This window comes from Oceanicaulis sp. UBA6590 (assembly GCF_002433705.1).
Lineage (GTDB): Bacteria > Pseudomonadota > Alphaproteobacteria > Caulobacterales > Maricaulaceae > Oceanicaulis.
The window spans coordinates 21,445-75,715 of the sequence record NZ_DJIQ01000067.1 but is presented as its reverse complement, the minus strand read 5'-3'; the positions used below and the strand labels follow the sequence as shown (position 1 = coordinate 75,715).

At 64.4% G+C, this 54,271-nt stretch carries 55 protein-coding genes (1 of these 55 cut by a window edge); 34 read left to right on the top strand and 21 right to left on the bottom strand.

What is annotated here, in order from left to right:
- The 6 genes from B2Z70_RS14460 to coxB form a co-directional block, all read right to left on the bottom strand.
- Nucleotides 1–764: the 5' portion of a cytochrome c oxidase subunit 3 gene (locus tag B2Z70_RS14460; RefSeq protein WP_292984233.1), read on the bottom strand. The gene continues 142 nt to the left of window position 1, outside the view; the window shows 764 of its 906 coding nt (coding positions 1–764); it begins with the start codon at nucleotides 762–764; its stop codon lies off the left edge, out of view.
- An 89-nt stretch (nucleotides 765–853) separates the two neighbouring features.
- Nucleotides 854–1,438, bottom strand: coding sequence for a cytochrome c oxidase assembly protein (locus B2Z70_RS14455; RefSeq protein ID WP_292984231.1), 585 nt, complete (start codon nucleotides 1,436–1,438; stop codon nucleotides 854–856).
- A gap of 6 nt (nucleotides 1,439–1,444) precedes the next feature.
- On the bottom strand, nucleotides 1,445–1,645 hold the full coding sequence (locus B2Z70_RS14450; RefSeq protein WP_009803191.1) for a cytochrome c oxidase system small membrane protein: 201 nt from the start codon (nucleotides 1,643–1,645) through the stop codon (nucleotides 1,445–1,447).
- Nucleotides 1,642–2,667 carry a heme o synthase gene (gene cyoE / locus B2Z70_RS14445; RefSeq protein WP_292984228.1) on the bottom strand — a complete coding sequence of 342 codons (1,026 nt, stop codon included), beginning with the start codon at nucleotides 2,665–2,667 and terminating at the stop codon, nucleotides 1,642–1,644. Before cyoE ends, B2Z70_RS14450 begins: the two co-directional genes overlap by 4 nt.
- 40 nt (nucleotides 2,668–2,707) lie before the next feature.
- Complete coding sequence (ctaD, locus tag B2Z70_RS14440; protein WP_009803189.1) at nucleotides 2,708–4,324, bottom strand: cytochrome c oxidase subunit I; 1,617 nt, start codon at nucleotides 4,322–4,324, stop codon at nucleotides 2,708–2,710.
- Between the two features lie 11 nt (nucleotides 4,325–4,335).
- Nucleotides 4,336–5,202, bottom strand: coding sequence for a cytochrome c oxidase subunit II (gene coxB, locus B2Z70_RS14435; protein ID WP_040612758.1), 867 nt, complete (start codon nucleotides 5,200–5,202; stop codon nucleotides 4,336–4,338).
- Nucleotides 5,203–5,464: 262 nt separating this feature from the next.
- On the opposite strand from coxB, the gene B2Z70_RS14430 reads away from it, so the two are divergent.
- From B2Z70_RS14430 to B2Z70_RS14415, 4 genes are all read left to right on the top strand, one after another.
- Entirely contained in the window at nucleotides 5,465–6,073 is a 609-nt protein-coding gene (locus B2Z70_RS14430) for a tetratricopeptide repeat protein (protein ID WP_292984225.1), read from the top strand.
- Between the two features lie 86 nt (nucleotides 6,074–6,159).
- Nucleotides 6,160–7,572, top strand: coding sequence for a metalloprotease TldD (gene tldD / locus B2Z70_RS14425; RefSeq protein ID WP_009803186.1), 1,413 nt, complete (start codon nucleotides 6,160–6,162; stop codon nucleotides 7,570–7,572).
- A 119-nt stretch (nucleotides 7,573–7,691) separates the two neighbouring features.
- The gene (locus B2Z70_RS14420; RefSeq protein WP_292984222.1) at nucleotides 7,692–9,776 is read left to right on the top strand and encodes a TonB-dependent receptor plug domain-containing protein; all 2,085 of its coding nucleotides are present in this window, start codon (nucleotides 7,692–7,694) and stop codon (nucleotides 9,774–9,776) included.
- 110 nt (nucleotides 9,777–9,886) lie between these two features.
- Nucleotides 9,887–10,813 (top strand): retropepsin-like aspartic protease, encoded by a 927-nt coding sequence (locus tag B2Z70_RS14415; RefSeq protein WP_292984220.1) that lies wholly within the window; start codon nucleotides 9,887–9,889, stop codon nucleotides 10,811–10,813.
- Between the two features lie 55 nt (nucleotides 10,814–10,868).
- Here B2Z70_RS14415 and B2Z70_RS14410 read toward each other — a convergent pair whose 3' ends face one another.
- On the bottom strand, nucleotides 10,869–12,749 hold the full coding sequence (locus tag B2Z70_RS14410; RefSeq protein WP_292984218.1) for a peptide MFS transporter: 1,881 nt from the start codon (nucleotides 12,747–12,749) through the stop codon (nucleotides 10,869–10,871).
- A gap of 204 nt (nucleotides 12,750–12,953) precedes the next feature.
- Between B2Z70_RS14410 and B2Z70_RS14405 the strand changes: the two genes are divergently transcribed.
- Nucleotides 12,954–13,382 (top strand): endonuclease domain-containing protein, encoded by a 429-nt coding sequence (locus B2Z70_RS14405; protein WP_292984216.1) that lies wholly within the window; start codon nucleotides 12,954–12,956, stop codon nucleotides 13,380–13,382.
- A 235-nt stretch (nucleotides 13,383–13,617) separates the two neighbouring features.
- On the opposite strand, the gene B2Z70_RS14400 is transcribed toward B2Z70_RS14405, so the two are convergent.
- Nucleotides 13,618–14,991, bottom strand: coding sequence for a glutamate--cysteine ligase (locus tag B2Z70_RS14400; RefSeq protein ID WP_292984214.1), 1,374 nt, complete (start codon nucleotides 14,989–14,991; stop codon nucleotides 13,618–13,620).
- A 119-nt stretch (nucleotides 14,992–15,110) separates the two neighbouring features.
- The gene (locus tag B2Z70_RS14395) at nucleotides 15,111–15,875 is read right to left on the bottom strand and encodes a 16S rRNA (uracil(1498)-N(3))-methyltransferase (protein WP_292984212.1); all 765 of its coding nucleotides are present in this window, start codon (nucleotides 15,873–15,875) and stop codon (nucleotides 15,111–15,113) included.
- 104 nt (nucleotides 15,876–15,979) lie between these two features.
- On the opposite strand from B2Z70_RS14395, the gene B2Z70_RS14390 reads away from it, so the two are divergent.
- Nucleotides 15,980–17,344 (top strand): NAD-dependent succinate-semialdehyde dehydrogenase, encoded by a 1,365-nt coding sequence (locus tag B2Z70_RS14390; protein ID WP_292984210.1) that lies wholly within the window; start codon nucleotides 15,980–15,982, stop codon nucleotides 17,342–17,344.
- A 5-nt stretch (nucleotides 17,345–17,349) separates the two neighbouring features.
- Here B2Z70_RS14390 and B2Z70_RS14385 read toward each other — a convergent pair whose 3' ends face one another.
- Entirely contained in the window at nucleotides 17,350–17,838 is a 489-nt protein-coding gene (locus B2Z70_RS14385; protein ID WP_009803178.1) for a hypothetical protein, read from the bottom strand.
- Nucleotides 17,839–17,926: 88 nt separating this feature from the next.
- Here B2Z70_RS14385 and ubiA point away from each other — a divergent pair, with 88 nt between their 5' ends.
- Both ubiA and msrB read left to right on the top strand, forming a co-directional pair.
- Nucleotides 17,927–18,853, top strand: coding sequence for a 4-hydroxybenzoate octaprenyltransferase (gene ubiA / locus B2Z70_RS14380; RefSeq protein WP_292984207.1), 927 nt, complete (start codon nucleotides 17,927–17,929; stop codon nucleotides 18,851–18,853).
- A gap of 84 nt (nucleotides 18,854–18,937) precedes the next feature.
- Nucleotides 18,938–19,480, top strand: a complete 543-nt coding sequence (msrB, locus tag B2Z70_RS14375) for a peptide-methionine (R)-S-oxide reductase MsrB (protein WP_292984205.1) — start codon at nucleotides 18,938–18,940, stop codon at nucleotides 19,478–19,480.
- Here the strand turns inward: msrB and B2Z70_RS14370 are convergent.
- Nucleotides 19,477–19,842: a bleomycin resistance family protein gene (locus B2Z70_RS14370; protein ID WP_009803175.1), complete on the bottom strand. Its 366-nt coding sequence runs from the start codon at nucleotides 19,840–19,842 to the stop codon at nucleotides 19,477–19,479. The genes msrB and B2Z70_RS14370 overlap by 4 nt on opposite strands.
- Nucleotides 19,843–19,900: 58 nt before the next feature.
- On the opposite strand from B2Z70_RS14370, the gene B2Z70_RS14365 reads away from it, so the two are divergent.
- Nucleotides 19,901–20,581, top strand: a complete 681-nt coding sequence (locus tag B2Z70_RS14365; RefSeq protein WP_292984202.1) for a class I SAM-dependent methyltransferase — start codon at nucleotides 19,901–19,903, stop codon at nucleotides 20,579–20,581.
- On the opposite strand, the gene B2Z70_RS14360 is transcribed toward B2Z70_RS14365, so the two are convergent.
- Nucleotides 20,578–21,363: a glucose 1-dehydrogenase gene (locus B2Z70_RS14360; protein WP_292984200.1), complete on the bottom strand. Its 786-nt coding sequence runs from the start codon at nucleotides 21,361–21,363 to the stop codon at nucleotides 20,578–20,580. The two genes, B2Z70_RS14365 and B2Z70_RS14360, sit on opposite strands and share 4 nt — an antisense overlap.
- A gap of 148 nt (nucleotides 21,364–21,511) precedes the next feature.
- Here B2Z70_RS14360 and B2Z70_RS14355 point away from each other — a divergent pair, with 148 nt between their 5' ends.
- A complete protein-coding gene (locus tag B2Z70_RS14355) occupies nucleotides 21,512–21,955 on the top strand; it encodes a MarR family winged helix-turn-helix transcriptional regulator (protein WP_009803172.1) in 444 nt (147 codons plus the stop codon).
- Between the two features lies 1 nt (nucleotide 21,956).
- On the opposite strand, the gene B2Z70_RS14350 is transcribed toward B2Z70_RS14355, so the two are convergent.
- The gene (locus B2Z70_RS14350) at nucleotides 21,957–22,904 is read right to left on the bottom strand and encodes a type IV pili methyl-accepting chemotaxis transducer N-terminal domain-containing protein (protein WP_292984197.1); all 948 of its coding nucleotides are present in this window, start codon (nucleotides 22,902–22,904) and stop codon (nucleotides 21,957–21,959) included.
- A gap of 175 nt (nucleotides 22,905–23,079) precedes the next feature.
- Here B2Z70_RS14350 and B2Z70_RS14345 point away from each other — a divergent pair, with 175 nt between their 5' ends.
- From B2Z70_RS14345 to B2Z70_RS14330, 4 genes are all read left to right on the top strand, one after another.
- Nucleotides 23,080–24,141: a strictosidine synthase family protein gene (locus tag B2Z70_RS14345; RefSeq protein WP_292984195.1), complete on the top strand. Its 1,062-nt coding sequence runs from the start codon at nucleotides 23,080–23,082 to the stop codon at nucleotides 24,139–24,141.
- A gap of 24 nt (nucleotides 24,142–24,165) precedes the next feature.
- Nucleotides 24,166–24,942: an enoyl-CoA hydratase gene (locus tag B2Z70_RS14340; protein ID WP_009803169.1), complete on the top strand. Its 777-nt coding sequence runs from the start codon at nucleotides 24,166–24,168 to the stop codon at nucleotides 24,940–24,942.
- Between the two features lie 131 nt (nucleotides 24,943–25,073).
- Nucleotides 25,074–25,379 carry a GNAT family N-acetyltransferase gene (locus tag B2Z70_RS14335; RefSeq protein ID WP_292984192.1) on the top strand — a complete coding sequence of 102 codons (306 nt, stop codon included), beginning with the start codon at nucleotides 25,074–25,076 and terminating at the stop codon, nucleotides 25,377–25,379.
- A gap of 195 nt (nucleotides 25,380–25,574) precedes the next feature.
- Nucleotides 25,575–26,924: a serine hydrolase domain-containing protein gene (locus B2Z70_RS14330; RefSeq protein WP_292984190.1), complete on the top strand. Its 1,350-nt coding sequence runs from the start codon at nucleotides 25,575–25,577 to the stop codon at nucleotides 26,922–26,924.
- Here B2Z70_RS14330 and B2Z70_RS14325 read toward each other — a convergent pair.
- The 3 genes from B2Z70_RS14325 to B2Z70_RS14315 form a co-directional block, all read right to left on the bottom strand.
- Nucleotides 26,917–27,171, bottom strand: coding sequence for a hypothetical protein (locus tag B2Z70_RS14325; protein WP_156776269.1), 255 nt, complete (start codon nucleotides 27,169–27,171; stop codon nucleotides 26,917–26,919). The two genes, B2Z70_RS14330 and B2Z70_RS14325, sit on opposite strands and share 8 nt — an antisense overlap.
- Nucleotides 27,172–27,223: 52 nt before the next feature.
- Nucleotides 27,224–28,372: a PepSY-associated TM helix domain-containing protein gene (locus B2Z70_RS14320; RefSeq protein ID WP_292984188.1), complete on the bottom strand. Its 1,149-nt coding sequence runs from the start codon at nucleotides 28,370–28,372 to the stop codon at nucleotides 27,224–27,226.
- A gap of 64 nt (nucleotides 28,373–28,436) precedes the next feature.
- Entirely contained in the window at nucleotides 28,437–28,724 is a 288-nt protein-coding gene (locus B2Z70_RS14315; RefSeq protein WP_292984186.1) for a DUF2218 domain-containing protein, read from the bottom strand.
- A gap of 180 nt (nucleotides 28,725–28,904) precedes the next feature.
- Between B2Z70_RS14315 and B2Z70_RS14310 the strand changes: the two genes are divergently transcribed.
- The gene (locus B2Z70_RS14310) at nucleotides 28,905–30,407 is read left to right on the top strand and encodes a UbiD family decarboxylase (protein ID WP_292984184.1); all 1,503 of its coding nucleotides are present in this window, start codon (nucleotides 28,905–28,907) and stop codon (nucleotides 30,405–30,407) included.
- A 319-nt stretch (nucleotides 30,408–30,726) separates the two neighbouring features.
- Here B2Z70_RS14310 and B2Z70_RS14305 read toward each other — a convergent pair whose 3' ends face one another.
- On the bottom strand, nucleotides 30,727–31,686 hold the full coding sequence (locus B2Z70_RS14305) for a TraB/GumN family protein (RefSeq protein ID WP_292984182.1): 960 nt from the start codon (nucleotides 31,684–31,686) through the stop codon (nucleotides 30,727–30,729).
- Nucleotides 31,687–31,843: 157 nt separating this feature from the next.
- On the opposite strand from B2Z70_RS14305, the gene B2Z70_RS14300 reads away from it, so the two are divergent.
- From B2Z70_RS14300 to B2Z70_RS14255, 10 genes are all read left to right on the top strand, one after another.
- The gene (locus tag B2Z70_RS14300) at nucleotides 31,844–32,284 is read left to right on the top strand and encodes a hypothetical protein (RefSeq protein ID WP_292984180.1); all 441 of its coding nucleotides are present in this window, start codon (nucleotides 31,844–31,846) and stop codon (nucleotides 32,282–32,284) included.
- Nucleotides 32,277–32,516 (top strand): helix-turn-helix transcriptional regulator, encoded by a 240-nt coding sequence (locus tag B2Z70_RS14295; protein ID WP_292984178.1) that lies wholly within the window; start codon nucleotides 32,277–32,279, stop codon nucleotides 32,514–32,516. The genes B2Z70_RS14300 and B2Z70_RS14295 overlap by 8 nt, the downstream gene beginning before the upstream one ends.
- A gap of 92 nt (nucleotides 32,517–32,608) precedes the next feature.
- The gene (locus tag B2Z70_RS14290) at nucleotides 32,609–32,935 is read left to right on the top strand and encodes a flagellar basal body rod C-terminal domain-containing protein (RefSeq protein WP_292984176.1); all 327 of its coding nucleotides are present in this window, start codon (nucleotides 32,609–32,611) and stop codon (nucleotides 32,933–32,935) included.
- Between the two features lie 75 nt (nucleotides 32,936–33,010).
- Entirely contained in the window at nucleotides 33,011–33,979 is a 969-nt protein-coding gene (locus B2Z70_RS14285) for a GGDEF domain-containing response regulator (protein ID WP_009803162.1), read from the top strand.
- Between the two features lie 37 nt (nucleotides 33,980–34,016).
- Nucleotides 34,017–34,682, top strand: coding sequence for a DsbA family oxidoreductase (locus B2Z70_RS14280; protein WP_292984173.1), 666 nt, complete (start codon nucleotides 34,017–34,019; stop codon nucleotides 34,680–34,682).
- A gap of 26 nt (nucleotides 34,683–34,708) precedes the next feature.
- Nucleotides 34,709–35,104 carry an MAPEG family protein gene (locus B2Z70_RS14275; RefSeq protein WP_009803160.1) on the top strand — a complete coding sequence of 132 codons (396 nt, stop codon included), beginning with the start codon at nucleotides 34,709–34,711 and terminating at the stop codon, nucleotides 35,102–35,104.
- A gap of 57 nt (nucleotides 35,105–35,161) precedes the next feature.
- Nucleotides 35,162–36,541, top strand: coding sequence for a TldD/PmbA family protein (locus B2Z70_RS14270; protein ID WP_009803159.1), 1,380 nt, complete (start codon nucleotides 35,162–35,164; stop codon nucleotides 36,539–36,541).
- Nucleotides 36,542–37,315 carry a 3'(2'),5'-bisphosphate nucleotidase CysQ gene (locus B2Z70_RS14265; protein WP_009803158.1) on the top strand — a complete coding sequence of 258 codons (774 nt, stop codon included), beginning with the start codon at nucleotides 36,542–36,544 and terminating at the stop codon, nucleotides 37,313–37,315.
- Between the two features lie 22 nt (nucleotides 37,316–37,337).
- Nucleotides 37,338–37,580, top strand: coding sequence for a DUF4170 domain-containing protein (locus tag B2Z70_RS14260; protein ID WP_009803157.1), 243 nt, complete (start codon nucleotides 37,338–37,340; stop codon nucleotides 37,578–37,580).
- Nucleotides 37,581–37,669: 89 nt separating this feature from the next.
- A complete protein-coding gene (locus tag B2Z70_RS14255) occupies nucleotides 37,670–39,376 on the top strand; it encodes an ABC transporter ATP-binding protein (protein ID WP_292984169.1) in 1,707 nt (568 codons plus the stop codon).
- Between the two features lie 285 nt (nucleotides 39,377–39,661).
- Here the strand turns inward: B2Z70_RS14255 and B2Z70_RS14250 are convergent, their stop codons facing one another.
- Together B2Z70_RS14250 and B2Z70_RS14245 are read right to left on the bottom strand one after the other, a co-directional pair.
- Entirely contained in the window at nucleotides 39,662–40,441 is a 780-nt protein-coding gene (locus B2Z70_RS14250) for an FkbM family methyltransferase (RefSeq protein WP_292984167.1), read from the bottom strand.
- 50 nt (nucleotides 40,442–40,491) lie between these two features.
- A complete protein-coding gene (locus tag B2Z70_RS14245; protein WP_292984165.1) occupies nucleotides 40,492–41,154 on the bottom strand; it encodes a fused DSP-PTPase phosphatase/NAD kinase-like protein in 663 nt (220 codons plus the stop codon).
- Nucleotides 41,155–41,264: 110 nt separating this feature from the next.
- On the opposite strand from B2Z70_RS14245, the gene B2Z70_RS14240 reads away from it, so the two are divergent.
- The 4 genes from B2Z70_RS14240 to B2Z70_RS14225 are packed head-to-tail and all read left to right on the top strand — an operon-like array spanning nucleotide 41,265 to nucleotide 45,234.
- Nucleotides 41,265–42,014, top strand: a complete 750-nt coding sequence (locus B2Z70_RS14240; protein ID WP_292984163.1) for a lysophospholipid acyltransferase family protein — start codon at nucleotides 41,265–41,267, stop codon at nucleotides 42,012–42,014.
- Nucleotides 42,011–43,285 (top strand): 3-deoxy-D-manno-octulosonic acid transferase, encoded by a 1,275-nt coding sequence (locus tag B2Z70_RS14235; protein WP_292984161.1) that lies wholly within the window; start codon nucleotides 42,011–42,013, stop codon nucleotides 43,283–43,285. Before B2Z70_RS14240 ends, B2Z70_RS14235 begins: the two co-directional genes overlap by 4 nt.
- Nucleotides 43,282–44,295 carry a tetraacyldisaccharide 4'-kinase gene (gene lpxK / locus B2Z70_RS14230; protein ID WP_414690874.1) on the top strand — a complete coding sequence of 338 codons (1,014 nt, stop codon included), beginning with the start codon at nucleotides 43,282–43,284 and terminating at the stop codon, nucleotides 44,293–44,295. The genes B2Z70_RS14235 and lpxK overlap by 4 nt, the downstream gene beginning before the upstream one ends.
- A gap of 9 nt (nucleotides 44,296–44,304) precedes the next feature.
- Complete coding sequence (locus B2Z70_RS14225) at nucleotides 44,305–45,234, top strand: lysophospholipid acyltransferase family protein (RefSeq protein ID WP_292984157.1); 930 nt, start codon at nucleotides 44,305–44,307, stop codon at nucleotides 45,232–45,234.
- A gap of 106 nt (nucleotides 45,235–45,340) precedes the next feature.
- Here the strand turns inward: B2Z70_RS14225 and B2Z70_RS14220 are convergent, their stop codons facing one another.
- Both B2Z70_RS14220 and B2Z70_RS14215 read right to left on the bottom strand, forming a co-directional pair.
- Nucleotides 45,341–46,207, bottom strand: coding sequence for a M23 family metallopeptidase (locus B2Z70_RS14220; RefSeq protein WP_292984155.1), 867 nt, complete (start codon nucleotides 46,205–46,207; stop codon nucleotides 45,341–45,343).
- A gap of 16 nt (nucleotides 46,208–46,223) precedes the next feature.
- Nucleotides 46,224–46,484, bottom strand: a complete 261-nt coding sequence (locus B2Z70_RS14215; protein WP_292984153.1) for a DUF2093 domain-containing protein — start codon at nucleotides 46,482–46,484, stop codon at nucleotides 46,224–46,226.
- Between the two features lie 92 nt (nucleotides 46,485–46,576).
- On the opposite strand from B2Z70_RS14215, the gene mutL reads away from it, so the two are divergent.
- The 5 genes from mutL to B2Z70_RS14190 form a co-directional block, all read left to right on the top strand.
- On the top strand, nucleotides 46,577–48,493 hold the full coding sequence (gene mutL / locus B2Z70_RS14210; protein ID WP_292984149.1) for a DNA mismatch repair endonuclease MutL: 1,917 nt from the start codon (nucleotides 46,577–46,579) through the stop codon (nucleotides 48,491–48,493).
- Between the two features lie 143 nt (nucleotides 48,494–48,636).
- Nucleotides 48,637–52,044 (top strand): Ig-like domain repeat protein, encoded by a 3,408-nt coding sequence (locus tag B2Z70_RS14205; RefSeq protein ID WP_349682220.1) that lies wholly within the window; start codon nucleotides 48,637–48,639, stop codon nucleotides 52,042–52,044.
- Between the two features lie 114 nt (nucleotides 52,045–52,158).
- Entirely contained in the window at nucleotides 52,159–52,659 is a 501-nt protein-coding gene (lspA, locus tag B2Z70_RS14200; protein ID WP_009803144.1) for a signal peptidase II, read from the top strand.
- Nucleotides 52,660–52,750: 91 nt separating this feature from the next.
- Nucleotides 52,751–53,287, top strand: coding sequence for a DUF3035 domain-containing protein (locus tag B2Z70_RS14195; RefSeq protein ID WP_292984144.1), 537 nt, complete (start codon nucleotides 52,751–52,753; stop codon nucleotides 53,285–53,287).
- 151 nt (nucleotides 53,288–53,438) lie between these two features.
- Nucleotides 53,439–54,271: amidohydrolase family protein (locus tag B2Z70_RS14190; protein WP_292984142.1), on the top strand; the 833-nt coding region annotated here is incomplete at its 3' end.

Below are 54,271 nucleotides of genomic sequence, written 5' to 3'. Positions count from 1 at the left end.
CCCATCATCAGACGGATCAGGCAGACCGCCAGGAAGATGGTGCCGATGATGACATGGGCGCCATGGAAGCCGGTGGCCATGTAGAAGGTCGCGCCATAGAGGCTGCCCGAAATGCCGAAGGCAGCGTGGGAGTACTCATAGGCCTGCAGCGCGGTGAAGCTCACGCCCAGCAGCACGGTCAGGAGCGTGCCCAGTTTCGCGCCCTTGCGGTCGCCATGCTGCAGCGCGTGGTGCGCCCAGGTCACGGTCGTGCCCGACAGCAGCAGGATCAGGGTGTTGATCAGCGGCAGATGGAAGGGGTCAAAGGTCTGGATGCCCGGAACCCCGTTCGCCCAGCCCGAATAGTCGATGCCCAGAACGTCGCCGGTCCAGCCCGCGCCCGCACGATCGCCATGGAACAGCGCCATGTCGAAGAACATCCAGAACCAGGCGGCGAAGAACATCACCTCGGAGACGATGAACAGCAGCATGCCATAGCGCAGACCCAGATCCACGACCGGGGTGTGGTCGCCCTTCTGGCCTTCCTTGATGACATCGCCCCACCAGCCGAACATCACATAGATGATGATGGCGAAGCCGAGCAGCAGCAGGATCGGGGATCCTTGCTGCAGGAAGAAGTAGAAGATGGACTCTTCGTTGGTCGACAGGCCCTTCATGAAGACGACCGCGCCAAACGTCAGCACGAACGCGCCGAGCGAGGCGACGAACGGCCACGGGCTGGGGTCGACGAGGTGATAGTCGTGTTTAACGGCTGCGCCGGCCATGATGCTCTCCCGCCAGTATTCCCGGTCAAATAACGAGCGACTCTATAACTTCGCCCGTCCCGGTATTCAATTAATCACGCGCGTTAGCGCTACTGGGCGTCAGCATCCGATCCGGATGCCTCCGCAGTTTCATAGACCCGCTCATCACCGCTTTCCCAGAAGGTGTAGGAAAGGGTGACGGTGCGGATATCGTCCAGCCGGTCGTCTTCGTCCATAAGGGGATCTACGAAGAAGATCACCGGCATGTCCATGGATTGCCCCGGATCGAGGGTCTGCTCGGTAAAGCAGAAGCATTCCAGCTTGGAGAAATACGGCCCCATCTTGAACGGGGTCACATTATAGCTGGCGATGCCCGTCACGGGGCGGTCAGAAGTGTTGGTCGCGCGGTAGAAGGCCAGCGCCGTCTCGCCCACACGCACCTGCATTTCGGTCTGCAGCGGCTCGAACTCCCAAGGGAAGCCGCGCGAGCGCGAGGCGTCGAAACGCACCGTCACTTCGCGATCAAGCACCTGACCCGGATCGTACTGCACGAGCTGCGTCGTGCCGCCGTAGCCCGTCACCTTGCAGAACAGGTTGTAAAGCGGCACCGAGGCGTACGCCATGCCGACCATCCCCACGATCACGACGCCGCAAATCGCAAAGATCCGGGTATTCTTGTCGAGACGGGAGAACATGATCGATCAGGCTCCTGCGTTATAATTGCTGGCGAGACGGACCATCGTGGTCACGAAGATCAGTCCCACGAACACGAACAGGCCCAGCGCGATGGCGCGGTTGCGACGCTTGCGCGCGGCCTTCTGCTCTTCGGTCAGAACCACGAACTCGGCTTCGCCCTCGGGCGCAGCGTCCGGGTTTTCGGGCCGGTTGAGATCCTCACTCATGCGCCGCCTCCCAGAAAGGCCATGACCGGTGTGTAGGCGCCCGCGCCATGCTCGACGAGCAGGGCTGCGAACAGCAAGGTCAGATGGGCGATGGAATAGGCGAACAGGTCTCGCGCCGCCTTGTCGCCGGCGCGCACGGCGTAAAGCTCGTCCTCGGCCGCATTGGCGTCGCCGGCGCGCGAGGCGAAGACCCGGATGGCCAGCAGCGCGAACAGCGCGCCGCCCAGCACCACGGCGCCCGCATACACCCAGCCGCCGAGACCGGTCACGATCGGACCGGCGGTCGCGGCGAGATACAGCGCGGTGTAGATCAGGATTTGCAGACGGGTGGATTTCGCGCCCTTGGCGACCGGCATCATCGGCACCCCGGCGGCGGAATAATCGCCCGACTTGTAGAGCGCCAGCGCCCAGGAATGGGGCGGCGTCCACAGGAAGATGATCGCGAACAGCAACACCGAATTCAGGCTGATATCGCCGGTGGCGGCGGCCCAGCCGATCATCGGCGGGAAAGCGCCCGCCGCGCCGCCAATGACGATATTTTGCGGCGTCGAGCGCTTCAGCCACATGGTGTAGATCACCGTGTAGAAGAAGATGGAGAAGGCCAGAAGGCCGGCGGCGACATAGTTGGTGGCGAGCGCCATCAACAGCACCGAGGCCAGCGCCATCACGCCGGAGAAGACATAGGCTTCATTGGCGGGCACGCGCCCGGTCGGCACCGGGCGACGGCGGGTGCGCTTCATGATGGCGTCGATATCGGCGTCATAGGCCATGTTGAACGCGCCGGCCGCGCCAGCGCCCACGGCGATGCACAGCATGGCGATGGCGGCGGTCAGGAAGTTCACGGCGACAGGCGCCGCAGCGAAACCGGCGAGCCCGGTGAACACCACCAGGGTCATGACGCGCGGCTTCATCAGCGAGACATAGTCCCGCCAGGACGCCAGCGACGCGGCGTCCGAAGGATCGCGGGGCGGCGCTGCGTCAGCAGCGCCGCCCTTGCGAAGATCGGCGGAAAGGTCGGTCACGGTTTGCGTTTCCGGTTCCGTCTGTTGGCTCAACGGCACGCTACTTGATGCGCGGCAGTTCGTTGAACTGGTGGAAGGGCGGCGGAGAGGACAGGGTCCATTCCAGCGTGGTCGCGCCTTCGCCCCACGGGTTCGCTTCGGCCGGGCGGCGGCGCAGGATCGACTCGATCAGCACCAGGAAGAACACCGCCATGCCGATCAGCATCACGACATAGCCCATGGAGGAGACGTGGTTCCACAGCGCGAAGCCGTCCGCGTAATCCACATACCGGCGCGGCATGCCCTGGAGGCCCAGGAAGTGCTGCGGGAAGAAGATCAGGTTGGCGCCCACGAAGAAGAAGAAGAACTGGATGTTCGCCAGCGTCTCGTTGAACTTGATGCCGAAGATCTTCTCATACCAGTAGTAGAAACCGGCGAAGATGGAGAACACCGCGCCCAGCGACAGCACGTAGTGGAAGTGCGCCACCACGTAATAGGTGTCGTGCAGGGCCTGGTCGACGCCGGCGTTGGACAGCATAACGCCCGTCACGCCGCCGATGGTGAACAGGAAGATGAAGCCGATCGCCCAGATCATCGGGGTGCGGAACTGGATGGAGCCGCCCCACATGGTGGCGATCCACGAGAAGATCTTGATGCCGGTCGGCACCGCAATGATCATCGTGGCGGCCACGAAATAGGCTTTCAGGTTCACGTTCAGGCCCACGGTGTACATGTGGTGCGCCCACACGATGAAGCCGATGAAGCCGATGGCGACCATGGCGTAGGCCATGCCCAGATAGCCAAAGACCGGCTTGCGCGAGAAGGTGGACACGATGTGGGAGATCATGCCGAAGCCGGGCAGGATCAGGATGTACACTTCAGGGTGACCGAAGAACCAGAACAGGTGCTGGTACATGATCGGGTCGCCGCCGCCGGCGGGATCGAAGAAGGTCGTGCCGAAGTTGCGGTCGGTCAGCAGCATGGTCAGGGCGCCGGCCAGAACCGGAACCGAGAGCAGCAGCAGGAAGGCGGTCACCAGCACGGACCAGGCGAACAGCGGCATCTTGTGCAGGGTCATGCCCGGCGCGCGCATGTTGAAGATCGTGGTGATGAAGTTGATCGAACCGAGCAGTGAGCTGACGCCGGCGATATGCAGCGAGAAGATCACCATGTCGAAGGCCGGGCCGTTATGCCCTGACGTTGACAAGGGCGGGTACATCACCCAGCCGCCGCCAAAGCCATTGTCCCCGCCTGCGCCCGGAACGAACATCGATGCGAACAGCATGATGAAGGAGAAGGGCAGCAGCCAGAAGGAGATATTGTTCATCCGCGGGAAGGCCATGTCCGGCGCGCCGATCATCAGCGGCACGAACCAGTTGCCGAAGCCGCCGATCATGGCGGGCATGACCATGAAGAAGATCATGATCAGGCCGTGCATGGTCGTGATGACGTTGTAGTTATGCTCGTTGCCCCAGAAGCCGTTGTTGAAGACCTGGAGACCCGGCTCTGCGAGCTCCCAACGGATGAGGCCGGACATGGCGCCGCCAATCACCCCCGCGAAGATCGCGAAGATGAGGTACATCGTGCCGATGTCCTTGTGGTTGGTGGAATACACCCAGCGCTTCCAGTCCCAGATGCTGGGGGTGTGATCGTCGTGATGCGCAGCAGCGTCTGACATCTGATCTCTCCTTACTGGACGGAAGCGAGGCGGGCGCCGCCACGCACGTCGTCGTAATAGGCGGCCAGGACTTCCGGCGCCGTGTAGGGGTCGTTGTTGGCCGCTTCGACCCATGCGGTGAAGACCTCTTCAGGCACCACATGAACCTCGATCGGCATGAAGGCATGGCGCAGGCCGCACAGCTCCGAGCACTGGCCGTAATAGATGCCCGGCTCGTTCACTTCGAACCAGGTCTCGTTCAGGCGGCCGGGAATGGCGTCCATCTTGATGCCGAAGGCCGGCATCGCCCAGTTGTGGATCACGTCCGAGGCCGTCACTTCCACGCGCACGGTGGCGCCGGTGGGCACCACGACCGGCAGGTCGGTCGACAGGTTGCGCAGCGCCGCATACGGGTGCGCCGCCACGTCTTCGTCCGGCAGCATGTTGGCGACGTATTCGAAATCGCCATGGTCAGGATAGGTGTATGTCCAGTTCCACTGGTTGCCCGTGGCCTTGATGGTGAAATCCGCCTCGGGGATCACGTCCTGCAGATACAGCAGCTTGAAGGACGGCACAGCGATCACCACCAGGATCAGGATCGGGATGCCCGTCCAGATCACTTCAACCAGCGTGTTGTGGCTGAATTTCTTGGCTTCGGGGTTCCGCTTGCTGTTGTAGCGGACCATCACCCACAGCAGCAGGCCAAGCACGACGAGCGAGATCGCCGTGATGATCCACAGCACCATGGCGTGGAAGACTTCGATGTTTTCCTTCACCGGGGTGACAGCTTCCTGCAGCCCCAGATGACCGTCGACCGGCGCGCCGATCACGGTGGCCGAAGCGCTGGCTGTCATTACACATAGGGCGGCGAGGGCGCCCAGTATGGCCGAGAATCGCATAATTCCCCCAAGTCCTGGTTCTATCGTCCAATTGGCGACGCTTGATGAGAGGTGCGGTCAAACGTCACTTGCGGCGACTCGTCGCCACCTCCGAGTTCGGCACGATATAGACTGCAATGGCGTGCTAGCCAATCGAGCTTGAGCGCCTTTTTGTCGCACTTGGCCGTCTTTTTCCACCTCCTTGTGCGCACGAAAGTCTGGCCGCGTGATTTAGGCTTTGCTAACCTTCCAGAACACTATGAACTCTGAGGGGGCCAGATTCATGTCGACACACAGCTTCAACTCGCGATCCAACCGTCCTGTGATGCAGGCGCTGACCGGCGGCTTTTGCGGCCTGGCCATGGCGGCCTTGCTGGCGCTGGCGGTCTCTTTCGCCTTTTCCGGTCGCGCCCTGGGTCAAGAGAACGACCCGCGGTACGAATGCGAGGCGGGCGCGCGCGACACCGGCGCCACCGGTCGCGCCCTGGGCGCCTGCGATCTGCTTCTGCGTGATGCATCGGTCACCGGCGAGACCCGCGCCCGCGTCCTGACCAACCGCGCTGTCATGCTGCTGGCTCGCGGTCAGAACATCCAGGCGCGCTCTGATCTTGAAGAAGCCGTCGAGCTCTCGCCGGAGCAGGCGGAAGCCTGGCTGAACCTCTCCGCCGCGCAGATCGCCACGGGCTCGGCCCAGGCTGCGATCGACACCGCCCGTCAGGCCCGCGAGCTGGGCGCCAGCCCCGCCCTCGCCGCCTTCAACACCGCCATTGCGCTGGAGACTCTGGGCCGTTTCGAGGACGCCTACGCTGCTTATTCCGAAGCCGCCCAGCAAGATCCCGAGAACGTCACGCTCGCCGCTCAGCCGGCCCGGTTCATCTGGCACCAGGGCTGATCGGAGGGGCGGGTCTGCCCGCAAGCCTCGCACTGCGCTGCCGCACGGTCTATGTATGAGGCCTACCGCCACGTGCAGGAGCCGTCATGACCACTGATCCGTTCACCGCCTTTGAATTTGACGCCGATGATGCGGGCCGCGTGCTCGACGAGGCGCTGGTCGGAGCGGATGACGGCGAGCTGTTTCTGGAAACCTCGGCGTCAGAGAGCCTCGCCTTCGACGATGGCCGGCTGAAGGTCGCCAATTTCGACGCCGAGCGCGGCTTTGGTCTGCGGGGCGTGTTCGGCGAGGCGTCCGGCTTCGCCCATTCCTCGGACCCTACCCTCGCTGCGCTCAAGCGCGCCGGTGAAACCGCCAGCGCCGCCCGTCAGGGCCGCGATGCGGTGATGGCGCCCTCCCCGGCCCGCGCCAATCAGACCCTTTACAAGGATGTGGACGTCATCGCCCAGCCGGGTTTCGAGGCGAAATCCACCCTGCTCGCCGAGATCGACGCCTATCTGCGCGCCAAGGACCCCGAAGTGGTCCAGGTATCCGCTTCCGTCTCCGCCTCGCGCCGGGTGATCGGCATTGTCCGCGCAGGCGGCGATGTCCGCACCGAAGTGCGTCCTCTCGTGCGCGTGAATGTGGCCGTCACCTGTGAGCGCCAGGGCCGCCGCGAAACCGGCTCGGCCGGGGCCGGCGGTCGCGCCGCCTTTGATCAATGGATCGCGCCGGGCGCCTGGAAAGGGCTCGCCGACGAAGCGCTGCGGGTCGCCAAGGTCAATCTCGAAGCCGTTGATGCGCCTGCGGGCGAATGGCAGGTCGTGCTTGGCCCGGGCTGGCCGGCCATCCTGCTGCACGAAGCGGTGGGTCACGGCCTGGAGGGCGATTTCAACCGCAAGGGCGCGTCCGCCTTCTCCGGCAAGGTGGGCCAGCAAGTCGCCGCCAGGGGCGTGACGGTCGTTGATGACGGCACGATCCCCGATCGCCGCGGCTCCCTGAGCTTTGATGATGAAGGCACCCCGACCGGCCGCACCGTGCTGATCGAGGACGGCGTGCTGAAAGGCTATATGCAGGACCGGCAGAATGCGCGCCTGATGGGCGTCGAGCCCACTGGCAATGGCCGACGCGAAAGCTATGCCCACCCGCCCATGCCGCGCATGACCAATACGATCATGGAAGCGGGCGATCGCGATCCGGGCGAAATCCTGGAGAGCCTGAAGGACGGCATCTACGCCAAGAATTTCGGCGGCGGTCAGGTGGACATCACCTCGGGCAAATTCGTCTTCCGCTGCACCGAGGCCTATCGCGTGCGCGACGGCAAGATCTGCGAGCCCATCAAGGGCGCAACCCTGATTGGCGACGGCCCCACCGCCCTGACCAGGATCTCGATGATCGGCGACGACATGCAGCTTGATCCGGGCGTCGGCACCTGCGGCAAGGCGGGGCAGGGCGTGCCTGTCGGCGTGGGGCAACCCACCCTGCGCATTGACGGATTGACCGTGGGCGGCACGGGCTAGGTCCGGACAAAGCCGGACAATCACCTTACAAAGTAGTCACTTACCACCTTGTAATAAGAAATACCGGTCGTTACGCCCTAGCCTTGCGCCTGACTGTGATTTGCAAGACTGGAATTGTGATGATTGCCCGGACGACCTCGCTCGCCCTTCTGCTGACCGCGACCGCGCCTGCATTCGGCGATGATGCGCCGGATCCCGTCGTGGCGGAGGGTGAGGCGGACGGCGCCATCCTCGCCTATCCGGCCAGCTTCTTCACCGAGTTCAGCCCGGTCACGGCGCGCGACATGATCAACCGGCTGCCGGGCTTTTCCCTCTCGGACGGCAACACCAATCGTCGCGGACTGGCGGACGCCTTCGGCAATCTGCTCATCAACGGTCAGCGCCCGTCCGACAAGACGCTCGGCCTGGGCACGGTGCTGCAACGCATTCCAGCCGACCAGGTCGTCCGGATTGAGCTGATCCGCGAGCCGCTTCCCGAGTATGAGATGCGCGGCTACAGCCAGCTCGCCAATGTCATTCTGGTTGAGGGCTCGGGCATGCGCGCGAGCTTCCAGCACACCCTGACCCGCAACAATTCCTCGCGTCTCGCCTCGGCGATGGAAAGCTCCATCACCCGCCCCGTTGGCTCTGGCGAACTGACCCTGGGGCTGAACTGGGAAGTGTGGGGCCCGTCCAATGACCGCTCGGTCTTCACGGAGACGCCCGACGGCGTCCGGCTCTCTCGCGAGCACTACAATGACCAGCGCCGCTATCGCGAGATCGAGCCCTCGATCAGCTATTCCGGTCCGATTGGAGAGAACACGCGGCTGCGCGTGAACGCCAATGCGGAGTTTGTCGCCTGGCGCCGCATCATCTCGGGCTTCGCCTATGACGGCGCCGACCAGCCCGAGGCCTACATCGAACAGGCCAATGATGAACGCAGCTGGCGAGCCGGCCTCTCGTCCACTCTGGAGCATGACTGGTCTGACGGCCTCGCCTCGACCACGACCTTCCTGCTGACGCGCTCCGATACGGATAACGGACCGGAAGTGGAAAGCGTCAACACCCTGTCTTCCGGCGTGGAACGCGCGCAGGTGCTCTATCAGAACGCCCAGGAGGAGACCGCGCTGCGCCAGAGTTTCGACTGGACCCTGTCAGAGGCGCATTCGCTGACCTTCGGCGCGGAAGCCGCCTTCAACGCCCTCGACGCCAGCCTCGCCCTGTTCGAGGATACCGGCGGCGGGTTCGTCCCGATCCCCCTCCCCGTCAGCGACACCCGGGTCGAGGAAGTGCGCGGCGAACTGTTCGCCGACACGGTCTGGGTCATCAGCGAGGCCTTCTCGCTGGAAGGCGGACTGCGTTATGAATACAGCGAGATTTCCCAGTCGGGTCCGGCCGGTCAGGCGCGCACCTTCACCTATCTCAAGCCGCGGGCCAGCGTGACCTGGCGCCCGGGCGACCAGCGCCGCCTGCGCGTCGGCATCGAACGCAATGTGGACCAGCTCGATTTCGGCAATTTCGCCAGCTCCGTCGATCTCAACTCTGATCAGGTGGATGTGGGCAATCCCGATTATCGCCCCCAGACCGACTGGACGCTGGAGGCGGAGTTCGAACAGCGGTTCAACGAGGACGCCTCGCTGACGCTGACCCTGGGCCGCGTCTGGGTGCAGGATCTCGATGACTATATCGCCATCATCACCCCGACCGATGTGTTTGACGCGCCGGGCAATATCGGCGATGGCGCGCTCAACCGCATCACGCTGGACTGGACCAGCCCGCTGGGCTGGCTGGGCCTGCGCAACGCCACGCTCGACGGCTTTGCGGAATGGTATGACAGCTCGATCGAAGACCCTGTCACCGGGGTGGATCGCGCCTGGTCCGGGGTTGCGGAATGGGAATTCCGCTTTGATTTCCGTCAGACATTCCCGGCCGCGCAGATGGCCTGGGGCTGGGATTACAGCTATCGCTCCGACCGGTCGACCTATCGCGTGAGCCGTTTCACCAATTTCGAGCAACCGGCGGGCGATCTCGATCTCTATGTCGAAACCACGCGCTGGTTCGGCCTGACGACGCGTCTGGGCGCGGACTTCGTGCTCGACACGACCGAACGGCAGGACCGGATCGTGTATGACGGCTCGCGCGCGGATGGCGTCGAACGCTATCGCCAGCGCCGGTATTTCGACAACGGGCCGCAAATCTTCCTGAGCATTCGCGGCGCCTTCTAACCTCCCTAAATTGTAATCCTACGAGCTTTCTCCGTCTGGTAGACTGAAGTCGGCAGGGCGAGAAGCCGGGCGAAACAGTGATCTGGCGACCCTGCCGGGAGGAGGTCGTCATGAACGCCATTACTCGCACCTGCCTGCTTGCCGCATTGTGGGCAGGCGTCAACACCGCCGCCATCGCCCAGACCGAGGCGATCGAGCTTTTGCGAAGTCCTTCCGGGTATTTCGTCGCGCCGGTCTTCATCGGGCAGGAAGGCCCGTATCCATTCGCGCCGGACACCGGCGCCAGCCATACCGCCATCGCGCAAAGCCTGGCGGAAGCGCATGGCTTCGTCAGCACGCGCGAGCGCCTGGATTCGGTGCAGACCCTGACCGCCGAAGTCCAGGCCGAGCGTCACAGGCTCGATGTCCTGACCCTCGGCCCCTATGCGCTGAATACGGTGGATGCGGTGGTCACCCCCACCCCGCCCGATCTGGAGCTCGAGATTTACGGGCTGCTGGGCCGCAACGCGTTCGCGGGCCGCACCATACGGCTCGACTATCCCAACGCCCGGCTCTTCATGCAGGCGCAGGCGCCCGACTTCGTGGATGCCCGCATTGATCCGCGCCGCAATGTTCTGGTGGGCGCCGCCCGCGCCCGGGGCGTCGAGGACGATATCGTGGTGATGGTCGACACCGGCTCTCCCATCACGCTTGTCAATCAGGCGCTCGCGGGCCAGCTGCGCCAGCGCGCCGTGATCCGCATCCTGACCGTGGGCAGCCTCTCGCGCATCCCCGATCTGGTGGAGACCGATGATCTGGTGGTCGTCAGCCAGTTCCAGCTGGGCGGCGTCTGCATAGACCGCATGTCGGTCCACGCCGCCGATCTCGATGTCTTCCGCGCCATGGGCTGGGAGGACCGCCCGGCCATGATCGTGGGGCTGGATCTCCTGCAGAACACCACGCTGACCGTGGATTATGCGAACGGTCGCGCCGAGATCGAACCCGGCTCGCAAGGCTGGCGCTGCCCGGGCGGGCGCCGCAGCCAGCTCAGCCACTGACGCAAAAAGCCCCGGAGCGACGCTCCGGGGCTTTTCTTCAGACGGTCAGGACCGCTTACACGAGGTCGCGGGCGTCCTGATCAGGGCCGGCGGCTTCCGCCTTGGCGTCGATCTGGTCAACGGCGCGGCCATGGCCGAGCCCTTTGAGCCAGAAGCTCAGCACCCCGAAGATCACGCCCAGCACGATGGCGAACAGGCCGATCGATCCGAACACGGCGGCATAGCCATTGAGCGCCGCCGCCGGGTCGAGCACCTGGCCCGCCACCGTGTCGGTCGCGGTGAAGGTGGCGATGATGCCCGCCACGTATTGCGCGAAGGCCGAGGACAGGAACCAGCCCGCCATCATGGTCGAGACGACCGCGCCCGGGCTGAGCTTGGTGATGGCCGACAGGCCCACCGGGCTCAGGCACAGCTCGCCGGTGGTGTGCAGCAGATAGGCGCCCGCCAGGAAGATCAGGGGCACGCGATAGTCATCGCCCGCAAACTGGGTGCCCCACACCAGCAGCATGAAGCCCAGACCCACCTGAACCAGCGCGAGCGCGAATTTCAGCGGGGTGTTGGGGTTCTTGCGCAACTTGGCGAGGAAGGCCCAGATCGCCGCGAAGACCGGCGCGAACAGCAGGATGAAGCCCGCATTGAAGGACTGGGTCTGGGACGCCGTGATCTCGAACGGCCCCACCGACAGATCGGTGTTGCGCGCGGCGAACAGGTTCATGGACGAACCGGCCTGCTCGAACAGCGCCCAGAACACGACCGAGACGATGATCAGGATCAGCGCCAGGATCAGGCGTTGCGCCTCAACCTTGGTGCAGCTGTTGACCATGTAGAAGACCACATAGCTCAGGAAGCCAAGGCCGCCGATCAGGAGGAACAGCGCCAGAAGGTCCTGCTCGCCCATGCCCGGCACGGTGAAGCGGATCGTGTGCGCCTGAACCATGAACCAGACCACGACGACGCCCACAAGGCCGATGCCGTAGATCAGCCATTCGGTATTGATCGGGCCCAGCGCCTTGGCTTTCAGTTTTTCCTGGCTCGGCGGGTTGCCCACATGGTCGATGAGGTTCTTGCCCGGCAGGAAGAACAGGGCGCGACCGCGCACGAACACGACCCAGCCCAGCGCCATGCCGAGACCGGCCAGGCCGAAGCCGGCCCACCAGCCGACCGTTTCGCCCAGAAGGCCGCACAGGATGGCCGCCCAGAACGAACCCAGATTGATGCCGTAATAATACAGGGTGAAGCCGCCATCGCGACGCGGATCGTTCTCTTCATAGAGCTGACCGACGATGGAGGAGATGTTCGCCTTCAGGAAACCCACGCCCATGATGATCAGGGCCAGGGCGAAGTAGAAGATGTTCAGGAACATCCGGTCGCGCTCGACGCGCTCGATCTCGAACTGGCCCTGCGGCAGAACGGCGGGAATGCTGGCCGTGGACGGCAGCTCGGCGATCTCGAAATCGCCCTCGGAATTGGCCGAGAAGCTGTATTCCGCGCCATCCACCTCGATCATCACCGAGCGGTTCGACCCGCGGCCTTCGGCCACCAGCTCGTATTGCTGGCCCTCATAGATCAGGGCTTCGCGGGCCGGTTCGCCCTCGATCCCCATGGTCGCGTGACCGGCCACCAGCAGCAACGCGCCGAAGGCGATGGCCTTGCGGTTGCCCAGATACCGGTCCGCCAGATACCCGCCCAGCAGCGGCAAGAGATACACGAGCGCGGTATAGGCGCCGTATTGCGAGCTGGCTTCGCTGTCAGAGAACAGGAAGTGCTGGGTGAGATAGAAGATCAGCAGGCCGCGCATGCCGTAATAGGAAAAGCGCTCCCACATCTCGGCGAAGAACAGGATGTGCAGGCCCTTGGGGTGCTTGCGCATCTCCAGAAAGACCGGAATGGCGGTGGCGATCGTAATCACGATCCCCGCCAGAACGACGATATTCATGACCTGAGGTCCCTCCCCGTCACAGTCCGACGCCCCTCATGCGTCCAAAGATGAAGGACCGTGATCGAATTCGTTACGAAATGACTACCGCGCAAAACACCACGCGGGGCCGGGAGTCGCAAGGGCTTTGCGGCAGTGGGGGTATTGGCGAGAGGCGAGAAGAGCATCGTTCTGGCTGAATGAGTTTCCCGATAAGATGCGCATATGGCGTCGAAGAAACCCATAACGACAGCACGGCGTTTGCGCCGGGACATGACAGATGCCGAACGCAAGCTCTGGTCCATGCTTCGGCGAAGACCTGATGGGCTGAAGTTTCGACGCCAGCATCCGATCAGCCGCTATGTGGCCGACTTCGCCTGTCCCCAAATAGGCCTGATTATCGAGCTGGATGGCGGTCAGCATAACCTTCCGGCTCATCGGCGCCGCGACGAGCATCGTACGCGCTGTTTGGAGAACCAAGGGTGGCATGTTCTTAGGTTCTGGAATACGCAGGTTTTTGAGGCGCCCGACATGCTGGGCGATCAAATTCTGGATCTGGTGCACGCCCTGAAACAACGCCGACAGAACCCCTCTCCCCCTTGGCCAAGGGGGAGAGGCAGGGTGAGGGGGTGCGCTTCAATCTGGGAGGCCTGAACGGGATGAAACGCCGCCCACCCCTCACCTAACCTCTCCCCTCAGGGAGGGGAGAGGGATGGGGTTGGCGCTCTATGCTCAACTCATGGGTTCACCGGACAAGCCGGTGAATAACCCTCATGAATACTGAAACCCCGGACAAGCGCAGCGCTGAGCCGGGGTCTCCATCAGGATATGGCGCTTGAAGCGGAGGGAGATCCCGGATCGCTGCTCGCCCGGGAATTCAGGACACAGCTTAATACGCCGCCTCTTCGAAGATCGGTTCGACGCTTTCGTTCCAGGCGCCGTGATAGCGCTCGAGCAGGCGTTCGGCGGGGCTGACGCCCGTCTTCGCGATCTCGTCGAGATCATCGAGGAACAGCGCTTCGTTTTCGCCATGGGCGTTCAGGCGTTGACGCGCCTTGAGGCCGGAGCGGGAAATCGCGAGGGCCTGCTGGGCGATGTCCTGCAAGGTTGTGTTGCGGAACGGGGTCTTGAGCGCGGTTTTCGCCGCGCCCGCGCGCATGGCGTCGCGTTCTTCAGCCGTCCAGTCCTTGACGAGGTCCCAGGCCGCGTCGAGCGCGGTCTGATCATAGAGCAGACCCACCCAGAAGGCCGGCAGCGCGCAGAGGCGATTCCACGGGCCGCCATCGGCGCCGCGCTGTTCGAGGAAGGTCTTCAGGCGCACTTCGGGGAAGAGCGTCGACAGATGGTCTTCCCAGTCTGACAGGACCGGCAGTTCGCCCGGCAGCAGCGGCAGCTCGCCCTTCAGGAAGTCGCGGAAGCTCAGCCCCGTGGCGTCCTGGAAGACCGAATTGCGCTTGACGAAATACATCGGCGCATCGAGCGCCCAGTCCACATACTGCTCATAGCCAAAGCCTTCATCGAAGGCGAAATGCAGCATGCCGGTGCGGTTATTGTCGGTGTCGGTCCACACATGGGCGCGATAGCTGAGATAGCCGTTCGGCTTGCCGTCCGCGAAGGGCGAGTTGGCGAACAGCGCCGTGGCGATCGGCTGCAGCGCCAGCGAGACGCGCATCTTCTTGACCATGTCCGCTTCGGACGCGAAGTCGAGATTGGTCTGCACGGTGCAGGAGCGGAACATCATCTGATGGCCCAGCGTGCCCACCTTGGGCATGTAGGCCTTCATGATGTTGTAGCGGTCCTTGGGCATCATCGGGGTCTCTTCAAGAGACCATTTCGGCGAGAAGCCGAGGCCCAGAAAACCCGCGCCGACTTCATCGGCCACTTCGCGCACTTCGCGCAAATGGGTGTTCACCTCGCGGCAGGTCTCGTGAAGATTTTCCAACGGCGCGCCGGAGAGCTCGAACTGGCCGCCGGGCTCCAGCGTGATGGAGCCGCCCTCGCGCTTGAGCGCGACGGGCTTGCCGTTTTCCTCGATCGCCTGCCAGCCAAAGCGGGTCAGGCCTTCCAAGAGCTTGCGCACGCTGGGCCCCTGGCCCTCATAGGGCAGCGGGGCATGATCCTTCAGCGCAAAGCCGAACTTCTCGTGTTCGGTGCCGATACGCCATTGGTCCTTGGGTTTCTCGCCCGCGGCGATGTGGCCGATGAGCTGGGCCTTGCTTTCGATCGGGGCGCCTTCGCCCCCTGCATTATAGGTGCCGCTCATGGGTGATGGTCTCCCCGCCAGGCAAATCAGTGTGGCCGCACAGTTAGGCGCCCGTATCCCCTACGGCAAGCAGGGAAACCGGTTTTCGATCACAAGGGTGTGAGAGATTGCGTGATCGCTCACCAGTCGCCCAGCATGGATTGCCAGACGGACAAGGCGGCGGCGGCCGCTGTATCCGCGCGCAGAATGCGCGGGCCGAGGCTGACGGGCAGGACAAAAGTCTGAGCATGCAGCAGCGTGCGTTCCTCCACCGAGAACCCGCCCTCGGGGCCGACCAGCATCGCCCATTTGCCGCCGCGTTCGCCGCCTGCCAGCGCTTCAGCGATCGGGCGGGCGCGGCCATGCTCTCCGCCCCAGGGCTCGGTCTGGCTGTCCCCGCTTTCATCGGCGAACATCAAGGTGCGCGCCTCGTCCCAGCCCTTGAGCATCTGGGTCAGGCTGACCGGCTCGTGAATCACCGGCAGGTCCAGACGCTCGGTCTGTTCAGACGCTTCGCGCGTCAGAGCCTGCATTCGATCGGTGCGCACGCGCTCGGACTGGGTGCGTTGGGTGATCACCGGCGTGATCGAGGCGACGCCCAGCTCGGTCGCCTTCTCGACGATGAAATCGGTGCGCGCCTTCTTCACCGGCGCGAAATAGAGCGCCATGTCCGGCGTCGCGCTCTGGCTGCGACGCTGTTGAACGATCTGAAGGCTGGCGCGTTTTCTGTCTGCGCTCGCCACCTCGGCGCGCCACTCGCCGTCCCGGCCGTTGAACAGCCGGACGCCGTCGCCCGGTTTGCGGCGCATCACATTGACGAGATAGTGGCCCTGGTCCCGATCCAGATCCAGCACGGCGCCGGCTTCAAGCGGCGCATCGATGTAAAGACGCGGTTCGACACTCATGAATTGCGTTCTAGCTGGACGGCGCCCACGTTCAAGCTTTCAAATGTCGCTGCATGCCAGCCGACGCTCGCACCTGTAACCGCCACGGCCAAAGGAGCCCCGCCATGAAGTCCATCAATCCCTATTCCGGCGACACTGTTTTTGAAGCGGAGACGCATGGACAGGCCGCCATCGAGGCGGCGCTGACTCGCGCGGTCAGCGCGGTGAAAAAGCTCAAGGCCATGGGGATGGACGCAAGGCTCGACGCCTTGCGCAAGGCGGCGGACGTGCTCGATGACCAGCGCGACGAAATCGCCGAGTTGATGACGCGCGAAATGGGCAAGCCGATCAAGCAGGCGAAGGCGGAAGTCGAGAAATGCGCCTGGGTGTGCCGCTATTATGCGGACGAAGCGCCGGACATGCTCAAGCCCACGCCCATCGACGCGCCGGAGAAGGGCGAGTGCAGCCTCTATCACCTGCCGATCGGGCCGGTGTTTGCGGTGATGCCGTGGAACTTCCCCTTCTGGCAGGTCTTCCGCTTTGCCGCTCCCAATCTCGCCGTGGGCAATCCGGGCCTTCTCAAGCACGCCTCCGCCGTGCCGGGCAGCGCGCTCAAGATCGCCGAAGTGCTGGAAAAGGCCGGCTTCCCGGAAGGCGCCTTCCAGACCCTGCTGATCGGTTCGGAGAAGACCGAAACCATCATCACCGATGATCGCATTCGCGGCGTCACCCTCACAGGCTCTGAAGGCGCGGGCTCCGCCGTGGCCTCCCTCGCGGGCAAGGCGATCAAGCCGTCCGTGATGGAGTTGGGCGGCTCTGACGCCTTCATCGTCATGCCCAGCGCGGATATCGACAAGGCGGTGGAGACCGCGGTCACGGCGCGCACCCAGAACAATGGCCAGTCCTGCATCGCCGCCAAGCGCTTCATCATCCACCAGGACGCCTATGACGAATTCACCGCCAAGTTCGTCCATTCGATGAAAGAGCTGCGCGTCGGCGATCCGATGGACGAGAGCACCGATATCGGCCCGCTTTCCAGCAAGGACGCCGCGGACGAGGTCTATGAGCTGGTGGAAGAGACCATTCGCGGCGGCGCCACGGTGCTGTTCGAGCCCCAGCGCAAGGATCACGCCTTCCTGACGCCGGGTGTTCTGGCGGACATTCCGCGCGGCACGCCGGGCCATGACTCTGAAATCTTCGCGCCGGTCGCCCTAATGTTCAAGGCCGAGGATGTGGATCACGCCATCGCGATCGCGAACAACCACCCCTATGGCCTCGGCTCGTCCTTCTGGTCCAGGGACAAGGCCGAGATCGAGACCGCCTGCACCGATCTCGACGCCGGCTCCACCTATGTGAACCAGATGGTGGCGTCCGATCCGCGCCTGCCCTTTGGCGGGGTGAAGAAGTCGGGCTATGGCCGCGAACTGGCGCGCGAGGGCCTGCTGGCCTTCACCAATCCCAAGACCATCGCCGTCACCGGGTTGGACTGAGCCGCCTAGGAAATCACGGAGTCGCAACCGGGAGGCGGATCGCTTTCCGCCCGCTCCAGGATTTGCAGATCAGAAGCGGATTCCAGAACGAGATGGGTCTGGAAGTAATGACCGTTCTGGACGCCGTCGCGATACACATTGATCCAGACCTGCATGACGGGGCCGCGCACACGAATGCGTTGGCCCCGCAGCGCGTCGACCGGGTCCTCCCCCAGCCTGCCGGCCAGGGCGATGCGCACCATCGGATCGATACGCACATTCAGGGAGCGCCGGTCGCGATAGTCGGCGAACGAGTTGAGAAAGCCGCGATCGCCATCCGAGCCGCTGCCGCAGACATCCATCCAGATCCAGCCCATCTCCAGTACGGCGTCGGGATTGGCGATGGATTGCTCCACGGCCTGGTCGGCATGGATCAGGCCTGAAGCGGATTGCGCATGACCCGGCGCCGTGATCAGACCGAGGCAGAGCGCGGCCAAGAGATGCAAGTGCTTCATTGTGCGGACTCCCGTCATCCTCTGCGCCATGGCATAGACGGAGCGTGTGACAGTTTTTTCCTCGCTCTGGTTGCAGGCTACACCCCTCATGACCATCGCTCCTGATCGCCGCGTCGCTGATTCCGTGCCCACCTCCTGGGTGGACCGGGCGCCGACCGCCATCCGCCCCTATCTGCGGCTGGCGCGCTATGACCGGCCTGTCGGGTTCTGGCTGCTGGCGATTCCGTGCTGGCAGGGCCTGGCGCTCGCCAGCGTCAGCACCGGGCTCGACTGGATGGATCTGTACTGGGCGATCCTGTTCGGGATCGGCGCGATTGCGATGCGCGGGGCGGGCTGCACCTATAACGACATTGTCGACCGCGATATCGACGCCCAGGTCGCCCGCACCGCCGACCGGCCGCTGGCGGCGGGCACGGTGAGTCTGAAGCAGGCCTGGGCCTTCCTCGTGGCGCAATGCCTGGTCGGCCTTCTGGTTCTGATCCAGCTGCCCTGGCCGGCGATCCTCACCGGGCTGGGCGCGCTGGCGCTGGTGGCGGGCTATCCCTTCATGAAGCGCATCACCTGGTGGCCGCAGGCCTGGCTGGGCCTGACCTTCAACTGGGGCGTTCCGGTGGCGGGCGCCGCGGCGCTCGGCACGCCGTTCGCGCCGGAAATCATGCTTTTATATGTCGCCAACCTGTTCTGGACCCTGGGCTATGACACGATCTACGCCTGCCAGGACATGGAGGATGACGCCATGGTGGGGGTGAAATCCTCCGCCCGCGCCCTCGGGGGAAACATCCCCCTCGGCGTTCTGGTCTTCTATCTTGCGTGCGCGGCGCTCGCGGCGCTGGCCGGGGTCTTCGCGGGGGCCGGCCTGATGTTCGCGCCCGCCTTCGCCATCTTCGCGGCGCATCTGCTGTTGCAAGCGCGCAAGCTCGACCCGTCAGACGGCGCTGAATGCCTGCGCCGGTTCAAGGCGAACCAGATCACGGGCCTGCTTCTGACCGGCGCCTTCCTTCTGGGCGCGCTCTAGGCTCACGCGCCTCTCACCAGCATGTGACTGGCCAAAACCGGTCTGCGCCATAACTCTTGAGGCAGCACCAAGAGGAGTCCCGTCATGATCGCGCTCAGCCGCCGCCTGTTTCTCGCCACCGGCCTTGCCGCCTTTGCGAGCCCGGCTTTCGGGCAAAGCGATATCGACGGTCTCGAGGTTGAGCTTTTCGACCATCCCGGCATCACCCCCTGGGGCGAAGAGGATGTGGACTTCCGGAGCCTGAGCAATGCGGAATGGCGCGACCGGCTGAACGGCGAACAATTCCGCGTGCTGCGCCAGGAAGGCACCGAGCGGGCCGGGACGAGCCCGCTCAATCGCGAGCATCGCGACGGCATCTTCGTGTGCGCGGGTTGCGCCCTGCCGCTGTTCTCGTCCGAGGCCAAGTATGAGAGCGGCACCGGCTGGCCGAGCTTCTGGAGCCCGATCCGCGGCGCAGTCGCCACCAAGCCCGATTACCGCATCTGGACGCCGCGCACCGAATATCATTGCGCGCGCTGCGAAGGCCATCAGGGCCATGTGTTTGACGACGGCCCCCGCCCCACGCGCCAGCGCTGGTGCAATAACGGCGTCGCGCTGAGCTTTGTGCCGCGTTCGGACGCGCTTTAGACCGGCTGACCCAGCATGAAGCGGTGGCCGTCCGGGCTCTCGACGGCCATTTCCCGCAGACCCCAGGGTTGATCTGCTGGTCCTGAGCGGATGGTCGCGCCTTTAACGCGCAAATGCTCCGCCAGGGCGTCGATATCCGTCACATGGAAGAAGGCGAAATAGCTGTGATCGCCCAGCGCATGGGCGGGCAGTGCGTCAGGACATTCGCCCAAACGCAATCGCGCGCCGCCCAGCGCCATGAACACCCAGCCGGGCGTTTCAAACACCGTCTGAAACCCCATGGCCTCCCGCCACCAGCGTACGGACCGTGCGAGGTCCGGCACAGCCAGAACATGTTCGGTCTGCTCAATCATTGAGGTCATGGCCTTCCTCCCGTTTCCAGACTAGCGAGGCGCACGCCGATCCGGTAGTCAGCGCGCAATGACCGCCCTTTCGCCCGACCTTGTCCTCCGCGACCACACCCGCATCGGGTCCGCCCCGCTGACGCCGGAACTGCGCTTTCATCTTGCCGATCCGCAGAGCGATCTGTGGCGGCAAGAGGAAGAGGCGCTGATTGCGCAGGGCCTGCCCTCGCCCTTCTGGGCCTTCGCCTGGGGCGGCGGGCAGGCGCTGGCGCGGCTGGTGCTGGACCAGCCGGAGCGGGTCAAGGACAAGCGCGTTCTGGACTTCGCTTGCGGCTGCGGCGTCGCCGGGATCGCGGCGGCGAAAGCGGGCGCGGACCTTGTGACCGGAACCGAGATCGACGCCTTCGCTGTGCACGCCGCCCGCGCCAACGCCCGGCTCAATGACGTTCCCATGCAGGTGCTGCACGCCGATCTTGTCGGGTGCGATGACGGCTGGGATGTGGTGCTGGCGGGGGATGTCTTCTACGAAACCGAAGCGGGGGCCGCGATCACGGACTGGCTGGAAAGCCTGCATGACCGCGGCGCGCTGGTGCTGATCGGCGATCCGGGCCGCGCCTATCTGCCCAAGGACAAGCTCAGCATCATGACCCGGTTCGAGGCGCCCAGAGCGGGCGATCTTGAGGATCAGGATGTGGGCGCGGCGCGGGTCTGGCGCTTCAGCGCTCCATCCCGCGGCCTGCCCGAGCTGGAGGATTAGCGCAGATTGGCGTAACCGCCATCAAGCGCGATGATCTGCCCTGTTACATAGTCGGACGCCGGCGAGGCGAGAAACGCCGACAGCCCGATCATGTCGTCCGGCGTCCCGATCCGGCCGAGCGGAATATTGGCGGCGACGGCGTCCCGGCCTTCCTGCTGACTCAGCACAAAGGCGGTCATCTTGCTTTCGAACGGACCCGGCGCGATGGCGTTCACCGTGATCTGATCGCGCGCCAGACGCCGCGCCATCACCTTGGTGAGGTGATGCACCGCCGCCTTGCTGGCCGGATAGGCGTAGCTGTCCTCCATCATCGGCACGGCGAGCCCTTCGATCGAGCCGATATTGATGATCCGGCCGCGGCCCGACGCCTTCGCGCCCGCCTGCAATTGCGGCAGCAGCTTTTGCGTCAGGAAGAAGATGGATTTGACATTGAGATCCATCACCCGGTCCCAGCCGTCCTCGGGAAACTCTTCCAGCGCCGCGCCCCAGGTCGCCCCCGCATTGTTGACGAGGATGTCGATGGCGTCAGTCTGATCCGCCAGCCAGTCCGCAAACGCCTGGGCGCCTTCATGGGTGGAAAGATCGGACGGAATGGCGTGCACCTCGCCAAACTCGGACAGGCGCTCCTGCGCGGCCTTCACCGCATCGGGCTTGCGCGAGGTGATAAAGACCCGCGCGCCCTGCTTGAGGAGCCCCGTGGCGATCATTTCGCCAATGCCGCGCGTACCGCCGGTGACAATCGCGGTCTTGCCGGTGAGGTCAAAGAGAGTGGAAACAGACATGGCTCGCCTCGTTATTTGGTAAGCGCTTAAGCAACCAGCAATCGGGCCGTCTGGAAAGGGGTAATGCAGGAAAACTCTCAGACTTCAGCGTCCATCCGGGCTGCGCATAGTCTTTCACACACGAATGAATCGCGGCAGGTTCCATCCCATGGCACGCGTTCGCGCCGTTGACCGGCGACTCTTCCTCCTGATCGAAATCGTGGCCCGGCGCCTCAGCCGGGAAGCCGATGCGCGCCTGCGCGCGGAAGCCAATGTCACCGCCAGCCAGTCCGCCGTTCTGTTCCTGCTGCTGCGCCGGGGCGAGCGACGCCTGGGATCCATCGGCGAGGTTCTGGCGCTTGGCGCGCCCGCGGTCACGGGTCTGATCAATCGGATGGAGACCGCCGGCCTTGTGATCAAGCGCAAGGATTCTTCAGACAAGCGCGGCGCGCTGGTGGATCTGACAGAAGCCGGGCGCCGTGCGGCTGAACGCGCCGACCAGGTGCTGCGCGGCTTCAACGCAGAGCTCGATGAAAAGCTGGGCGAGACAGACGCCGCGATCGTCTACGACGCGCTGACCCGGCTCGCCACCGACAGCGACACTGACGCCTGATCTAAAGAACTGCTTCGTCCGGGGCGGGCCGCTCGGCCCGGGCCTGACCCGGCTCATGGGACAGCGCTTCATAGGAGCGGGTCAGGCTCAACGCCCGCTTGGCGGCGAACATCACCGCATCACGGGCCTCACGCACCAGCTCCGGCGTTGTCTCGGGGTCGGCCCGCGCAGCCAGTTCCAGCTTTTCCTCGGCCTCGGCGAGCGGCTTGAAGAAGGTCGCCTTCATCTGGGCGAGGAAGCGGCTCCTGGAGGCCAGCGTCTCGGTCTGGAACTGCAAGGCGTCTTCGGCGATCTGACGGGTCTCCTGCTCCTGGCTCATGGCCGCCAGGGTCTTCTGCAACAGAGGCCGGAAGATGAAGGCCGCTTCCGCCGCCAGAATGACCAGGATCAGCAGGAGCTGTATCACCTGGATCCGACTGATCCGGTTGAGCCCCTGCTCGGCATGCTGTTCGAACAGCCCGACAGCGCGGTGCAGTTTCACGAACAGATCACCCAGCGCCAGATCTTCCATTCGCTGTCGGTCCTGAAGCGTCGCCGGCGTTTCCAGCGAGGCGCGCGCTATGGACACATACTCAGAGATCAGGGCGGTGATGCCGTCCCCCGAGGCGCCGAACAAGGCCATCAGCTCTTCGCGCACAGCGCCGGGCGGGAAGCTCTCGGCCCGCCCCTGCAACAGCCTGTTGGCCTGCTCGAGTTCATCCGCCGTCGAGCGGATCAGCGCGCTGTTCTGAGCCTTTGCGCGCTCCCCGCTCTGGATTTCCACCAGCGCCAGAAGCCGCTGGCTCAGCATGCGTTGCTTGCCGCTGACATTGACGATCTCGGCCGAGCCGCGCTCATGGTCAATCGCCCGGAGAGTCGCCAGATGGGACAGGACCGAGACCAGCACAATCAGCCCGATCGCGATGACATAACTGACGATGTAGCGACGTTTCAGCTGCGGCAGTGTCATGGCCCCTCTTCCTCGCGGCGCGCATCGGGATAGTTCAACGCCACCTTTGGGTGCGCTGAACTAAGATTGTATGAAAGATGAAAGCCGCCTCCTCGTGCGCCTGGCGCGTGATTGCTGGACGATGTCCCCGTCTGATCCTAATCTGACCGGACAAAGATTTGGGGGAGAACGGGTCATGATCCGTGTCATACTGGGCGTTCTGGGGATCGCACTCGTCCTGGTCTGCGTCCGCATCGGCTATGTGGTGACGCGCGCAAGCGGGACGCTGAGCCATCCGGAGTACACCGATAACGCCGCCTGCAGTCCGGTCGAGGTCGCGCCGGGCACCGAGGATGTGACCTATGATCCGGTGACGGAACTGGTCTTCGTCTCCACCGCCGAGCGCCGGACGGGCGAGATGCATCCGAGCAATGGCATCTATGTGTTTGCTCCCGAAACGCCCGACAGCGTGCGGCTGGTCTCCATAGACGCCCCCGCCGATTTCCGCCCCCATGGGATCAGCCTGTGGCGCGGCGCGGATGAAGACGGTGAGGATATCGGACGCCTGTTCGTCATCAGCCATCCCTATTCGGGCCATCAGGTGCTGATCTATGACGTGGGCGAGGATGGCGCGCTGTCGCATCTGGAAACCGTCAGCTATGAGGCGCTGCGCTCGCCCAACGATATCGTGGGCGTCGGGCCGAACCGGTTCTACGCCACCAATGACGTCTATTTCGGTGATACGCCCATGGGCTATCTCGAGGCCTTCCTGGCCCTGCCGCTGGGCTCGATCAGCTATTATGACGGTCAGGAGGGCCGCATCGTCGCCGATGGCCTCGCCTACGCCAACGGGATCAACATCAGCGCCGACGGGTCAGAGCTGTACGCCTCCGCCTTTATCGGCCGCGCCCTGCATGTCTTTAACCGGGACGCCGCCACGGGCGATCTGACCCGCACCGCCCGTCACCCGGTTCCACTGGGCCTTGATAATATCGAGATCGGCACGGACGGCGCGCTGTACATTGCTGGCAATGTGAACGTCTTTGAGTTCCTGGCACACCAGAACGACCCCGAGGCCCATGCGCCCTCCCAGGCAGTCCGAGTCGAACCGGACAGCGGGGACTGGACCACGGTCTTCGCCGATAGCGGCGAGGCGATCGATTCCACCTCGGTGGCGACGCGGGTGGGAGATCAGCTCCTACTGGGCGCGGTGTTTGATTCCCATGTTCTGGTCTGCCCCTATTCAGCAGGCCCATAGATTCTCTGCCCCAAGGACAGCGAAATGACTGATCTGATTTCGGTGAGCGACGCGAACGGCGTGCGCACCCTGCGCTTCAATCGTCTCGAGAAGAAGAACGCCATCACCCGCGCCATGTACGCCGCCCTGGCGGACGGGCTGGAAGAGGCCAATACGCGCGCCGATATCCGCGTCGTGATCATCGCAGGCGGCGAAGGCTGCTTCTCGGCGGGCAATGACATGATGGACTTCATGGAGGCGCCGCCTCATATCGGCGGCGGCGAAACCCCGGCCGTCGAGCGCTTCATGATCGCGCTGATGGGCTGCGAGAAGCCCGTTATCGCCGCGGTGGACGGTCTGGCCGTCGGCATCGGCACGACGCTCCTGCTCCATTGCGATCTCGTCTACGCGACGAACCGCGCCCTGTTCACCACTCCTTTCGTCAATCTGGCGCTGGCTCCCGAATTCGGCTCCTCCCAGATCCTGCCGGGCATTGTCGGTCGCGCGGTCGCGAGCGAGATGCTGTTGCTGGGCGCCAAATGGGATGCGAAGAAGGCTGAAGCCAAGAACCTGATCAATGCGGTCCTGCCTCCGGACGGGTTTGAAGCGGCCGTTCAGGAGATCGCCCAGCAGATCGCCCAGCTGGCGCCGGGCGCGGTGAAGACCGCCAAGATGCTGATCAACCTGCCGCCCGAGGACATCAAGGAGCGCATCGTGCGCGAGGGCGGCCTGTTCGCCGAGCAATTGCGGACGGACGAGTTCAAGGAGGCGGCCACCGCCTTCATGGAACGGCGAGCGCCGGACTTCTCCAAATTCGGATAGCCTGGAACGGGCTCCGGACTCTCCGGGGCCCGCTCTATCTGTGAGGCTGGAAAACCATAGTTTCCAGACCTGACAAAGACGGCGCTCCTGTCTGGATTTATGATGCTTTCATCAGAGGACAGGAGGCCGACATGGCTGAATTCACGATTACGGAAGAGCGTTCGGACAGCAAGGGCCGCTATATCGCCAGCGCCCCCGGCAAGCCCGATGCGGAGATGACCTTCTCCATCGCCAGCGCGTCCATGATCATCATTGATCATACCGGCGTCCCCGATGAATGGCGCGGTCAGGGCGTGGGCAAGGCGCTGGTCCAGCGCGCAGTGGAGGATGCCCGCAAACGCGGCGTCCAGATCGTGCCGCTGTGTCCTTTCGCCAAGGCGCAGATCGCCAAGACACCCGAATGGCAGGACGTGCTCAAGCCGGCGGCCGAGCGCTGACACATAGAAAATAGGGCGGGCTTGTCAGCCCGCCCTTCGCCAGTTTTGCGCTCACAGGGGAGATTATGCTCTCAGACTAGGCGCAATCTGTTTAAATTTAGTAAGTGAACTGCTTCAGCGAATACGTTTTACCTTATCGCCCTTGACCGCGGCCCTTCACGGGCGAAACCTCCTGCAAAACCGGGGAGGAAAATCATGCGTCGTTTGTTCTGGGTGATCGCCGTCATCGCGGCCCTTGTGCTGGGCGGCTGGATCTATCTGAGCCAGTCCGTGACCGGCCGAATCTATCTGCCATCCGGGACCGGCATCACCGCCAAGCAGACCTGTTCGCTGACCTTCGTGTCCGGTCTGGACCCCGATCGCGCCCAGGCGCTCTACATCACCCCGCTTCTGGGCGGCGCCAATGCGCTGATCTCTGTCGACATTGACCGCGAGAACCGGCGCGTGACCAGCGCGGTCCTGGGCGGGCTCTACAAGCAGACCGCCGTCTATCGCGACGGCCTCGGCTGCACGCTGGTGCATGACTTTGATGAGTTCGACGCCAGTCTCAGCCTGCCCATCACGGATGGGCCGGATCCGATGACGCTGGATGCGGACTGGCGCGATGCGAACTTTGACGTCGACGCCCTCAACGCCGCGCTCGATGACGTCTTCACCGAGGACGGCCGCAACACCCTCGCCGCCCTCGTGATCCATGACGGCCATCTGGTGGCCGAGCGCTATGCCGAGGGTGTGGACGAGACGACGCCCTTGCATGGCTGGTCCATGACCAAGTCCACCGCAGCCACTTTCGCGGGCGTCCTGGTGCAGCGCGGCCTGATCGATATCAGCGCGCCCGGTCAGGTACCGGCGCTCGTCGAGGCCGGACGCCCGGAGATCACCATTGACGACCTTCTGCGCATGAGCGGCGGACTTGATGGCTTCGAGGTCAATGACGGCACCGATCCGAATTCGGAGATGCTGTTCACCCAGACCGACATGGCGACTTATGCCGCCAACCGGAACGTCCTCCATGCGCCGGGCGAGCACTGGGACTATCAGAGCGGCAACACCGTGCTCGCCGGTTCCGCCATGGAAACGGTGATGGGCGACACCATCGTCGAGGAAATCGCAACGCTGCGCGAGTGGCTGTTCACCCCGCTGGGCATGAACCATGCGGTGTTCGAGCCGGACCAGTCCGGCACCCTGCAATGGTCGAGCTACATGTACGCCAGCGCCCGGGACTGGGCGCGCATGGGCGAGCTCTATCTCAATGAGGGCCGCATCGGGGATGAACAGATCATTCCGCCCAACTGGCTGACCTATGTCTCGACGCCGACCGTCACCTCCGATGATCAGTACGGCGCCGGCTTCTGGCTGAACATTCCCGGCCTGCCGTCGGACACGGTGGTGATGCGCGGCTTCCAGCAGCAATGGACCTTCGTGATCCCGTCCGAGGACCTGATCGTCCTGCGCATGGGCGCGACGCTGGGCAGCGATGGCGGCGCGCCGGACTTCGCCCGCGCCGTCCTGGCGGCCAGGCAGGCGCCGTCAGCCGCTAATTGATCTCGGTGCGTTGCAGGATGCGGTCGAACGGGTGCGGGGTCACCCGTTCGGCCTTTGTCATGAGGTCATTGAAGCCGGGATGGTCCTGACGCTTGCCGCGCACCCATTCGCGCGCGCTGTCGGAATTGGACAGGACAAGCGCCATCCCGATCGCAATCAGAACGAGCCCGAAGGGCAAGGGCGTCCAGAATAACGGGACGCCCACGGCGATGAGCAGGAAGCCCAGTGTTTGATATACGAACCTCATGCCCATCCAATGCGCGGGGGCGTGAAAGGTTGCACCTCTCTTAACCCCGTGATCAGCCGGGAGCGCGCTGGCGGCGACGTTTCTGATACAGCGTCCAGAGACGCGAGCTGCCCAGACACAATCCGGTATAGACCAGCAGCACCGCAACGGCGGAGGCGAGCCCGGCAATGGTCTGTCCGATCAGGCCGAACACCTCACCCGTGTGCAGGAAGCGGATGAATATCCGCGCCTTGCGCGCCAGCGGCATCTCTGCACGCGGATCGATGGGGGAGACGCTGCCGCCGTCCCGCGCAATCTCAAAGCTATGGATCGAACCCGGTTCGACGCCATTGCCTGAATCGATCGCGATGAGGGTGGTGACGGCGTCCGGCGCCGGCAAGGTGATCTGCACCCGGCGGCCTTCACGTCCGGTCTGCGATTGCGCCGCGCCGACCAGAGCATCCAGCGACACGACATCGCCCCGAAGACGCGCGGGTTCAGCATTGACGAGCTCGACCTGCTGACCGCCACTCTGGCCTTGCGCGCCGCCAAAGACCCAGCTCACGACGTCACCCGCCCAGCGATAGGAGAACACTGCCCCTGTCAGGGTGATCGCGACCAGCGGAAGGGCGAACCACAGGCCCAGCGCATGGTGCCAGTTGAAATGGCGCGCCTTGGCGTTGGGATGGCGCGCGAGCAGCGTCAGGCGGGGTTTGAGGAAAGCCGCGCGCCAGAGTTTCGGCAGCCACAGATAAAGCCCGGTCAGGCACAACAGCGCGAACAGCAGGTTCGACACGCCATTGATCTGGGCGCCCACCTCATTGCGGCCGCCCGTAAAGGCCAGCCAGCGATGGATGTACATCACCCGGCGGAAGAAGGCGCGCGTCCCCTCGCCCGCTTCCTCAAGACGCTCGCCAGTATAGGGGTTGAGCAGGAAACTGTTGCGACGCCCGGCGGAGACGCTCACTGCGCCCTCACGACCGTTCGGAACCGTCATCACATGCCCCGGCGCGCCGCCCGCCTCGATCGCGGCGTCCGCCAGCGCCTGATAGCTCAGCGGTTCGGCGTCCGCGGGCGCGCTGATGGCGCTGTTCTGCGCCATGCGGATTATCTGGCGCTCATAGGTGAGCAGGACGCCGGTGACCGACATCAGGAGAATGAAGACGCCCAGCGTCATGCCCACGCTCAGGTGGAGCCAGAAGATGATGTCACGGATTTTCATAAGGTCCCCCGGGTATGGCGATAGCTCTGTTACGCCCCTCGCCGCCCTTGTCAGTCGTGGTGCGTCAGTCCGCCGCGCGCCAGCTGTAATCCAGCGGCGCTTCCTTGTGCGCGAAGCGGTCGACATGCTCCTCGACGATTTGTTTGAATCTATCGATATCCGCCCCCTCAAGCGGGTGGAGCGTGATTATCAGCTGATCGGTCTCCGCTTTCAGCGCGACCTTGCCAAGCGGCAGGGCAATCTCGCCCGCTTCCGGCGTGAAGCTCACCTCGAATTTGTGGCTCCAGTGCTTGCACAGCTGCTGAAGATAGCGGCTGGCGTTCGCGGTAGAGGGCGTTGCGATAAGCGTCATGGTCTGTCTCTTCCGGCGGGCCGGATGCCCGCTTCAAATGGCTGTTGATATTCGCTCCGCTTATAAGAATGATTTGCAATTGCGCAAGTCATCTCTCATGACCCGTCGCCCAACGCAGCTTCGCGCTTGGCCCGCCTGCCGGGCGGGCCTAGTTTGCTCTCCATCTGACAGGAGGGCCGGATGGCGTACAAATCTCTGCGCGACTTCATCGCTTTGCTGGAATCCGAAGGCGAGCTCAAGCGCGTCTCCCGTCCGGTCTCCACGCATCTTGAGATGACCGAGATCCAGACCCGACTGCTGAACACCGGCGGTCCGGCGGTCCTGTTCGAGAACCCGGTTCATGAGGATGGCCGCCCCGCCGAAATGCCGGCGCTCGCGAACCTCTTTGGCACGGTGGACCGCGTCGCCCGCGCCGTGACCCTGGGCGGCGAGCCGCGAAAATCCGCCTCCGACCTGCGCGAAGTGGGCGAACTTCTGGCCTTCCTGCGCCAGCCCGAACCGCCGCGCGGCCTGAAGGACGCGCTCGGCATGCTGCCGCTGGCGAAAACCGTGATGAGCATGCGCCCCACGACCGTGCGAAAGGCGCCGTGTCAGGAAGTGGTGCTGCAGGGCGATGACATTGATCTTGATCGCCTGCCGATCCAGGGCTGCTGGCCGGGCGAGCCCGCCCCGCTCATCACCTGGCCGCTTGTGGTGACCAAGGGCCCGTCAGACGACAAGCAGGACGACTTCAATCTGGGCATCTACCGCATGCAGAAGCTGGGCAAGGACCGTGCGATCATGCGCTGGCTCAAGCATCGCGGCGGCGCCCAGCATTATCAGCGCTGGAAGAACGAGAAGCCCGATCCCCTGCCCGTCGCCTGCGTTCTGGGCGCCGATCCCGGCACCATCCTGGCCGCCGTCACCCCGGTGCCCGACACGTTGAGCGAATACCAGTTCGCGGGCCTCTTACGTGGTCAGAAAGCCGAGCTGGTCGATTGCAAGACCGTGCCCTTGAAAGTGCCCGCCGAGGCCGAGATCGTGCTCGAAGGCCATGTCATGCTGGACGAGTACGAGGATGAAGGCCCGTACGGCGATCACACCGGCTATTACAATTCGGTCGAGAAATTCCCGGTCTTCAGAATCAGCGCCATCACCATGCGCAAGGACCCGATCTACCTGACCACCTTCACCGGCCGTCCGCCGGATGAGCCGTCGGTGCTGGGCGAGGCGCTGAACGAAGTGTTCATTCCGCTGGTGCGCCAGCAATTCCCCGAGATCGTCGACTTCTGGCTGCCGCCCGAAGGCTGCAGCTATCGCATCGCCGTCATCTCGATGAAGAAGGCGTATGCCGGCCACGCCAAGCGCGTGATGATGGGCGCTTGGTCCTATCTGCGCCAGTTCATGTACACCAAATGGGTGATCGTCGTGGATGACGACATCAATGCGCGCGACTGGAAGGATGTGATGTGGGCGATTTCCACCCGCATGGACCCGGCGCGTGACATCACGCCCATCGAGAACACGCCCATCGACTATCTCGACTTCGCCTCGCCGGTGTCGGGCCTCGGCTCCAAGATCGGCATGGACGCCACGAACAAGTGGCCCGGCGAAACCAACCGCGAATGGGGCGAGAAGCTCTACATGGAGCAGGATGTGATCGACCGGGTGGACGCGATGTGGAGCGAGCTGGGGCTGGACTAGCCCCGCACTCGCTCCTGATCGCCAGCCCTTAATCCTGATCATCCTTTCGGCGCGACAGGCTGACGCCGCCCCCGCCGATGACGAGGATGAACAGGCAGATCGCCCACCACCAGTCATTCCAGAACTCAAGCATCAATCTTCCTTTCAGACAGGACAGGCGGCCGGCTCAGCCAGAGACCACGATGTAGAGATAGACCCCGACGGCGAAGGCGAATAATCCCAGCGCCGCAAGCTGCAAGACACGATTTCTGGATAGCGTCACGATCCGGTCTTCCATCTCGACTTCTCCTTCTTGCCAGACGGTCGGCTCACCGACCCCTTACTGGACGCGCTCGACCTGGACATCGCGATCGACCAGGATGTCGATCACACTGCCCGGGCCGTACAAATGGCCGGCGCCCACAGCGATGAAGGCGTCCTGGTTGCGAGCGAGCATGTCCTCGATCTGATCGGCCCAGTTTTCATTGCGTGTCGTGAAGACGGCGTCATTCAGTTCCGGAGAGGTCTCCCGGACCTCAGCCACCAGAATCTCGTCAAGCTGTTGCACGTCGCCGGTGCGCCAGGCTTCAACACCGTCCAGCACCTGTTGCTGGATATCGGTCAGCCCCTCCAGTCCCAGATCAAAGCTGTCCAGCAAAAGCGCCTCGTCCAGCCCGGCCAGCACTTCGATCTGGTATGTGGCGGTTTCCAGATAGCCGATGGAATCACCTTCCGCGCTCGCCCGGGCGAGGACCTGCGGCTCAATCCCTGCGCTCGGGTCGAGGCCCGCCTGACCGTAGACCATGGCCGTCAGGGACAGAATGGCGAGCCAGGGCTGCATGGGCTCAAGCGCCTCGAGCGGCACGCCATATGACACCAGAACCGATTCAAGATTGGCGGTGCGATCCGGGCCCAGAATGCTGCTGAGCGTGACGCCGGGCGGGTTCATGCCGAGCCGCGCAACGGCGGCGGACAGTTCTTGCTGCGCCGGCGGGCTCAGAACATCGGCTTCAACGAAAGTGTGGCCTGTTTCGGCCATAGCCGCATGGAAGGCCTCTGTCTCCCAGCGGGTTCCGGGAGGCAGAAGATGGAAGGTGCCGTAGAGATAGAGCGTCGTGTCCGCGTCACGCACAGCATACAGAGCCGGACCGTCGCCGGGAACCGGATCGGCGTACACATCGGACGCCCACGCGCTTCCCCCGACAGCCAGGGACAGCGCGATCGCACGCAGGGCGACACGACCGCCCTGCAGGGCAGGCGTCGACAGGCTTCCGAAGAGCTTTTGACGAAGAGAGAGCATGCGCATTGTCCTTTCAAACCTAGAACGCTATGTTGGCATAACCAGACTGTGTGTTGTACATGTATAACATATTGGCGCACAGGTAAAGCTAATTGTTTAGGACGCGACCATGCCCGCAATCCCTCTCTGGATGACTCGCCTGACAGCTCCGATTTGTATGTCCGCGCATGCGCTTGGCATCCTTTTATGGTTGATTCACGGAGGCGGGCCGGGCAGTGCTGGCGTGCTCCTGATGATTTGCGCTTGGCTCGTCCTGATCGGATTTTCGGTCATCCGCTGGCTCCAGGGCGACTTCATTCAGCGCGCGCTGAACCTCAAACCCTGGCTTCGTCCAACCGACGATCCCTTGCTCGAACAAGCACGTATCGCCATGACCCGGACCGCATTCACCACCCTGGCCCTGCTAGGCCTGCTCATGGGCGCGATGTGGCCCACGCTGATGGATGAGCCGTCCGCTGATCCCGAGATCCTGTTGAAGACGGCCCGCTTCATGATGGCCGGCATGTCCTTCATCGGACTGACTGGCACGGCCTTGCCCGCTGCGATCATGGCCTGGTCCATACCGCCGCTCGAAGACAGCGAGACGCACGATGGGTAGCAAGGTCCACAACCGCCTGGCCGTGTTGCGCACCGAGCGCGGTCTGTCCCGCAAGGAACTTGCGGAAGCGGTCGGTGTGAACTTCCAGACCATCGGCTATCTGGAACGCGGCGACTACAACGCCTCTCTGGAGCTTGCCCTGAAGCTCGCCCAGCTGTTCGAGGTTCCGGTTGAAATGATCTTTTCGCTCGAACCGCTGAAGCCGCTGTCGCAATCGGTGACGCCGCGATAGCCGGGATCGTCGCCTCAAGCGCTTAACGCCCCGGTAACTTACATGACCGGTTCCGCGTGCAATGACCGACATTTAGGCGCATAGCTACGGTCATGAACTCGGTTTTCTCATCCGGCGTACAAGCCTTCCAAGCCGCCACAGCGCGGCTGGATGCTGCGGCAGGCATGGTCAACCGCGTTCGCCCATCGACCATCCCTGCCGCGCTTACCCAAAGCGCTTCAGCTCCTGACGCGTCCGCCGGGCGATCCGACGCCCCCCCACCACCCGCCGGTCCCGGCGGGCGCGTTTCTTCTTTCGATGATGACTACGTCACCGCCATGGTCGACATGATCAAGGCCGAGCATCAGGCGTCAGCGGCCACCTCCATCATCCGCTCCGCCGATGAAATGCTGGGCAAGTTGTTGGATACCAAGGCCTGATCGCGCCTATCGGATTTTCCGATTTTACGCGTGTCATCAGGACAGCGTTAAGCCTTCTCCCCTAGCGTGCGCGACATGGCTGTGTCCGAAGCGCCCTCTTTCCCGGAAGTCCTGCCCGACGCCTCTCCCACCGGAGATCGCGCAGAGGATGAGCGTCTGCACATCCATATCTGTGAGACCAGCCGGGTCCAGCGCGCTATCCTGGTGCGCATGCTGACCGAAGCAGGGTTTATCTGCAGCGCGTCCGGCCATGCCCAGGAGAGCCTTGACCAGCTGCGCCAGGACCCGCCCGACATCTTCCTCACCGCCATCGAACTTCCGGACTTTTCAGGGCTTGAGGCGTGCTGGCGGGTCAAGGCCAATCCCGAGACCGAGCATATCCACACCATGGTGCTGTCCGCCTCGGGTCAGGAGGACAAGCTCGCGGAATCCCTCGATTCCGGCGCGGACGACTTTCTGGTCAAACCCATCGACAAGAACGAGTTGAAGGCCCGCATGCGCGCCGCCTCGCGCATTGTCCGACTGACCCAGCGCATGCGAGCGGAAGCGGAAACCGATGCGCTGACCGGCGCCTATAACCGCCGGGTGTTCATGCGCACGCTGGAACGCGAGCACAAGCGCGCGCTCGATCAGGCCCTGCCCTTCAGCGTGCTCATGGTCGACCTCGATTTCTTCAAGAAGATCAACGACACACACGGCCATGCCAGCGGCGACCGGGTGCTGATCAAGACGGTGAAAACCCTCAAGGCGCTGTTGCGTCCGCCGGCCATGCTGGGCCGACTGGGCGGTGAGGAATTCGCTGTCCTCCTGCCTGGCCAGGACGCGGACATGGCCCTGCAGACGGCGGAATCGCTGCGCCTCGCCTTGCAGGCGTTGCATGTGGAAAATGATGACGGCCACCCCATCCCCGTGACCGCCTCCATGGGGCTCGCGACGCTGCATGCCGGCGATCTTGAATCGAGCGGTGAGAAAATGCTCGGCGAGGCGGACGCCGGGCTCTACAAGGCCAAGGAAGGCGGGCGCAATCAGGTCTGCATGCCCTGAGCTTTTCTCGATGGCGGGATCGCTCTACGGTCCGCCCATGACCCAAGTTTCCGTTGATATCGTCTCTGACGTTGTGTGCCCGTGGTGCTGGCTGGGCCTGCGCTACTGGGATCAGGCCCGCGCGCTGGTTCCCGAGATCCAGACCGAAACCGTGTATCGCCCCTTCCAGCTCGACGGCGCCGTGCCGCGCGAGGGCGTGCCCTATTCCGACTATATGAAGAAGAAGTTCGGCGATGGCCCGGACGACCGCTTCAAGATGATGCGCGAGCATCTCGAACAGGCCGGCCCCGCCGCCGGGATCAAATTCCGCTTCTCCGGCATTCCCGTGCGGCCCAACACGCTGGACGCCCACCGGGTGATCCGCTGGGCGCAGGGCCAGGATCTGGGCGAAGCGGCCTCCGAGCGCCTGCACAAGGCCTTCTTTGAGGAGCATCTCGATATTGGCGATGCGGCGGTTCTGACCCGGCTGGCGGGCGAGATCGGTCTGGAAACCGACATTGTCGGAAATCTCCTCGCCTCCGACCGGGACCGGAAGGAAGTTCTGGAGGAAGAGCAATTCTTCCGTCGCCTGGGCGTTCAGGGCGTGCCATGCTTCATCTTCAATGGTCAGTTCGCCGTCTCGGGCGCGGAAGCGCCCGAGGTGCTGGCTGACGCCATCCGGCAGGCCGCCAGCCTGCCGCAGACCGATGACGACGCTGACTGACCGGCGCGCATCACAGGGGGAGTTCCATGACAGCGCTTGAAGCGGCCAGCCTCTATGTGGGCCTCAATCTGGTGATCCTGTTGATCCTGGGGGGCAATGTGATCCGCTACCGGGTCAGCACCAAGACCAGTCTCGGCATGGGGACGGACCCGGCGCTGGAACGCGCCTGTCGCGCCCACGCCAATGGCGCGGAATGGACGCCGGGCGCGCTGATCGCAATTGTCCTGATGGCCATGCTGGGCGCGCCGGTGATGGCGATCCACGCGATCGGCGTCAGCCTGACCGTGGCGCGGGGCATTCATGGCTGGGGCGTCGCCACCAAGGACGGCCCCAATATCGGCCGCTTCCTGGGCGCGCTCATCAGCCTCGTCATCTATGCCGTTCTGGGCGTCGGGCTTGTGCTGCACGCGGTGACAGGCTGAGCCCTGAACCGATGTGACGCGTTGCGCTTGGACCCGTGTTGACGTTATGGGATCGCTATGACCGATCAGAACGCCAGCGCCGGCCTGGGCGCACCCGACACCCGATCTCTCCTGGCTCTGGCCCACGAGCTCGTGAACCGCGCCAAGCGCGCCGGCGCACAGGAGGCCGAAGCGGTCCTGTCTGAATCGCGCGCCATCGAAGCCGGCGCCCGCGAAGGCAAGCTGGAAACCGTCGAGCGCAGCGAAACCCGCGATGCCGGACTTCGCGTCCTGATCGGCAAGCGCCAGGCGGGCGTGGCTTTCTCCGACCTCTCGGAAGCGGGCATGAGCCTTGCCGTCGAGCGCGCGGTCGCCATGGCCAAGGCCGCCCCGGAAGACCCCTATTGCGGTCTGGTGGAGCCCGACAAGTTGGCGCGCAAGATCCCCGAGATCGCCACTTACGAAGCCACTGATTTCACACCTGAACAGCTTGAAGCCGCCGCGCTCGAGATGGAAGCGGCCGCCCTTTCGGTCAAAGGCGTCGCCATGACGTCCGGCTGCGGGGCCAGCGCGGGCGTGGGCGGTTCGGCCTTCGTCACCTCCACCGGGTTTGAACGTGCGCGCCTCGGCTCCCGCTGCGGGCTCGGCGTCGCCGCCATCGCCAGGGACGCCAATGGCGCGATGGAGCGCGATTATGACAGCCACGCCGCCCGCCGCCGCTCGGATCTGAAAACAGCGCAGGAAATCGGGCTGAGCGCAGGCGAACGCGCGGTCAGCCGTGTCGGCGCTGAAAAGCTCGCCACCGGCAAGATGCCGGTCGTGTTCGATAAACGCGTCTCCACCACTTTCATCTCCTCGCTGCTGGGCGCGATCTCCGGTCCCGCCATTGCGCGCGGCACCTCCTTCCTGCGCGACAAGATGGGCGAGCGCCTGTTCAGCGAGGGCGTGGACATCATCGAGGATCCGCTGCGCGACTGGAGCTTTGGCGCCCGCGCCGTGGACGCGGAAGGCATCGCCTGCAAACCCCGCGCGCTGATCGAGGACGGGGTGCTGACCACCTGGCTGCTCAACGCCTCCAGCGCCCGCCAGCTCGGCCTTGAGCTGACCGGCCACGCGGCGCGCAATCTGGGCGGCGCGCCGGGCGTCGGCGCCTCGAATGTCCATCTGACGCCGGGCGAGCTTGATCGCGACGGCCTGATCGCTGAAGCCGGCGAAGGCGTTCTGGTCAGCGAGATGTTCGGCCCGTCGCTGAACGCCAATACGGGTGACTGGTCGGTCGGCGTCGCCGGCTACGCCATCAAGGGCGGCAAGCTCGCCGGCCCGGTCAGCGAGATCACCGTGGCGGGCAATCTTCTCGACATCTTCGCCCGGCTCGTGCCGGGTTCGGACCTGGAGTTTGACAGCGCGATCAACGCGCCCAGCGTGCTGGTGGACAATCTGTCGATCGGCGGTCGCTAGATGACCGACGCGCGCGCAGACCGGGACCTCTTGGCTGACGCCGCGCGCGCCGCCGGCAAGCTCGTCCTCGCCTTCCGCGCCCGCGGCATGCGCGACTGGGAGAAGAATCCCGGCGACCCGGTCAGCGAAGCCGACCTCGCGTCAGACGCGCTCCTGAAGGAACGGCTGCAGGGCGCGCGTCCCGATTATGGCTGGCTGTCCGAAGAAACCGCCGACGACCAGTCCAGGCTGGAACGCAGGCGCAGCTTTGTCATCGACCCCATCGACGGCACGCGCGCCTTTCTCAAGAACAAGCCCGAATTCGTCATTTCCTGCGCCGTGGTGGAAGCGGGCCGCCCCGTCGCCGCCGCGATCTATGATCCCAGCGCGGACGTGATGTATGACGCCGCGCTCAGGCAGGGCGCGCGCAAGGATGGCGCATCGCTGTCGATCAGCACACATGACAGCATTTCCGGCGCCCGCCTCATCGGCGATCCGGGTCGGCTGTCGGATCTGCGGGCGCTGGGCGCGGACGCCCACACCGTCAACTCCGCCGCCCTGCGCCTGTGTCTGCTGGCCGCGGGCGAAGCGGATGCGGTAGTCGCGGTTCGACCTAAGTGGGACTGGGATCTCGCCGCGGGTCATCTATTGGTGGAAGAGGCGGGCGGGGTCTTCACCTCGTCGAAAGGCGAAGCGGTGTATTACAACCGGACAAGCGCTGTTCAGGACCCGCCGCTGGCGGCTGGTCCGGTGCTGCACGCCTTGCTATTAGACCGCCTTAAACAGACCCGATAACGCCCTTTGAGGGAGACTCCCCATGAGCAACACGTCTTCTCCGCAACTGCTCCACCTGGTGATTGGCGGCGAGCTGAGCGATATCGGCCCGGGCGCGCCCGAGTTCAAGGACCTCAGCCAGGTTGATTTCGTCGGCGCCTATCCCAGCTATGAAGAAGCCCGCGACGCCTGGAAATCGGCGGCCCAGCGCACAGTGGACAACGCGCATATGCGCTATTTCGTGATCCATGCGCACAAGCTTCTGGATCCGTCCAAGAAGGACTAAGCGCCCTGTCTGAGACGCCTGCCCCGAACGGCGCCCTGCCCGGCGCGCCCAAGCCCCAGAGCGCGCGCTCGTTTGCGCTGGCGAAGCGTTTGTGGCGCGAGCAGATCACAAAACACAAGGGTCTTCTGGCCTGGGCGACCCTGCTCGCCGCCATCACGGCGGGCGCGGCCTCGGGTTATGGCGTCGTGGTTCAGCAGGCCTCCGGACTTCTGGAAAACCGCGAGCCCAGCGTGCTCTGGCTGGCGCCCGTGCTCATTCTGGGCGCGGTCATCGTCCGCTCGGTCAGCCTGTTCGCGCAGAACCTCGCCACAAACCGTCTGGCGCTCGCAATCATGCGCGATCTGCAGGTCGCCATGTTCGATCGACTGATCACGGCGGACTTCCAGCGCCTCGAGCGCGAACCCGTCGGCGCGATCATCTCGCGCTTCACCAATGACATCACCATGCTGCGCGAGGGCCTGATCCGCGCGGCGAACAATCTCACCCGCGATTTCCTGACCGTGGTGGGCTGCCTTGTGGTGCTGTTCTGGCTCGACTGGGCGCTGACGCTCGTCGTGCTCGCCGTCCTGCTGGTCGCGGGCCATCCGATCACCGTCATCGGCAAGGCGATTCGAAAACGCGCGGGCGATATCCAGGACCAGATGGGCGATGTGTCGAGCTTTCTCGAGGAAGGCTTTTCCGGCGCGCGGATGATCAAGACCTTCTCGCTGGAAGACTGGTCGCAAGAGCGCGCCAGAGGCCGTTTCCAGAGCCGGTTCGAGCTGCTGCTCGCCATGGTCGCCCAGCGCGCGCGCATCGAACCGATCATGGAGGTCGCCGCCGGCGTCGCCTTGGCCGTCATCTTCGGCTTTGCCGGCTGGCGGGCTCTCAATGGCGCCACCGAACTGTCGGACCTTCTGGGCTTCATCGTCGCCTTCGGCGTCATGAGCTCGCCCATCCGCGCCCTCGCCTCGCTCTCGGGCGTGCTGCAGGAAGGCTTCGCGGTGCTCGACCGGGTCTTCGCCCTTCTGGACGAAGAACCCAACCTCACCGAAGCGCCGGACGCCAAACCGCTCGCCTTTGAAAAGGGCCATGTGGAGGTGCGCGATGTCCGCTTCCAGTATGAAGCGGGCGTGGATGCGCTCCATCAGATCACGCTGGAGGCGAAACCCGGCGAGACCATCGCCCTTGTCGGCCCGTCGGGGTCGGGCAAGACGACGCTCCTGAACCTCATCGCCCGGCTTTATGATCCGGTCGAAGGCGAGGTCCTGATCGACGGTCAGGACATCAGATCGGTCACCCTCGCCTCGCTGCGGACCAGGCTCGCCCTCGTCAGTCAGGAGGTGACCCTCTTTGACGACACGATCCGCAACAATATCGCGCTGGGAAAACTCGGCGCCTCCGAAGACGAGATCATCGCGGCCGCCAGAGCCGCCGACGCCCATGACTTCATTCTGGGCCTCTCAGCCAGCTATGACACGCAAGCCGGGCCGAAAGGCTCGAACCTTTCGGGCGGCCAGCGCCAGCGCGTCGCCATCGCCCGCGCCATCCTCAAGGACGCGCCGGTCCTGCTGCTTGATGAAGCCACGAGCGCCCTCGACGCCAATTCAGAGGCGCGGGTGCAGGAGGCGCTCGACAAGCTCAGCCAGGGCCGCACCACCATCGTCATCGCCCACCGCCTCGCCACGGTGCGCAAGGCCGACCGCATCTATGTCATGAAGGCGGGCGAGATCGTGGAAAGCGGCGACCATGACAGCCTGATCCAGGAAAACGGCCTCTATGCCCAGCTGAGCGCGCTGCAGTTCGCGGATGGATAATGTGGTGATTTCCCGGGCGAGCGAAGCGATGACCCGGGACCTCCATCCACGTTAAGCGGCCTATCCTGAGGGAGGCCCCGGCTCTGCGCTGCGCTTGGCCGGGGTTTCAACTTGCATGGCTGTCATCCCGGACGCGGAGCGATCCGGGATCGACCGGAACCGCTTTGTTCTGATTACAGAAACGAAACGGGTAGATCCCGGCTCAAGGCCGGGATGACGCTGAGAGAGACGGCATCGGTGGTGTGCGTTCCTCTCCCCGTCCTCCGGCCAAGAGCGGAAGAACCTCTAACCCGCCCACAAGCCGCAGCGACGCAAATCCCCCATCCGCTCGTCCGGCGCGTAGACGGTGTTCTCGCGACCCTGTCGCCCCGGGCGGAGGCGGTCGCCGTCAAAGGCGGCGCGGGTATAGCCAAGCTCCGAGGTAAGAACCCGATCGGCGTCGGCGTTCGATTGCATCAGGATCAGCGGGCGGCAGCGTTCGAGCGTCTCTCTCGCCCCGCGCAGAACCGCCTCGAACCAACCCGGCGCGTCGATCTTGATGAAACCAGGATCGAGATCGAGCATGTCGAGCGTGAAGGTGCGCGCCTCGCCCGCCATCATCTCGAAGCGGTCGGGATCAAACCCGGCCACGGTCTCATCACTGAGCCAGGTGCGTGACTGGTCCGGGTCAAACGAGGCGAGCCCGTCATACACAAAACCACGATAGACCGGCACATAGAGCCGCCGCGCCTCATCCTTGTCGCTCAAACCGCAGGCATAGACCGCGAGCGCCGGATCATCGTCAAACAGGGTCGCGAGCCCCGTCGCCAGATGCACATTGGGTTCAAAGGCGTAAATCGGCGCATCGGGCTGGTAGAGCCGGATGGCGTCCACGCTCTGCCCGCGATGGGCGCCCACATCGATGAAGACCTCGCCCGGATCGGGCCGCCAGCGCGAGAGCAGGGAGAACTCGGCTTCAAACGGCAGCCGCAAGGTCCGACGCACAAAGCGCTGTACGCTGGCCTTGGCGTCCACCAGCGCCGGGAACCGGCTCTGCCAGGCGCGGATTTGGGGTTCGATCGACATGCTCGCCTCCTGCACCTTCAGGATGCAAACGGCGAGCCATCAACCCCAAGCTATTCGCGGCGCAGGATTTTCTCGGTCAGGGCCGACCCCCACCAGCTGGCCATGAAGCCGTCATGGCACGCCTGGCGGTCATATTCGGTACGCACCCACTCAAGGAAATCGATCGACGATTGCGCATTTCTCTGACGATAAAGGTCAAAGAAATGATCGAGCATGCCGGTCTTGCCCTGCTTGATATGGCCGTATTTGAACGAGAGTTGCTGGACCGCCTTCTCGAACGGGGCCTTTTCGTGCAGCAGCTTGTACATCACCGCCACAATGCCCGCCCGGTCCGCGCCGGACTTGCAGTGCATGAAGGCGGGATAGGCGATCTCGTCGAAGACTGTGATCAGATGCTCGATGCGCTCCACATAGGGCGCCTCGCGCGAGCCCCAGGGCAGGTCGACGATGTCGAGACCGATCTCATCGCAGGTGAAGTGCTCGAGATCATAGTAATGACGGCCCGGCTGCGTGCCGCGCAGATTGAGGATCGTCTTGAACCCCATATCCTTGAGTTCGCGCAGGCGCTTGGGGCTGGGCTGATTGCCCCGCCACATCTCGCCGCCCACGCGGTGCATGTTGTGGAAGCGCTGGCGCAGCACGCCATGATCGCCCCACATGAGGCCCTTCATCGCGCGCTTGTAATCGACCGGGTCGTTCAGATCATAACTCATGGCGCGCTGAAGTAAGGCGCTTGAACGCGGCTTGCAACAACCCAGCGCGTGCGATTGACGCGCACGGAATGCTTGACGGATCGCCCCGGGGCGGCGATCCAGCGCATACCATGTTGAAGTCCATCGTCTCCTCGCCTCCGGTCCAGGCGCTGATCGCCGCGCTGCTGGCGGGCTATATGAGCCTTGTCAAAGCCACCACCCGCTGGGAGGTGCGCGGGCTGGAGCATGCGCAATCGCTCTGGTCCTCCGGGGACGGCGTGATCTGCGGCGTCTGGCATGGCCGCATCCTGATGACGATTGCGGCCTGGCCGAAAAACGTCCAGCCGCCCGCCATCCTGATCTCGCGCTCGCGCGAAGGCGATGTGGTCACCAAGGTCGCCGCCCATCACAAGGTGGAAGTCATCCGCGGCTCCTCGCGCAACAAGAAGAAGACCAAGCAAAAGGGCGGGCTGAGCGCCTTTCGCGAAATGGTCCGCTGGGTCGAGGGCGGCGGCTGCATGGCGCTGACCCCGGACGGACCGCGTGGACCGCGCATGCGCGCAGGTCTGGGCGCGGTCAAGCTGGCGCGCGCCACGGGCGCGCCGCTGCTGGGGCTGGGCTGGTCCACCTCGAACGCCCTCATCTTCAAGAGCTGGGACCGCTTCGTGCTGCCGCTGCCCTTTGGTAAAGGCGTGATCGTCTGGGCCGAGCCGGTCCGGATCGACGCCGACGCCGACAAGGCGGCGCTGGAGACCGCCCGCGCCACGCTGGAAGCGCGCCTGATCGCTGCAACCATGGAAGCCGACCTCGCCTGCCGCGGCGAAGCGATCACCGCCGCCCCGAAACCGCAATCTGAAGACCCCGGTCAGGACGCAGCATGAGCGCGCCGGGCCTGTCGCTGTATCGTTTCGCCAGCCAGGCGCTGAAACCGGCGGCGCGCTGGCTCCTCGACAGGCGCGCGCGGGAAGGCAAGGAAGATCCGGCCCGCCTGCACGAGCGCATGGGTCAGGCGCAGATCGCCCGCCCCGCAGGCCGTCTGACCTGGATCCATGCCGCCAGCGTCGGGGAGAGCCAGATGGCGCTCACGGTCGCCGAGGCGCTTCTCAGCCAGCATGACGACGCCCATGTGCTCATCACCTCGGGCACCCTCACCTCGGCCAACCTGATTGCGCGACGCGGACTGGACCGCCTGATCCATCAATTCCCGCCTGTGGATGCGCCGGACTGGGTGAACGCCTTTCTCGATCACTGGACACCCGATCTGGCGGTGTTCACCGAAAGCGAGCTGTGGCCCAACCTGATCCTCGCGGCCAGCGCACGCGGCGTGCCGCTGGCGCTGATGAATGCGCGGATGAACCGCAAATCGTTGGAGGGGTGGGCGCGCTGGCCTTCAAGCGCCAAAGCGCTTCTGGGCGCGTTTGACTGGATTGGCGCCGCGGACCAACGCACCGCCGAGGGTCTGTCGGGCCTGATCGGTCGCCCGGTGGAACTGGCTGGCAATCTCAAGCTTGAATGCGGCCTGCCCGCCCCCGATCCGGACGCCCTGAAAGCGGCGCAGGACGCCATTGGCGAGCGCCCGGTCTTTGTCGCGGCCAGCACCCATGACGGCGAAGAGGCGCTGATCGCCCAAGCCCATGCCGAAATTCTCAAAGTCCGGCCTGACGCCCTGATGATCCTCGCGCCGCGCCATCCCGAGCGCGCGGATGACGTGGCGGCGGTTCTGAACGAACACGGCTTGCCCCAGGCCCGCCGCTCTCAGGGCGAAACGCCGGACGGCAGGCCGGTCTGGCTGGCCGATACGCTGGGCGAGATGGCGCTGTGGTATGGGGTGTGCCCGGTCGCGGTGATCGCCGGCAGCTTCAAGCCCGGCATTGGCGGTCACAACCCGATCGAGGCGAGCCGCGCAGGCGCTCTGGTCATCACCGGCCCCCATGTGGACAGCTTTAGCGATGTCTATGGCGTCTATGATGCGCATGAGGCGCGCCTGGTCGCCGAAACCGCCGCCGACATTGCGCGCGATGTGCTGGACTGCTGGCAGGGCGACCGACTGACCTCGGACAAGGCCCTTGCCGCGCTAGACGCCTTGCCGAACGGGGCCCTGCCCCTCACCCTGTCCCATCTGAACCGGCTTCTCGACCAAGGACGCCCCTGATGCGAGCCCCGCCTTTCTGGGATGACACAGCGCCGCGCAGCTCTGCGGCTTTGACGCGCGCCCTCCTGTCGCCGCTGGGCGCGCTTTACGCCTGGGCCGGGGCGCGCCGCATCCGGACGACAACGCCCGCCCCCGCGCCCGCGCCCGTGATCTGCGTCGGCAATCTCACCGTGGGCGGGGTGGGCAAGACGCCCATCACCGCGGCCCTCATGCGCGCCGCGCACCAGAAGGGGCTCAAGGCTGCGGGCCTCAGCCGGGGCTGGGGCGGCAAGTTGGCGGGGCCCGTGAAGGTCGATCCCAAGCTTCATTCCGTGGCCGATGTGGGCGATGAACCCTTGCTGCTGTCGCGCCTCGCGCCGGTCTATGTCGCCCGCCATCGCCCCGACGGCGCGCGCATGGCCGCCGAGGAGGGCGCGGACGTCATCATCATGGATGACGGGCACCAGAACCCCAGCCTTGAAAAGACCCTCTCCATCGTCGTGGTGGACGGCGTGACCGGCTGGGGGCCGGGCACGGTCTTCCCGGCGGGGCCCTTGCGCGAACCGGTGAAGGACGGGCTTGCGCGCGCCGACGCCGTGATCGTGATGTGCCCCAGCGCGGAGTTCGCGCCGGACCTTGAAAAGCTCCAGCTCGCAGATCTTGAGATTCCGGTGCTGACCGCCTGGCTCGCGCCCGAAGCCGCCCCGCCGTCAGGACCGCTGCTGGCCTTTGCGGGCATTGGCCGGCCACAGAAATTCTATGACGCGCTGGTAGCGGCGGGCGGAAGTTTGGCGGATACGGCGAGCTTTCCCGACCATCACGCCTTCACTCGCGGAGAAATCGAGACGCTGGCCGATCTTGCCGAAAGCCATGACGCCACCCTGATCACCACCGAGAAGGACCATGTGCGCCTGCCCGGCGGGGTAAAGGGCTCGGTCACCGCCTGGCCCGTGCGCGCGGTCTTCCGCGAGGAAGCCCGGCTCGACGCGCTTCTGGATCAAGCGATGGATTCCTTCGCCGCCAGCCGTTAAGCAAGAACCATGTCTGATCTCATGAAATCCATCGGTTTTCGCGCCGAAGCGCTGGGCTGGGACGCCTATCAGGGCCTGTTCCGGTCCATGGGGCTGGAGCGCGCCTCCGATTACGGCGCCAAGCTCCTGCGCACGTTGGGCCCGAAAGTCTCGGTGCATCATGTGGCGCGCGTGAACATGCAGGTCGCCTTCCCCGAAGCGTCAGACCGCGAGCTGGATGGCCTGCTCGACGCCATGTGGGACAATTTCGGGAGGCTCGTCGGCGAGTTTCCCAACACCCACCGCTTTGATTTCAGCCCCAACAGCGACCAGATCGAGGTCGAGGGCGAGGAGATCCTGGCCGAGCTTGACCGTCAGGGGCAGCCGGCCGTGCTGATCGGCGGGCATTTCGCCAATTGGGAATTGATGGCGGCGGTGATCATGCGTCACCTCAAGGATTGCCGGATCACCTATCGCCACGCCAACAACCCGCTGATCGACCAGCGCATCATTGATCAGCGCAAGGCCTATGGCATCAACATCCTCGCCCCCAAGGGCGGGCATGGCGCCAAGGAATTGATGCAGGCGCTCAAATCGGGCGCGTCCGTGGCGCTGATGAACGATCAGAAGATGAATGACGGCATCGCCGCGCCCTTCTTCGGCCGCATGGCGATGACCGCGCCCGGCCCGGCGCGGATGGCGCTGCGCTATGACTGCCCGCTCGTGCCCATGTCGATCCGGCGCAAGGACCGCACCCGCTTCAAGGTGACGATCCACGAACCGCTGGCGCGTCCCGAAGGCAAGGATGCGGACGCCATTCTTGAGGTGGTCACAACCATCAACCGCTTCATGGAAGAGCGCATCAAGGAAGCCCCCAGCCAATGGTTCTGGGTGCACCGCCGGTTCGAAAAACCGCTCTACAAGCAGGCGAAGGCGGAGGCGCAAGCCTCAAGAGGCTGAATTCCCGGGCGAGCAAGGCGAAGACCCAGAACCTGTCTCCGCAAATAGCGCCCTATCCTGAAAGAGGCCCCGGCTCGGCGCTGCGCTTGGCCGGGGTTTCAGCGATTTACCGCAAGCCGCTGGGATCAACCGCGAGCGCTTCGGCGGGGTCGATATAGCGATTGTGCCATTTGATGCGCCAGTCGAGATGCGCGCCCGTCGAGCGACCGCCGGACCCGACTTCGCCGATCACCTCGCCCTGCGCGACTTCCTGACCGACGTCCACGTTCACAGCGCCCAGATGCAGGAAGGCGCTGGTCAGGCCCTGGCCGTGATCGATGAAGATCAGACCGCCTTCATAATACATGTCGGGATCGGCCAGCGTGACCACGCCCGCGGCGGGCGCGATCACCGGCGTGCCGCCGGGCGCTGCGATATCGATGCCATAGTGAGGCCGACGCGGTTCGCCATTGTAATAGCGCTGGCTGCCATAAACGCCGGTCAGGCGCCCCTCGACCGGCATGATGAAGGCGCTGGCGAAGCCCTCGCCCGTCCAGCGGGAGGTATAGGCGTTGCGCTTGACCCGGCCTTCGGCGCGGATGCGTTCGAGCACCTCTTCAGGCGGGGTGACGTATTCCTGCGGCACCCCCTCGATGCGCTGGATGTCGTATTCGCGCTGCTGGACGCTGAGCGTCTCTTCATAGCGGCCATCGGGCAGAGCGACGCTGAGCGTGGTCTGCGCCTCCGCATCCCGGTCATGGCCCAGCACGACCCAGCCCGCATCATCGGCCTCGACGGTGATGTCACCCAGCGTCACCTCGGCGCCGGGGCGTGTGCGGCAAACGATCATCGCGCCCTGGCGATGGGTTCCGGCGCAGTTGATCGGGGCGGCGGCGGGCGCCGTCTCGGCGATCAGCGCCGCCATGGGATCAGCCGCGCCCTCCGGCGCGGGGGCGACGGCTTGAACAAGGGCGAGCGCGGCGATCAGAACCATGAGAGCTATCCTGTCCCTATCCGGGTTTTTGCTGCTTGGCGGCGCCGGGGCCCTGATAGACCTCGCGCCAGCGTTGGGTGGCCGCGTTGGCGTCCAGATACGCTTCCTGAAGCTCGGCGGACCAGTAACGCAGATTGTTGAGCGTGATTTTCTCGCCCGTCACCGCGCATTTCACATACGCGCCGGGCTTGAGGATCATGAAGTCGGCGTCGCCGAATTCCAGCGTGGCTTCACCCGCGAAATCACGATCAAAGGAGGGCAGATCAGTATCGGTCATGTCGCTTTCCTATCACGAGAGCCTTGGCGAGCGGAAGACGGCAAACAGCGCTGCGCCTTGACCGACTCACACCCGCTCGCGACTTTGAAGCCATGACCCTCATTCGCCGCCTGTCGCCTGAAACCGTCAACCGCATCGCCGCCGGCGAAGTGGTCGAGCGCCCCGCCAGCGCCGTCAAGGAGCTGGTGGAGAACGCGCTCGATGCGGGCGCGCAACGCATCGACATCCGCATCGAGGGCGGCGGGCTGACCCGCATTGTCATCGAGGATGACGGCTCGGGCATGGACGCCGAAGGGCTCGAAACCGCGATCGAGCGGCACGCCACCTCCAAATTGCCCGTGGGCGAGGACGGGCAGGACGATCTTCTGAACATCCATTCCATGGGCTTTCGCGGCGAGGCCCTGCCCTCCATCGGCTCGGTCGCGCGCCTCAACATCACCACCCAGGATGAGGAGCTGGGCGGCGCCTGGGAGCTCTCGGTCGAAGGCGGAACGAAATCCGGCCCTCGCCCCGCCCCCTCGCTTGGCCGCCGCGGCACGCGGGTGGAGGTGTGCGACCTCTTCTACGCCACGCCCGCGCGCCTGAAATTTCTCAAATCCGAGCGCGCGGAAAGCACCGCCGTCTCCGATGTCATCAAGCGGCTGGCGCTGGCGCGGCCCGATGTGGGCTTCTTCCTGTCCGTGGATGGCCGCTCGCGCGTCTCCGCCCCGGCCGAGAGCACAGAGGATCGCGACGAGGCGCGCCGGGGGCGGCTGTCGTCCATTCTGGGCGCGGACTTTGGCGAGAACGCCCTCGTGATCGATCAGGAGCGCGAAGGCGTGCACCTGACCGGGCTCGCCAGCCTACCCACATACAATCGCGGCTCGAACCAGCACCAGTTCCTGTTCGTCAATGGCCGCCCGGTGAAGGACAAGCTGATCGTCGGCGCGGTGCGCGGCGCCTATCAGGACTTTCTCGCCCGTGACCGCCATCCGGTCGTCGCGCTCTATGTGGACCTGCCGTCCAGCCATGTGGATGTGAACGTCCACCCGGCCAAGGCCGAAGTGCGCTTTCGCGATTCAGGGCTGGTGCGCGGTCTGATCGTCGGCGCTCTGCGCCATGCGCTGGCGGGGGCGGGCCATCGCGCCTCCACGACTGTGGCCGGATACGCGCTTGGACGCGCCCGCCCCGAAGGCGCGCCGACCCATGCTTTGCCCCTCACACGCGGCAGCTCGATCTCCAGCGGCTGGGCGAACCGGCCCTCCCCGGCCTGGGAAAACCAGCTCTCCGAGCATCACGAGACGTCGGGCTATGGCTATGGCGAGTCCCAGACTGAAGCGTCCCAATATGGGCGCGGCGATCTCGCGCCCGGCATGTCCGCCCGCACCGAACCCTCTTACGGCGGCGAACCGGCGGACGGCGCGCCCGCGGCCGAAACGCACACGCCGGACTTCCCGCTGGGCGTCGCCCGCGCGCAGGTTCACGCCACCTATGTGATCGCCCAGACCGAGGATGGACTGGTGATCGTGGACCAGCACGCCGCCCATGAACGCCTTGTCTATGAGCGGATGAAAAAACAGCTCGCCGATACGGGCGTGGCGCGCCAGGCGCTGCTCGTGCCCGAAATCGTCGAGCTCGATGAAGCCGAAGCCCGCCGCGTGCTCGACCGCTCAGACCAGCTCGCCGAGCTAGGTCTTGTGATCGAACCCTTCGGCCCCGGCGCGCTGGCCGTGCGCGAAACCCCCGCCCTTCTCAAGCGCCTCGACGTGCAGGGTCTGATCCGGGATCTGGCCGACGAGATCGCCGAATATGACGAAGCGCTGTCGCTGAAGGAAAAGCTCGAAGAGGTGGTGGGCACCATGGCCTGCCACGGTTCGGTGCGCTCGGGCCGACGCCTCACGGGCGATGAAATGAACGCCCTTCTGCGCGAGATGGAAGCCACGCCTCATTCGGGCCAGTGCAATCACGGCCGCCCCACCTATGTGGAGCTGAAACTGGCGGACATCGAACGCCTGTTCGGTCGGCGTTAGGAGCCGTAGACGCGCAAGCCACTGAACGCGTGCATCAATTTATTTCCTAACAAAAGGTTTCACACCTTGCCCGCAGGGTCCTCATTTTGCATAAGCAGAGCGAGGGACCGTGACGGGGGAAAATCGTGCATCATTTTCGCACAATGCTTGTTCTGGCGCTTTTTTGCGCGCTGCTCGCTGGATTTACGCCCGCGCTGGCGCAAGGCGCCTCCGGTTCCGAAACGCTCGTCATCCACCGCATGGACGTCCGGAACGCCAGCATCGATCTGGGCGACTCTCCGCCGACCATCGTCATCGATTATGACATCGAGGATGTGTCCGAGGATGATCCGGGTCTGGAGGACCTCTTCGTTCATCTCTTCGATGATGAGGGTCAGCTCGTCGAATTCGATTTCAGCGTCGTGTCTGCAACACAATGGTTCAGGGACATCCCCCTACGAGCGACGGGCACTCTGGAATTCGAAGTCCCCGCGCTTCTGCCGCCTGGCGACTATGACCTGGCGATCACGGTTTATCGGTCAGATCGAAGAAAGGTCATTGATAGACAACTCGGCATAGCCACACCGGGCACGGTCACGCTTTACAGGGGCGAGGATGGCCCCTGGAACACGCCGCCGGCAATTTCAAATGTCTATGAAACCATGGGCAGCACGGATGTCACCGACGGTGATGCGTCCATGGGCTATTATGTTGAGATGTTTGACTACAATCGAACCGGGCTCGCTTCCCTGACGATTGAGTTATTCAAGGATGGGGTCAGCACGGGCTCACGGGTGTCCCATGGTTTGCCCGATGATATGACGCCGACGGCAGGGCCGCCCCCTGGCGGCTATGTGCAAACGGGCATCAATCTGCCTCAAACTCTAAAGCATGGCGCCCATGAACTTGTCTTCACGGTAACAGACAACTCTGGACTGTCCGCAACGGCAAACCGAACAATAAATATTATAAATCGTAGAGATGAAGGCATCCCCCCCGTCATAAACTCCGTTACCTTTAGAGACGAATCCATAAATCTGGGAGAAAAATATTTCCCGCCTGCACTCTGGGTGCTTTACAATTTTTCTGATTTGCAAAGCGGACTCTCAAGAGTTGAATACACGCTCACAAATCAAGAAGACTCAACTGATCAACACAGCCTGATCATTCCCTTTGACGTTCCGACGCAAAGCGGGTCGGGCTCTCATAACCTCACGAGCAGATTTGACCTGAACGCAGGCCGCTACACATTGTCCGCCCGGCTATACGACGATGCCGGCAATGAGACCTATGCGGAAAATCTCGACAGCATTGAGATCACGAGTGACGACACGCAGAACCCTTACGTCAATTCGCTGACCCTGACGCCCAATCAGATCGAGACCAGCCCCACTGTCACGCCTGCGTCCCTCGGCTATTCGCTGCGTGATCCGGGCACTGCAGGCCTGCGCGAACTCAGTCTCACCCTTCGCGACGTCAATAATTCAAGCCGGAACTATGCGCTTACCCCGCTCCGGTTTACCCGTGAATCGCGTCTGGACAGCCAGACCCAGATCAGCCTGCCCGCCTCCCTGCCGACGGGCGAGTATTTTTTGAGTTATGAGCTCAAGGACGCCGCGGGCAATCTCGCGACCGGGACCGTTAGCGAACGCCTGACCGTGACGGGCGGGACTGTCGGCCCGGTCTTCACCGCGCTTGGCGCAGCCTCGGACCGGATTTTCACCAATGATCCCTCTGGCGAGCTGGTGGTGACCTATGCCCTGCAGGACGGGGATGAGCGGGGCTTGGGCTGGGTCCGGCTGAGCCTTGAAAGCGAGACCTTACCGAATGCGGAGTCCGGCAATATCTCCCTGGGCGGCGTAGCGACGGCGCAAGGCGCTTACGGCTTTGCGCTCAATACGCTTGAGCCCGGACGCTACCGCCTGGTCGCCACGGCGCGGGACGCGCAAGGCAATGAAGCCACCACGCGTGACGTGCTAGCCGGAACGCCGGAATTCATCGAGATCCTGAACCCCAATCAACGGCGCTTTGGCCCATTTGACTGGGCGGGCGCGGGCACCACGGAGCACCCCTTCCGCGACATCTACCGGCTGAGCGGCCTGTCCCATGGCGCGCCCGTCGCCATCACGTACGAGAGCACGCAGGATCGGCTGAACGCGGTCGAGGCTTGCGCGGTCGAGGTGCTGCCCCAGCGGTATAACGGCTCGGAATATCTGATCCTCTCCCAGGACATTCCGGCGCAATGCGCACAGGGCTTTCTTCATCAGGCCCAGATGCTGATCACCTTCGCGCATGCGGACGACATGGCGACCAGTACGCTGAGCCGCTTCAAGGTCAGCCCGCACGGTCATCTGACCGATATGGGCTTTGACCGCACCACCGCCCCGCTTGCGTTTGACGCGCGTCAGGCCCTGAGCCTTGAGTTCGGCCCGTTTGACTGGGTGGAAACCGGCCAGAGCCGACAGCACCAGATCCTGTTCAGCAATGTCAGCGGCGTCAGTCAGATCGATCTCGCCTTCGCCAATGCGTCCAACGCCGGATTTGAGGGCGCGTTTACCGACTGCACGATCCATCGCCCTTCCGCCAGCCGGGACGAGACCCATTTCCTGCTCTCGGCCGCCATGCTGGCGGCGTGCGGGGATTTTGGCCGCGCGGACCTGACCGTGCGGCTCAGCGGTCCGGACCCGTGGATAGAGCCCTACACGTCGGCCGCGCGCCTGATCACGACGACGGAAAACGCCGTCAGCGACTTCAGCGCCGACTTCACCCCGTCGCGCACCCCTGAGCTGACCTCCCAGCTGGGCGGGCTGATCCTGGCGGTCTATCCGGCGTTTGAATGGACCGGGGACGCCAGCGCCCCCACCTCGAACCTGTTCCGCCTGTCGGGCCTCACCGACGGCGCTCCGGTCTCGATCACCCTGCGCGCGCTGCAGGATGAGGACTGGACGGATTGCGACATCCCCGTGACCCTCGCGAGCACCGGCGCGTTCGACTATGTCCTCACCTCGCAGGATCTCTCAGCCTGCGGCGCCTACGGGCGCGCCAATCTGCAATTCCGCGTCACCTACGCGGCCTCCAATCAAGGCGACGCCCCTCCGACCCTGCGACGCCTCGCCATCGGGGCGCAGGGCGATCTGACCGATTTCGGCTTTGATCTCGACGCCGCCGCATCGACGGCCCCGACAGCCATTGGAGATGGTCTCGCTGAAATCGAGTTCGGCCCCTTTGAGTGGACGGGGGACAACACCGTTTCAACACAGAACGTCTTCCGCATTTCCGGTCTCGACGGACCGCCGGACAGCATCGACATCGCCCTTATGAACGCCACGGTGGAAGGCTATCAGGGAGATTTCACCGATTGTGCGCTGCAAATTCGTCCCAATCGGGCCGGACAGAATGAATTCGTGATCGTCTCCAACGACCTGGTGGATTGCGGCGGCTTTCTTCGGGCCGACCTGCGCTTCCGCGTGCGCGCGCAGGCGGACCAGTTTGCCGACGACGTGCGAATGCGTCGCTTCGCGGTGACACGCAGCGGCGGCCTGACCGATTTCGGCTTCGACAACCCGCGCTAAGGCCCCTCCCCGCACTCTGTCGCAGCCAGATTGCGGCGCTTTCACTGGACCGGGCGGGGCGGGCCCTGCTAAGCCTATTCAAACAGGGAATGCAGGGACTTGATCATGCAGCGAATGTTCGCGCGGAAACGCCCCGCCGGATCGTTCACGATCTTCGGCTTCATCACCGCGGTGCTCGTTCTGATCGCTGACCAGGCCAGCAAATACTGGATCCTGTACGGGCTTGATCTTGACGGACGCACGCCGCAGCAGGTCGAAGTCCTCTCCCCCTGGTTCAACCTCACCATGGTGTGGAATCACGGCGTCAGCTTCGGCATGTTCCAGGCCGACAGCCCGGCCCAGCGCTATCTGCTGGCGGGGGTCTCGCTCGCCATTGCGGGCATGCTGGTGGTGTGGATGTTCCAGACCACGCGCCGTCTGCAGGCGCTGGCCTTCGGCCTGATCATCGGGGGCGCCATCGGCAATGTCATCGACCGCTTCATCTATGGCGCCGTGGTCGACTTTTTCGATTTCTCGGGGCTCTATTTCCCCTATGTCTTCAACGTCGCGGACGCCGGCATTTGCGTCGGCGTCGCGGTCATGGTCCTGGACCTGGTCCTGAACGGGGACCGCTGACCGGTTTCGCGCGGCGCCCCGGCCTCTGGCCAGAGCGTGCGTCCGTCTGATACAAGCGGTGAGAACCGCCTCTGAAAGCGAGCTTTCGACCATGCGTATGCGCACCGCCCTGATCCTTTCCGCCACCGCCCTGTTCGCGTTGACCGGCTGCAATTCCGGCGTCCGTCAGGCGCTTGGCGTGGACAAGACCACGCCGGACGAGTTTCGCGTCGTCACGATTGCGCCGCTCTCGGTGCCGCCGGAATACAATCTGACCCCGCCGCGTCCGGGTGAATTGCGCGCCGAGGACATGTTCCAGGACCAGCAGGCGCGCCGCGCCCTGTTCGGCGCCCAGTCCTCCTCCAACGCCACGGATGCGGAGATCCTGTTCGCCTCCCGCGCCGGCGCGGCGGACGCCAATCCGAATGTCCGCGCCATCATCGACGGCGAATCCGCCGCTCTGGTGCGCAAGGATGAAAGCTTCGCCAACCGCATCCTGTTCTGGCGCGACAATGAACGCCTGATCCAGCAGGGCGGCCAGCCGATCGACCCGGCCGAGGAAACCGCCGCGATCGAGACCGTCACCGGCGGCGGCGAGGTGGAGATCGAACGCCGGCGCACCGTGCGTCGCAAACTGCCCGGCCTTTAAGCCGACAGGACTGTTTTTAACGAAACGCCCGGCCCTCGCGCCGGGCGTTTTGCATTGTCGCGGTCGCATTTGATGTTGTTTGAGGTTTGACACTCGCCCCGGAGCCGGACACTTTTGCGGTTAAGCTCTGAAGAGCAAAGGGGAGAGAGACATGATCCGCACTATCGCCGCGCTTGGCGCGCTCGCCGCCGTCTGGCCCGCCGCCGCTCTGGCGCAAGAGGCTGAACCGCTTACCGTCATTCATGCCGGCCATCTGATCGCCGCGCCCGGCGAGGAGCGCGTCCGCGACCAGGTGTCCATTCTGGTCCGGGGCGACGAGATCGAAGCCATCGAGAACGGCTATGTCACGCCGGACGGCGCCGAGATCGTCGATCTGACGGGCGCCTGGGTGATGCCGGGCTTCATCGACGCCCATGTGCACATCACCAGCCAGCAGGGCGCGGGAAGCCGTCTGTCGACCTTTACCGACAGCAGCGCGGACGACGCCATTCACGGCGTTCTCTACAGCCGCCGGACGCTGATGGCGGGCTTCACCACCGTGCAGGATGTGGGCGGCAATATGGAAGCCGTGCGCGCCCTGCGCGCCGGCGTGGAGGCGGGCGAATTCCCCGGTCCGCGCATGCGCATCGCCGGCGGCGCCGTGACCCCCACGGGCGGCCATGCCGACATCAATGGCTGGAGCGTCGAGGTGATGCGCGCCAATGGCAGCCCCTATGCGTGCAACGGGGCGGATGATTGCGCCCGCGCCGTGCGCCAGCTGGTGCAGGAAGGCGCGGACGTCATCAAGATCACCGCCACCGGCGGGGTGCTGTCCTCCACCGGCGCAGGCGTCGAGCAGCAATTCTTCCAGGAAGAGCTGGACGCCATTGTCGGCGCCGCGCACATGATGGGACGCAAGGTGACCGCCCACGCCCATGGCGTGACGGGCATCAACGCCTTCCTGCGCGCCGGCGGGGATTCCATCGAGCACGGCACCTATCTCGA

What these genes read in the sequence shown, in the direction of transcription:
- B2Z70_RS14365 (WP_292984202.1), top strand. Translation starts at nt 19,901, where the DNA reads ATGACCGCCCTTTCGCCCGACCTTGTCCTCCGCGACCACACCCGCATC.
- B2Z70_RS14395 (WP_292984212.1), bottom strand. Translation starts at nt 15,875, where the DNA reads ATGAGTGTCGAACCGCGTCTTTACATCGATGCGCCGCTTGAAGCCGGC.
- B2Z70_RS14430 (WP_292984225.1), top strand. Translation starts at nt 5,465, where the DNA reads ATGTCGACACACAGCTTCAACTCGCGATCCAACCGTCCTGTGATGCAG.
- B2Z70_RS14335 (WP_292984192.1), top strand. Translation starts at nt 25,074, where the DNA reads ATGGCTGAATTCACGATTACGGAAGAGCGTTCGGACAGCAAGGGCCGC.
- B2Z70_RS14295 (WP_292984178.1), top strand. Translation starts at nt 32,277, where the DNA reads ATGGGTAGCAAGGTCCACAACCGCCTGGCCGTGTTGCGCACCGAGCGC.
- lspA (WP_009803144.1), top strand. Translation starts at nt 52,159, where the DNA reads ATGTTCGCGCGGAAACGCCCCGCCGGATCGTTCACGATCTTCGGCTTC.
- B2Z70_RS14345 (WP_292984195.1), top strand. Translation starts at nt 23,080, where the DNA reads ATGATCCGTGTCATACTGGGCGTTCTGGGGATCGCACTCGTCCTGGTC.
- B2Z70_RS14455 (WP_292984231.1), bottom strand. Translation starts at nt 1,438, where the DNA reads ATGTTCTCCCGTCTCGACAAGAATACCCGGATCTTTGCGATTTGCGGC.
- B2Z70_RS14370 (WP_009803175.1), bottom strand. Translation starts at nt 19,842, where the DNA reads ATGACCTCAATGATTGAGCAGACCGAACATGTTCTGGCTGTGCCGGAC.
- B2Z70_RS14265 (WP_009803158.1), top strand. Translation starts at nt 36,542, where the DNA reads ATGACCGACGCGCGCGCAGACCGGGACCTCTTGGCTGACGCCGCGCGC.
- B2Z70_RS14240 (WP_292984163.1), top strand. Translation starts at nt 41,265, where the DNA reads ATGTTGAAGTCCATCGTCTCCTCGCCTCCGGTCCAGGCGCTGATCGCC.
- B2Z70_RS14225 (WP_292984157.1), top strand. Translation starts at nt 44,305, where the DNA reads ATGTCTGATCTCATGAAATCCATCGGTTTTCGCGCCGAAGCGCTGGGC.
- B2Z70_RS14290 (WP_292984176.1), top strand. Translation starts at nt 32,609, where the DNA reads ATGAACTCGGTTTTCTCATCCGGCGTACAAGCCTTCCAAGCCGCCACA.
- B2Z70_RS14320 (WP_292984188.1), bottom strand. Translation starts at nt 28,372, where the DNA reads ATGAAAATCCGTGACATCATCTTCTGGCTCCACCTGAGCGTGGGCATG.
- B2Z70_RS14285 (WP_009803162.1), top strand. Translation starts at nt 33,011, where the DNA reads ATGGCTGTGTCCGAAGCGCCCTCTTTCCCGGAAGTCCTGCCCGACGCC.
- B2Z70_RS14355 (WP_009803172.1), top strand. Translation starts at nt 21,512, where the DNA reads ATGGCACGCGTTCGCGCCGTTGACCGGCGACTCTTCCTCCTGATCGAA.
- B2Z70_RS14270 (WP_009803159.1), top strand. Translation starts at nt 35,162, where the DNA reads ATGACCGATCAGAACGCCAGCGCCGGCCTGGGCGCACCCGACACCCGA.
- B2Z70_RS14400 (WP_292984214.1), bottom strand. Translation starts at nt 14,991, where the DNA reads ATGAGCGGCACCTATAATGCAGGGGGCGAAGGCGCCCCGATCGAAAGC.
- B2Z70_RS14415 (WP_292984220.1), top strand. Translation starts at nt 9,887, where the DNA reads ATGAACGCCATTACTCGCACCTGCCTGCTTGCCGCATTGTGGGCAGGC.
- B2Z70_RS14300 (WP_292984180.1), top strand. Translation starts at nt 31,844, where the DNA reads ATGTCCGCGCATGCGCTTGGCATCCTTTTATGGTTGATTCACGGAGGC.
- tldD (WP_009803186.1), top strand. Translation starts at nt 6,160, where the DNA reads ATGACCACTGATCCGTTCACCGCCTTTGAATTTGACGCCGATGATGCG.
- ubiA (WP_292984207.1), top strand. Translation starts at nt 17,927, where the DNA reads ATGACCATCGCTCCTGATCGCCGCGTCGCTGATTCCGTGCCCACCTCC.
- coxB (WP_040612758.1), bottom strand. Translation starts at nt 5,202, where the DNA reads ATGCGATTCTCGGCCATACTGGGCGCCCTCGCCGCCCTATGTGTAATG.
- B2Z70_RS14280 (WP_292984173.1), top strand. Translation starts at nt 34,017, where the DNA reads ATGACCCAAGTTTCCGTTGATATCGTCTCTGACGTTGTGTGCCCGTGG.
- B2Z70_RS14220 (WP_292984155.1), bottom strand. Translation starts at nt 46,207, where the DNA reads ATGGTTCTGATCGCCGCGCTCGCCCTTGTTCAAGCCGTCGCCCCCGCG.
- B2Z70_RS14390 (WP_292984210.1), top strand. Translation starts at nt 15,980, where the DNA reads ATGAAGTCCATCAATCCCTATTCCGGCGACACTGTTTTTGAAGCGGAG.
- B2Z70_RS14310 (WP_292984184.1), top strand. Translation starts at nt 28,905, where the DNA reads ATGGCGTACAAATCTCTGCGCGACTTCATCGCTTTGCTGGAATCCGAA.
- msrB (WP_292984205.1), top strand. Translation starts at nt 18,938, where the DNA reads ATGATCGCGCTCAGCCGCCGCCTGTTTCTCGCCACCGGCCTTGCCGCC.
- B2Z70_RS14260 (WP_009803157.1), top strand. Translation starts at nt 37,338, where the DNA reads ATGAGCAACACGTCTTCTCCGCAACTGCTCCACCTGGTGATTGGCGGC.
- mutL (WP_292984149.1), top strand. Translation starts at nt 46,577, where the DNA reads ATGACCCTCATTCGCCGCCTGTCGCCTGAAACCGTCAACCGCATCGCC.
- B2Z70_RS14410 (WP_292984218.1), bottom strand. Translation starts at nt 12,749, where the DNA reads ATGAATATCGTCGTTCTGGCGGGGATCGTGATTACGATCGCCACCGCC.
- B2Z70_RS14360 (WP_292984200.1), bottom strand. Translation starts at nt 21,363, where the DNA reads ATGTCTGTTTCCACTCTCTTTGACCTCACCGGCAAGACCGCGATTGTC.
- B2Z70_RS14275 (WP_009803160.1), top strand. Translation starts at nt 34,709, where the DNA reads ATGACAGCGCTTGAAGCGGCCAGCCTCTATGTGGGCCTCAATCTGGTG.
- B2Z70_RS14385 (WP_009803178.1), bottom strand. Translation starts at nt 17,838, where the DNA reads ATGAAGCACTTGCATCTCTTGGCCGCGCTCTGCCTCGGTCTGATCACG.
- B2Z70_RS14405 (WP_292984216.1), top strand. Translation starts at nt 12,954, where the DNA reads ATGGCGTCGAAGAAACCCATAACGACAGCACGGCGTTTGCGCCGGGAC.
- B2Z70_RS14420 (WP_292984222.1), top strand. Translation starts at nt 7,692, where the DNA reads ATGATTGCCCGGACGACCTCGCTCGCCCTTCTGCTGACCGCGACCGCG.
- B2Z70_RS14205 (WP_349682220.1), top strand. Translation starts at nt 48,637, where the DNA reads ATGCTTGTTCTGGCGCTTTTTTGCGCGCTGCTCGCTGGATTTACGCCC.
- B2Z70_RS14330 (WP_292984190.1), top strand. Translation starts at nt 25,575, where the DNA reads ATGCGTCGTTTGTTCTGGGTGATCGCCGTCATCGCGGCCCTTGTGCTG.
- B2Z70_RS14315 (WP_292984186.1), bottom strand. Translation starts at nt 28,724, where the DNA reads ATGACGCTTATCGCAACGCCCTCTACCGCGAACGCCAGCCGCTATCTT.
- B2Z70_RS14350 (WP_292984197.1), bottom strand. Translation starts at nt 22,904, where the DNA reads ATGACACTGCCGCAGCTGAAACGTCGCTACATCGTCAGTTATGTCATC.
- B2Z70_RS14245 (WP_292984165.1), bottom strand. Translation starts at nt 41,154, where the DNA reads ATGAGTTATGATCTGAACGACCCGGTCGATTACAAGCGCGCGATGAAG.
- B2Z70_RS14450 (WP_009803191.1), bottom strand. Translation starts at nt 1,645, where the DNA reads ATGAGTGAGGATCTCAACCGGCCCGAAAACCCGGACGCTGCGCCCGAG.
- B2Z70_RS14305 (WP_292984182.1), bottom strand. Translation starts at nt 31,686, where the DNA reads ATGCTCTCTCTTCGTCAAAAGCTCTTCGGAAGCCTGTCGACGCCTGCC.
- B2Z70_RS14235 (WP_292984161.1), top strand. Translation starts at nt 42,011, where the DNA reads ATGAGCGCGCCGGGCCTGTCGCTGTATCGTTTCGCCAGCCAGGCGCTG.
- B2Z70_RS14215 (WP_292984153.1), bottom strand. Translation starts at nt 46,484, where the DNA reads ATGACCGATACTGATCTGCCCTCCTTTGATCGTGATTTCGCGGGTGAA.
- B2Z70_RS14250 (WP_292984167.1), bottom strand. Translation starts at nt 40,441, where the DNA reads ATGTCGATCGAACCCCAAATCCGCGCCTGGCAGAGCCGGTTCCCGGCG.
- ctaD (WP_009803189.1), bottom strand. Translation starts at nt 4,324, where the DNA reads ATGTCAGACGCTGCTGCGCATCACGACGATCACACCCCCAGCATCTGG.
- B2Z70_RS14340 (WP_009803169.1), top strand. Translation starts at nt 24,166, where the DNA reads ATGACTGATCTGATTTCGGTGAGCGACGCGAACGGCGTGCGCACCCTG.
- B2Z70_RS14195 (WP_292984144.1), top strand. Translation starts at nt 52,751, where the DNA reads ATGCGTATGCGCACCGCCCTGATCCTTTCCGCCACCGCCCTGTTCGCG.
- B2Z70_RS14325 (WP_156776269.1), bottom strand. Translation starts at nt 27,171, where the DNA reads ATGAGGTTCGTATATCAAACACTGGGCTTCCTGCTCATCGCCGTGGGC.